Source organism: Dawidia soli, from assembly GCF_018598185.1.
Lineage (GTDB): Bacteria > Bacteroidota > Bacteroidia > Cytophagales > Cyclobacteriaceae > Ohtaekwangia > Ohtaekwangia soli.
Genome location: NZ_JAHESC010000026.1, coordinates 57672 through 113981 on the forward strand (window position 1 = coordinate 57672; position 56310 = coordinate 113981).

At 55.2% G+C, this 56310-nt stretch carries 43 protein-coding genes and 1 pseudogene (1 of these 44 cut by a window edge); 31 read left to right on the forward strand and 13 right to left on the reverse strand.

Going from position 1 to position 56310, the window contains the following annotated elements; translation table 11 throughout:
- From KK078_RS17865 to KK078_RS17875, 3 genes are all read left to right on the forward strand, one after another.
- Positions 1-1520 carry the 3' end of an FG-GAP-like repeat-containing protein gene (locus KK078_RS17865; protein ID WP_254091668.1) on the forward strand. It extends 1801 nt beyond the left edge of the window, so the window shows 1520 of its 3321 coding nt (coding positions 1802-3321); its start codon lies beyond the left edge, outside the window; the stop codon is at positions 1518-1520.
- Positions 1521-1794: 274 nt separating this feature from the next.
- The gene (locus tag KK078_RS17870) at positions 1795-8382 is read left to right on the forward strand and encodes a T9SS type B sorting domain-containing protein (RefSeq protein WP_254091669.1); all 6588 of its coding nucleotides are present in this window, start codon (positions 1795-1797) and stop codon (positions 8380-8382) included.
- 11 nt (positions 8383-8393) lie between these two features.
- Positions 8394-9335 (forward strand): PorP/SprF family type IX secretion system membrane protein, encoded by a 942-nt coding sequence (locus tag KK078_RS17875; RefSeq protein WP_254091670.1) that lies wholly within the window; start codon positions 8394-8396, stop codon positions 9333-9335.
- Positions 9336-9408: 73 nt separating this feature from the next.
- Here the strand turns inward: KK078_RS17875 and ppk1 are convergent, their stop codons facing one another.
- The 3 genes from ppk1 to KK078_RS17890 form a co-directional block, all read right to left on the reverse strand.
- The gene (gene ppk1, locus KK078_RS17880) at positions 9409-11541 is read right to left on the reverse strand and encodes a polyphosphate kinase 1 (RefSeq protein ID WP_254091671.1); all 2133 of its coding nucleotides are present in this window, start codon (positions 11539-11541) and stop codon (positions 9409-9411) included.
- Positions 11542-11625: 84 nt separating this feature from the next.
- Positions 11626-13581: a DNA topoisomerase (ATP-hydrolyzing) subunit B gene (gene gyrB, locus KK078_RS17885; protein WP_254091672.1), complete on the reverse strand. Its 1956-nt coding sequence runs from the start codon at positions 13579-13581 to the stop codon at positions 11626-11628.
- A gap of 173 nt (positions 13582-13754) precedes the next feature.
- A complete protein-coding gene (locus tag KK078_RS17890; protein ID WP_254091673.1) occupies positions 13755-14144 on the reverse strand; it encodes a CoA-binding protein in 390 nt (129 codons plus the stop codon).
- Between the two features lie 64 nt (positions 14145-14208).
- Here KK078_RS17890 and KK078_RS17895 point away from each other — a divergent pair, with 64 nt between their 5' ends.
- A complete protein-coding gene (locus KK078_RS17895; protein ID WP_254091674.1) occupies positions 14209-16125 on the forward strand; it encodes a M61 family metallopeptidase in 1917 nt (638 codons plus the stop codon).
- A 443-nt stretch (positions 16126-16568) separates the two neighbouring features.
- Here KK078_RS17895 and KK078_RS17900 read toward each other — a convergent pair whose 3' ends face one another.
- From KK078_RS17900 to KK078_RS17925, 6 genes are all read right to left on the reverse strand, one after another.
- On the reverse strand, positions 16569-18137 hold the full coding sequence (locus tag KK078_RS17900) for an NAD(P)/FAD-dependent oxidoreductase (RefSeq protein ID WP_254091675.1): 1569 nt from the start codon (positions 18135-18137) through the stop codon (positions 16569-16571).
- Between the two features lie 242 nt (positions 18138-18379).
- Positions 18380-20167, reverse strand: coding sequence for a toxin-antitoxin system YwqK family antitoxin (locus tag KK078_RS17905; protein ID WP_254091676.1), 1788 nt, complete (start codon positions 20165-20167; stop codon positions 18380-18382).
- Between the two features lie 457 nt (positions 20168-20624).
- On the reverse strand, positions 20625-21158 hold the full coding sequence (locus tag KK078_RS17910; protein ID WP_254091677.1) for an STM3941 family protein: 534 nt from the start codon (positions 21156-21158) through the stop codon (positions 20625-20627).
- Positions 21158-21655 (reverse strand): hypothetical protein, encoded by a 498-nt coding sequence (locus KK078_RS17915; RefSeq protein ID WP_254091678.1) that lies wholly within the window; start codon positions 21653-21655, stop codon positions 21158-21160. Before KK078_RS17915 ends, KK078_RS17910 begins: the two co-directional genes overlap by 1 nt.
- Before the next feature lie 12 nt (positions 21656-21667).
- The gene (locus tag KK078_RS17920; protein ID WP_254091679.1) at positions 21668-22093 is read right to left on the reverse strand and encodes a hypothetical protein; all 426 of its coding nucleotides are present in this window, start codon (positions 22091-22093) and stop codon (positions 21668-21670) included.
- A gap of 78 nt (positions 22094-22171) precedes the next feature.
- Positions 22172-23134 (reverse strand): tryptophan 2,3-dioxygenase family protein, encoded by a 963-nt coding sequence (locus KK078_RS17925; RefSeq protein WP_394370572.1) that lies wholly within the window; start codon positions 23132-23134, stop codon positions 22172-22174.
- A gap of 74 nt (positions 23135-23208) precedes the next feature.
- Here KK078_RS17925 and KK078_RS17930 point away from each other — a divergent pair, with 74 nt between their 5' ends.
- Genes KK078_RS17930 through KK078_RS17945 form a run of 4 tightly spaced genes read left to right on the forward strand, consistent with a single transcriptional unit; the run spans position 23209 to position 26310 of the window.
- A complete protein-coding gene (locus KK078_RS17930; RefSeq protein ID WP_254091680.1) occupies positions 23209-24429 on the forward strand; it encodes an acyl-CoA dehydrogenase family protein in 1221 nt (406 codons plus the stop codon).
- 53 nt (positions 24430-24482) lie between these two features.
- Positions 24483-25400, forward strand: coding sequence for a hypothetical protein (locus KK078_RS17935; protein WP_254091681.1), 918 nt, complete (start codon positions 24483-24485; stop codon positions 25398-25400).
- Positions 25401-25421: 21 nt separating this feature from the next.
- Positions 25422-25787, forward strand: coding sequence for a tellurite resistance TerB family protein (locus KK078_RS17940; RefSeq protein WP_254091682.1), 366 nt, complete (start codon positions 25422-25424; stop codon positions 25785-25787).
- Position 25788: 1 nt separating this feature from the next.
- Positions 25789-26310, forward strand: coding sequence for a hypothetical protein (locus KK078_RS17945; RefSeq protein ID WP_254091683.1), 522 nt, complete (start codon positions 25789-25791; stop codon positions 26308-26310).
- 6 nt (positions 26311-26316) lie between these two features.
- Here KK078_RS17945 and KK078_RS17950 read toward each other — a convergent pair whose 3' ends face one another.
- The gene (locus KK078_RS17950) at positions 26317-26754 is read right to left on the reverse strand and encodes a CBS domain-containing protein (protein ID WP_254091684.1); all 438 of its coding nucleotides are present in this window, start codon (positions 26752-26754) and stop codon (positions 26317-26319) included.
- A gap of 175 nt (positions 26755-26929) precedes the next feature.
- On the opposite strand from KK078_RS17950, the gene KK078_RS17955 reads away from it, so the two are divergent.
- The 17 genes from KK078_RS17955 to KK078_RS18035 all read left to right on the forward strand — a co-directional run bounded on the left by KK078_RS17955 (position 26930) and on the right by KK078_RS18035 (position 47308).
- Positions 26930-28294 carry a vWA domain-containing protein gene (locus KK078_RS17955; protein WP_254091685.1) on the forward strand — a complete coding sequence of 455 codons (1365 nt, stop codon included), beginning with the start codon at positions 26930-26932 and terminating at the stop codon, positions 28292-28294.
- Positions 28295-28406: 112 nt separating this feature from the next.
- Positions 28407-29363, forward strand: coding sequence for a transketolase family protein (locus KK078_RS17960; protein WP_254091686.1), 957 nt, complete (start codon positions 28407-28409; stop codon positions 29361-29363).
- 345 nt (positions 29364-29708) lie between these two features.
- On the forward strand, positions 29709-30068 hold the full coding sequence (locus KK078_RS17965) for an ArsR/SmtB family transcription factor (protein WP_254091687.1): 360 nt from the start codon (positions 29709-29711) through the stop codon (positions 30066-30068).
- Positions 30069-30085: 17 nt separating this feature from the next.
- Positions 30086-30523, forward strand: coding sequence for an arsenic resistance N-acetyltransferase ArsN2 (gene arsN2, locus KK078_RS17970; protein ID WP_254091688.1), 438 nt, complete (start codon positions 30086-30088; stop codon positions 30521-30523).
- A 99-nt stretch (positions 30524-30622) separates the two neighbouring features.
- Positions 30623-32515: a phosphoglycerate dehydrogenase gene (gene serA, locus KK078_RS17975; RefSeq protein ID WP_254091689.1), complete on the forward strand. Its 1893-nt coding sequence runs from the start codon at positions 30623-30625 to the stop codon at positions 32513-32515.
- Between the two features lie 43 nt (positions 32516-32558).
- On the forward strand, positions 32559-33401 hold the full coding sequence (locus KK078_RS17980) for an ion transporter (protein ID WP_254091690.1): 843 nt from the start codon (positions 32559-32561) through the stop codon (positions 33399-33401).
- Between the two features lie 571 nt (positions 33402-33972).
- Positions 33973-35049 carry an aminotransferase class V-fold PLP-dependent enzyme gene (locus KK078_RS17985; RefSeq protein ID WP_254091691.1) on the forward strand — a complete coding sequence of 359 codons (1077 nt, stop codon included), beginning with the start codon at positions 33973-33975 and terminating at the stop codon, positions 35047-35049.
- 125 nt (positions 35050-35174) lie between these two features.
- Positions 35175-37043: a M1 family metallopeptidase gene (locus KK078_RS17990; RefSeq protein ID WP_254091692.1), complete on the forward strand. Its 1869-nt coding sequence runs from the start codon at positions 35175-35177 to the stop codon at positions 37041-37043.
- 276 nt (positions 37044-37319) lie between these two features.
- Complete coding sequence (locus KK078_RS17995) at positions 37320-39704, forward strand: TonB-dependent receptor (RefSeq protein WP_254091693.1); 2385 nt, start codon at positions 37320-37322, stop codon at positions 39702-39704.
- 79 nt (positions 39705-39783) lie between these two features.
- Positions 39784-41805: an NAD-dependent DNA ligase LigA gene (gene ligA, locus KK078_RS18000; RefSeq protein WP_254091694.1), complete on the forward strand. Its 2022-nt coding sequence runs from the start codon at positions 39784-39786 to the stop codon at positions 41803-41805.
- An 8-nt stretch (positions 41806-41813) separates the two neighbouring features.
- Entirely contained in the window at positions 41814-42320 is a 507-nt protein-coding gene (locus tag KK078_RS18005) for a DUF6913 domain-containing protein (protein ID WP_254091695.1), read from the forward strand.
- 30 nt (positions 42321-42350) lie between these two features.
- Entirely contained in the window at positions 42351-43226 is an 876-nt protein-coding gene (dapA, locus tag KK078_RS18010) for a 4-hydroxy-tetrahydrodipicolinate synthase (protein WP_254091696.1), read from the forward strand.
- 9 nt (positions 43227-43235) lie between these two features.
- A complete protein-coding gene (locus tag KK078_RS18015) occupies positions 43236-43739 on the forward strand; it encodes a GNAT family N-acetyltransferase (RefSeq protein ID WP_254091697.1) in 504 nt (167 codons plus the stop codon).
- Positions 43740-43818: 79 nt separating this feature from the next.
- On the forward strand, positions 43819-44790 hold the full coding sequence (locus KK078_RS18020) for a vWA domain-containing protein (protein ID WP_254091698.1): 972 nt from the start codon (positions 43819-43821) through the stop codon (positions 44788-44790).
- A complete protein-coding gene (locus tag KK078_RS18025; RefSeq protein ID WP_254091699.1) occupies positions 44787-45443 on the forward strand; it encodes a tetratricopeptide repeat protein in 657 nt (218 codons plus the stop codon). Before KK078_RS18020 ends, KK078_RS18025 begins: the two co-directional genes overlap by 4 nt.
- Before the next feature lie 3 nt (positions 45444-45446).
- A complete protein-coding gene (locus KK078_RS18030; RefSeq protein WP_254091700.1) occupies positions 45447-46094 on the forward strand; it encodes a hypothetical protein in 648 nt (215 codons plus the stop codon).
- 38 nt (positions 46095-46132) lie between these two features.
- Positions 46133-47308, forward strand: coding sequence for an acetyl-CoA C-acyltransferase (locus KK078_RS18035; RefSeq protein ID WP_254091701.1), 1176 nt, complete (start codon positions 46133-46135; stop codon positions 47306-47308).
- A 199-nt stretch (positions 47309-47507) separates the two neighbouring features.
- On the opposite strand, the gene KK078_RS18040 is transcribed toward KK078_RS18035, so the two are convergent.
- Positions 47508-48023 carry a hypothetical protein gene (locus KK078_RS18040; protein ID WP_254091702.1) on the reverse strand — a complete coding sequence of 172 codons (516 nt, stop codon included), beginning with the start codon at positions 48021-48023 and terminating at the stop codon, positions 47508-47510.
- A gap of 299 nt (positions 48024-48322) precedes the next feature.
- Between KK078_RS18040 and KK078_RS18045 the strand changes: the two genes are divergently transcribed.
- From KK078_RS18045 to KK078_RS18065, 5 genes are all read left to right on the forward strand, one after another.
- Positions 48323-49033: a hypothetical protein gene (locus tag KK078_RS18045; protein WP_254091703.1), complete on the forward strand. Its 711-nt coding sequence runs from the start codon at positions 48323-48325 to the stop codon at positions 49031-49033.
- Positions 49034-49239: 206 nt separating this feature from the next.
- Positions 49240-49518: a co-chaperone GroES gene (locus tag KK078_RS18050; protein WP_254091704.1), complete on the forward strand. Its 279-nt coding sequence runs from the start codon at positions 49240-49242 to the stop codon at positions 49516-49518.
- A gap of 24 nt (positions 49519-49542) precedes the next feature.
- A complete protein-coding gene (groL, locus tag KK078_RS18055; RefSeq protein ID WP_254091705.1) occupies positions 49543-51183 on the forward strand; it encodes a chaperonin GroEL in 1641 nt (546 codons plus the stop codon).
- A 97-nt stretch (positions 51184-51280) separates the two neighbouring features.
- Positions 51281-53110 carry an LTA synthase family protein gene (locus tag KK078_RS18060; protein WP_254091706.1) on the forward strand — a complete coding sequence of 610 codons (1830 nt, stop codon included), beginning with the start codon at positions 51281-51283 and terminating at the stop codon, positions 53108-53110.
- Positions 53111-53114: 4 nt separating this feature from the next.
- Positions 53115-53846 (forward strand): hypothetical protein, encoded by a 732-nt coding sequence (locus KK078_RS18065; RefSeq protein WP_254091707.1) that lies wholly within the window; start codon positions 53115-53117, stop codon positions 53844-53846.
- Positions 53847-53849: 3 nt separating this feature from the next.
- On the opposite strand, the gene KK078_RS18070 is transcribed toward KK078_RS18065, so the two are convergent.
- Both KK078_RS18070 and pdeM read right to left on the reverse strand, forming a co-directional pair.
- A complete protein-coding gene (locus KK078_RS18070; RefSeq protein WP_254091708.1) occupies positions 53850-55016 on the reverse strand; it encodes a CapA family protein in 1167 nt (388 codons plus the stop codon).
- A gap of 14 nt (positions 55017-55030) precedes the next feature.
- Positions 55031-55666, reverse strand: coding sequence for a ligase-associated DNA damage response endonuclease PdeM (gene pdeM, locus KK078_RS18075; RefSeq protein WP_254091709.1), 636 nt, complete (start codon positions 55664-55666; stop codon positions 55031-55033).
- Between the two features lie 231 nt (positions 55667-55897).
- On the opposite strand from pdeM, the pseudogene KK078_RS18080 reads away from it, so the two are divergent.
- Positions 55898-56179: pseudogene (locus tag KK078_RS18080) on the forward strand (inorganic phosphate transporter); the annotation flags it as partial.
- Positions 56180-56310 lie beyond the last annotated feature (131 nt).

Consider the following 56310-nt stretch of genomic DNA (forward strand, 5'->3'; position numbering starts at 1 on the left):
CACTAAACCCATCCAACAACGGGCCGGTCTGTAAAAACACTGAAATTACGCTTTCCGCCGGCGGCTCCACCAGCGGCGTGTCTTATTCCTGGACAGGTCCTAACGGTTATGCTCAAACGACCACCAGCAACTCACCTCCGCCCTTTCTGGCTACCGGTGTGGCACAGGCAGGCGAGTATACGGTAGAAGCAACCAAAGGCGGTTGCGTAGCCGGCAAAGGGCGAACCCTTGTAGAAGTGATCGAAATACCCTCTACGAGCTTCAAGATCAGCGGGCCTGCTGCTGTCGTGGCTTGTATCGACGACCCGAACTTTACGCTGCAACTGGACGAAGCGCCCATGGCTTTTACATACAAGTGGTTTAAAGAGGGGAATGTCGTCAGTATCGGATCAGGCGCGGTATCGCCCCCGATCGTCACCGAGACCAGCACGAATGGCAACTACTACGTCGAGGCCAGCAGCACTGGGTGCGGCTCCTTTAAGACGCCTTCCGTTAAGGTAACTATCACGACAAAGCCCGTCGTAGAAATTATTATTCCCGCGAAGGCGTGTACCGACCAAGTTGTTGCATTTAAGGATAATTCCACCCTCGATCCCAATGCCACGCCGGTTTATGAGTGGTCATTTGATGTCGGAAACCCCTCGGCGGGCTCTACCAAAAAAGATCCGGAAACCAGCTATTCTTCGCCGGGCGTCAGGACGGTGCAGTTATCGATCCACTACGGTAACAATGCCTGTAAAGCGACATCCGCTCCGAAGACAATCGATGTCACGCTTTCTCCGGTTGCGTCGATTGTCACCCCCGACAATGTCTTCGAATTTTGCGAAGGCACAACGCTTCCGCTGGAAGTGTCCAGCACCGCTTCTATCAGCAGTTATACATGGTCCACCGGCGAGACAACGCCTTTGATCGAGGCTGCCGACGGGGGTACGTACACGGTAGACATTGCCTTTGCAGACGTACCCGGATGTGTGGCTACCAAGAGTCAGGCGGTTGCGCAACTCGAGGCGCCGGAAGTAATTGTCACCGGCACACCGGAGCGGATCAACGAGGGCGAAACCTCGCAGTTGACTGCATCCGGGCTCGACACATATCAGTGGACCCCGTTCGAGTCGCTTTCCGACGCAACGGTCCCCAACCCTGTTGCACAGCCCGTTACCACGACGGAGTATACCGTGACGGGTACCGGCGCCAACGGGTGCCCCGGCTCGGGCACCTTTATTTTACAGGTAGTAGGAGAAGCTATCGTCACCAAGCTGAATCCGCATAACTTCTTCTCCCCGAACAACGATGGCCCTAATGAACAGTGGCAGGTAGACGAAATCCTGAATTATGCACAGTGCGGGGTGGTTATTTACGACGACAAGGGCGTAAAGGTCTTCGAGGCCAAACCTTACCACAACGACTGGAACGGCACGTTTAACGGCAAGCAACTGCCCGACGGTGTGTACTTCTATATTATCCGCTGCGACGGCGAAGAAAGCACCCCGCGTGCCGGCAGCATTACATTGTTGCGTTAGGATATACCTGCCGTCTGCCGGTAGTTTTTTGCAGGCCGTCGATTACCGCCCTGGCAGAATGGTCAAATCGGGTCCAAATCTTACATCGCGTGGTTACAATCCCCTATAGGTTGCGATAAAAGTGTCGAGGTAATACTTGTGATGATTACATTATACCTACATAAAGTGTCATTCGGGTATTTTTCCTTACATGACCAGTTACCGAAATATGGATTTCAGAGCAGCCATAGTTAGGGGCATGTGTTTTAGATTTGTACATAATTTCTTTTCGCCTATGAAGAAGCTTTTCTTCCTGATCACCCTGTTCTGCCTTAGTGCTGGATATTCCCACGCACAGGAGATTTGCAACGACAACCAGGACAACAACGGCAACGGTCTTATTGACTGTCTTGACAAGACTGAATGTCCTACCAAGACCTGCGAAATCTGCGACAACGGCATCGATGATGACGGTGACCGTTTCATCGACTGTTATGACAAGGAGTGTTCCTTGAGCACGGTTTGTAAGGACTTTTTCATTGGCAAGCCTGTTACCTGTGAAGTTAAGCCGGAGACCTTCCCTCCGTTTGAGATGAAGCTTAAATACAAGTCTCAGCCCGGCACGGCAAACCACGTGAACCGGTTGATTGTCGGGGATGTCGATAGCGACGGAGTGCCGGAGCTAGTTACCACGTTCCGTAACGGCGACGGCAGTCCGACCGTGGGTGTAGTCAACGTGTTGCAAGCACCGGCCGCAGGTACTACGCTTACCATCGACAAACAGATCGACTTGTTAGCCGACGGATTCAAGCCTGCATTCGAGGACATCGCCATGGGCGACATCAACAAAGATGGTTGCACCGAGTTCTTTATTCTACACGCTAATTCCGATGGAAAAGGCTACAAGCTGATTGCCTACGACTGTACCGGTAAAAAGGTCTGGAATAACCCTATCGACTTCGGTGGCGATTACCCGGGCACGCTCGGCCTGACCGACTTTGACGGCGACGGCGCGGTGGAATTGTACGTCCGTACAAGAATTTATGATGCGCATACGGGGACGCTCATGGGGGCAGCTCCCGATATCATCTTCGCGGAAGCCAGCAATGGACCGATTGCCGCGAATATCCTGACAGCCTCCCCCAATCAGGAGCTCATAGCGGGCTGTCGCATTTACTCAGTCAATATCAATCGCCCGGCAGCACCCGGTGCGACCCTCCCCACCGGCGTTATCCCCCCGTCCACCAGCTCGGTAACACTGACGAAGAGCGTATCCGATTATTATGTACGCCTGGGACGCACCAAGGGCAGCGGCACAAGCATTGCCGACTTTAACCTGGATGGCTTCCTGGATGTAGTGACTACCGGGTCCACCGGCGGTAACGACAAAAATACCACCATCTTCTTTTGGGATGTCGAGCACGACGTGGTGAAGACCTATATCGATAAGACATATTATACAAACGGTTGGGGCAATGGAACCGGCCGTATCAATATCGCAGACATTGACGGCGACGGTAAAATGAACGCCGTATACGTATCGGGAGGGCAGCTATACGCGCTCAAAGAAGGCCCTACCAGTCTGGAGCAGCTTTGGGTTGAAAATGTTACAGAACAGACCTCCGGCTTTACGGGCTGTACGATGTTCGACTTTAACGCCGACGGCAAATCGGAAATTGTCTATCGCGACGAAGACTACCTCTACATTTATACGACCGACGCCTCCGGCAATGTAACGCGGAGTACGCCGATACGATGCGCATCGCGTACCTCCAATGAATACCCGATCGTAGCCGACATGAACGGCGACGGATCCACGGAAATTTGTGTTGTATGCTCTACCGACGAATCTCAATTCGGACGGAACCTGACCCTTTATAACGATGCCGAAGTGCGCGTCTACGAATCGGCCAACGTACCCTGGGTGCCCGCCCGTAAAGTATGGAACCAGCACGGCTATTTTGTGGTAAACGTCAATGACGACCTGACCATTCCCAAGCAGATCCAGCAACACCACCTGGTATATTCTACGAATGCGGTCTGTTCGGTCGATAAGCTGAGCCGTCCCTTGAACAACTTCCTCAACCAGGCTCCGTTCCTGAACTCCTATGGATGTCCGTCATACGCGGCGCCCAACCTTTCGGTCGTTCCGTTTGACCCGAGCGACCCGACCGGCGGGCAACTCAAAATCGAGGCGCCTACCTGTCCGGACAACAAAGTCGGTGTGACGTTTAAGTTCCGGAACAAGGGTGACATTGCCATCTCCGGGGGGCTGAAGGTGACCTTCTATAATGGCGATCCGCGCACGACGTCCGCGGTAAAAATTTCTACGACAACGATCACATTGGCCGATATGGCACCGGGCGATACGATCACACACAAGGTTACGATCGCCGGGCCGGGATCATCGTTCAATCTATACGTTTCGGTGAACGACAACGGCACCACGATCCCCCTGGATATTACCAAACAGCCGGGCAGGATTATGGAGTGTGATTATGGCGATAACTTGCTGAATGCTCCGGTCAATCCCGAATTGGCCTCGATCACTACGGCCGTTATACACAATTTAAAATGCCCTGCCCCTCCCGGTGGAGTGGTTATTCCGGATAAGGGTATAGCGAAGGCCTATGGCCCGGGTAAAGACTCCGTGAATTATGACTTCTACTGGTTTAACGGCCACGACGCAGGTTTGCCTTCCGCTGCCAACTATAAAGGGTTTGCTTATTCCAAGCTTCCGGCAGGAGAATATACCGTCTACGCTGTACATAAGACGGCCAAATGCGGTTCTGATACACTTCATGTTATTGTCGAAGACCGCGTCGCCCCTAAAGCAAATGTGACCATCGACCTCATCAGCGATTACACGAACTGTAATAACACGAACGGGCATCTGCGGGCTAAATTAGACGATCCTACCAAGTATGACATTATGTGGTTTCCGGTTTCCCTAAACGATACGCTGGGCTATGACCTGGATCTGACGGGGCTGGCCGAAGGCAGCTATACGGTAATGGCTCAGGATAAAAAAACGGGGTGCCCCAGCTTCTCAACCGGCGAGATCAAGAAAGATCAAAAACTGCCGGTGATCAGCACGGTCATTCAAACTATCAGCTGTTCCAGCGCCAACACCGGCAGGATCGACGCACAAGCCGACGGCCAGACCACCGGTTACACCTTCAACTGGTACGACGGTTCAACCGTGCGCCCGACGCCGAATAAAGCCAACTCACCGTTCTACGATAATCTGCGCCCCCAGAAATACACCGTGGTGGCCATCAACAACACTACCGAGTGTGAGGCAAAAACTACGGTGACGGTGACCCGAACCCTTCCTCCGACGATCACCGCCATGGCCAGCGACAACCAGCTGTCGTGTGACAAAGACGCGCCTACCGGCATGGTTAGTGTCACCGCTACCGGTACGACAGCCACTCCGCTGACCTATCAGTGGTATGAGGGCGGAAGCGCCATTCCCAGCGAGGCTATTTCCGGCGCTACAAGCGCCACACTGGAAGACATCAAAGCCGGGCTCTATACGGTACTAGTGACCGAGCCTTCCACGACCTGCTCGAAAACAGATACCGTGCGGGTGCTTGACCGTCGTATAAAGGTCGAGATAACGCCTACGGCTACCGCCAAGAGCAGCTGCGCGCCGGTCAACGGCAAGATCGAGATCACCTCGGTGAACGCCGGCACCAGCCTGAGCGACTATACGTTCGAATGGAAGAATCTCGACACGAACACGACCTTGCCGGATACTGACGGCACCCTGGAAGGGCTCGAGCCCGGCAACTATCAGGTTGTGGCGGTCCATACGGAGTATACCTGCCGGTCCCTGCCCGTGGCGGTGAAGGTTGCCGATATGGTCGACAATCTTGTTATAGCATGGCCGACACCCAAGGCTGCCTCCAACTGTCAGAACAGCGGTGACGGTATTTTGTATATCGAAGTAACATCACCCACCCCTGCCGGCGGATTTAATTTTGACTGGCAGACAAACGGTGTTGCCTCGAAACAAACGCTTGGTGGATTTACCGACTTCATCGTCGGCGATGCTTTACCGTACACGATAAAGATCACCAATCCGACCAACGGTTGCGACACTACCGTATACGGCACTATACCGTATCAGAACGGCCATACGCTCGACGTCGTAGCCGATAAGATCCAGAAATGCGACCTGCCCGGGGGCGCGCTTCATGTTACGCTTAACCGCTCCGTCGGCTACGTCGACCCGGACTACGATGTATTGGTATACAGAGGCTCGAAAGATCCGGATGCGGCGAATCCTTATACTACACATACGGCCCCGTTCTTTGTTAACTTCGTTGATAATACGGCAGACACGAAATTCGACACCGATTATCCGTTGGATCCGACGACCTATACCGTGGTAGCGGTTAACAAGAAGAATGATATACTGCTTAACTGTCGCTATGCGAAAACCATCACCCTGAGCCGCGACATCAAGCCGGTGACACTAGACGGCGATGTGAGCGCTGTAACGGCCGACATGAACTGTGACCGCACGCTGGGTGGAAGCGGAAGCATCTTTGTAGGCGTGAAGAAAGGAAACCCCGGGCTGCCCGGAATCGCTGACAATCCTGCCAACTATTCATTTACATGGATCGATAAAGACACCGGCAATCCCCTGCCGTTGTCGAAACTGACCGGCACCAATAATAAAGACGCCATTAACCTGGAGGAGAACGAGTTAGGCTACGAGGTAACCTTCGTCACGACGACAGCCATCAACGAAGGCTGCCGCGGCAGCGCTACGTTCCTCGTACCGACCATCGAGCAAGACCTTCGCCTGGTCAACGGCGACTTAGTGACAACGGCTATCACCGACTGTATCCCGGGCAGCCCGACTTCTGCGATCATGACCAACGGTACCGCCAGGTTTGTGCGGATCGTGAAAGATGAAGCGCCGGTATTGGATCCGTTCGGAGGCTTTACTTTCTCGTGGCTGGACCGTGATGGCACAGCCCTGGCTAATCCTGTCCCGGCTTTCCACCACACTGCCCTGGATTCCGGTAAGTATACGGCCATTGCGCGGTACACCTCCACCGGCTGTGAAGTGAAACAAGACTTCACCATCGAAGACCAGACCATCGGTACCGTGGATGTGGAGCTGACAAGCTTCCGCACCGAGATCATGTGCGTAGACCCTATCACCGGCTTCCTGGAAGTAAAAGGCCTGCCTGAAACGGGCAGCGACTACCAGTTCACGTGGTTTGGCTACGACAATAGCGGCGTGCGCAACCCGACGCCGGTACAAGGACCTACGCTCGGCACCACCAGCACTCTGGCCAACCAACTTTCGGTCAACGACTTTACCGTACGCGTACTGAACCCGGACAACAACTGCTGGATCGAAGACACCTATACCGTGCCGATGGATACCATCAAGTTCCAGGTAGCCGCGTCGGCGCTGCCGATCACCAACTGCGTGAACGTATTCCTGACGCCGAACATCGTCGAAAACGGCTCGACCTTTGCCCGTGTATCGTCGGCCGGCGTATTGCCGCCTTCCGATCCGCTGGCCGGTCAGCCCCGTCCGGTCATCCAGGACAACTACACGTTCGAGTGGTACGACGAAGACGAAAACCTGATCGGCATCGGCCGCTCGCTTGAAAATCTCACGTCGGAGTATGCCGGCCGCGAGCTCAAGGTAGTAGCCTTTGATAAGATCGATACCCGCGTCGGTGCGCGCAACGCTTGTAAGAGCGATACCGCCCGGGTGATCCTGGAAAGAGTATTACCAGCAGTGCCGATCACCACGCAGCTGATGGCCCCGGTATCGAATTGCGATCCGTTGATCCCGAACGGCATGGCGTCTGCCAGTGTGAACGGCGACGTCGTGAACTACCAGTTCAGCTGGTTTGAAGAACCGTCGGCACACCCGCTGAACCCGGTGGCGGCGTTCCGCACAGACTTCATGGCCGACAACCTGAAGCCGGGTGACTTTAAATATACCGTGCTGGCGATCGACCTGATCTCGGGCTGTATGGACAGCGCCATGGTGACGATCCCGTACCAGCCCCTGCCCGTGCCGGTGCCCTCGATCGAGATCCTGTCACAGGTTACCGAGTGTGATGAAAACAACGATGCCGGCAGTAACGGCTCGATGTCCGCCTCCGTGGGGGGTAACATACAGGACTACATCTTCCAGTGGTACGACAACACCACCAACAAGCCTGACACCGAAGTTGTTTCACCGGATGTGGTAGGCGACTTCCGCGACGGCCTCGCCGCCCAGGTTCCCTATGGCGTGATTGCGATCGATCGTACGACCTTCTGCGAGTCCGACCTGGTATTCAAGCAGCTGGAATTTATACCGACGTTCCCGGAGTTTGACCTGGAGGTTACACCGGCCTCCTGCGGCAACCCCGACGGTACCGTGGCGCTCCTCCTCACGAACGCTGTCGATATCGGCGAGATCATGTGGGTCATCAACGGCAACCAGGTGGTTTATGGCGACCCCAAGCAAAACGGGTTGATCTCCAGCAAGGGCACGGAGCAGTACACGGTGACCGTAACGACGCTGCTGGGATGCTCGGCGACCGAATCGTTCCAGGTGGGCACCGAGATCCATCCGTTCAACGGTATCTCGCGCAACGGTGATGACCGGAACAGCTACTTCCACATCGATTGTATCGAAGAGTTCGAGAGCAACATCGTGCGGATCTTCAACCGCGCCGGTACACTGGTGTACCAGGCGGAAGGGTACAACAACAATACAGTATTGTTTGATGGTATTTCGAACCGCGGCGTGAGCCCCATGGGTACGAACCTACCAGACGGTACTTACTTCTATGTGATCGATAAGCGCAACGGGTCGAAACCGCTTGCGGGTTATCTGGAGATCGTCAACTAAACTACCACGACATGATGCGACTTTTTTACCTCAGTTGTCTGCTGCTCTTCGTTACGGGAGTCTGCCGTGCCCAGCAGTACCCGGTGTTTACGCAGTACTTTTTTAACGAGCTGGCGATCAACCCCGCGTACGCCGGTGCACACGTGCAGTTCAGTGCCACGGCGTTGTACCGCAACCAATGGGTTAACTTTCCGGGAGCTCCGCGCACGTTCTCCTTCTCGGGACACACAGCCCTGATGAAAAACAAGATCGGCGTCGGTCTGATGGTGAACCGCGACGAGATCGGCAGCTATGGGAACAACCACGTGTACGGCAGCTATGCCTATAAGATCCACATGGGCCAGGCAACCCTGTCGATGGGCCTTCAGGCCGGGTTTACATTGCTGGGCGCTGACTACAGCAAGCTCAGCCTGCAAGACGACGACCCCGGTTCGTTCCTGTCCATGAACACGTTCAAGCCCAACTTTGGCGCGGGCCTGTTCTTTAACAAGAAGAATTTCTTCGTGGGCCTGTCCGTACCGTTCATTATCAACAGCAAGTCGAACAAGAACGGCGGCTTCGAAGGCGCCCTCACTGAGGTGATCGAAAGACGTTACTATATGCTGCGCTCGGGCGTCTACATCCCGCTGGACCGTGCCGGGAAGGTGAAATGGAACCCGTCCTTCCTGCTGCGTTCGCAGGAAGGCCAGCCCCTGAGCATCGATATCAACAACGCTATTACGATCTACGACATCTTCAGCATCGGTGCTGCCTGGCGTAGCAGCGACGCGTTTATCGGCTTCCTCGACCTGAAGCTTACAGAGAAGATCCACTTTGCCTATTCGTATGACTGGACATCGTCCGCGCTGAATAAGTTCTCGAACGGATCGCACGAGTTTGTCCTGAACTTCCGCTCGATCATCCGGGGTGTGCACAAAAACCCCGAATGTCCGTCGTATTACAGCTATCGCTAACCGCTGATATCATCATAAAAAAGGCTCGCCAAATTTTTGGCGAGCCTTTTTTTATTCCTTAGCTCTCTCCGGCTTAGAAGAGCCGGGCCTCCATGACGATCTCGCGCGTCACTTTGTAAAACTCCTTGTGAATGTTGAAGGATGGCTCACCATCCAGCTCTTTTATGAGGTAGCTGCCGTCTTCCTGCATGATGTAGGCATTAACGTTGTCCTTCAGGTTGTACCGCAGGTTATTGATAGCCTGCTTCTTCAGGAAATCGTCGTCGAGCAGGAAGAGCGATTCAATGCGGCGGTCGAAGCTGCGCACCATGGCATCGGCGCTGCCGATGTAAACCTTGGGGTTGTCGGCGTTGCGGAAGTAATAAATGCGTGAGTGCTCGAGGTATTCGCCGACAATGGAGATCACCTGGATGTTTTCGCTAAGCCCTTTGCGTCCCGGGCGCAGGCTGCACATGCCGCGAACGATCAGCTTGATGGTCACGCCGGCTTGCGAAGCAGCGTACAGCTCATCGATCAGTTCCTTATCCTGTAAAGAGTTGAGCTTGATCACGATGCCAGCGGGAACACCGTTACGCGCATTTTCCGCCTCGCGTTTTACGAGGTTACACAGTTGTATGCGCATGTCGCGGGGGGAGGTGATCAGGTTGCGGTAGGTAGACGGTTGCGAATGACCGGTGATGACGTTGAAGAATTCCGACACGTCGTTGCCATATACTTCCTTGGTGGTCAGCAACCCAATGTCTACATACAACCGCGATGTAGACTCGTTGTAGTTACCGCTGGACAGGTGCACGTACCGGTACACCTGGTCGTCGCCCTCCTTGCGGACAATGAGCAGCAATTTGGTGTGTGTCTTCAGGCTGCTGACACCGTAGATTACGTAGCATCCTGCCTTTTGCAGACGTTGTGCCTCGCGCAGGTTATTCTCTTCGTCAAACCGGGCCTTCACCTCAAACAACACCGACACGTGTTTGCCATTTTCGGCAGCACGCAGCAGCGCATTCGTGACACGTGATTCCTTTGCGACACGATAGATCGTGATCTTGATGGACAGCACATACGGGTCGTCGGCCGCCTTCTCCAGTAGTTCCAGCACAGGCTCCATGGAGTTATACGGATGGTGCAGCAGGATGTCGCGCTCTTTCAGTACTTCGAACAGATCGCGGCTCCCTTGCTCCGGGAAGTTCAGCGGTTTGACCGGCGCGGGCATCTGTGCACGCTTACTTTTGAATTCCTTATGACCGACGATCTGGTTCAAACCCGACAATTCGGGCAGGCCGCCTTGCGGAATATAGAATATATTGTATTCGTCCAGGTCCCACTGAATTTTGAGCACCCGCATCAGCCAGGGGTCGGGATTTTCCTCGATCTCCAGGCGCACCACCCGGCCGCTGCGGCGGGTCTTGAGCTTGCGCTTGAGGTCTTCGAGGAAGTTGGACTCGATGTCTTCGCTTTCTTCCAGGGTAAAGTCGCCGTTCCGGTTGATGCGGAACAGATTGACCGCCTCAATCTCCACATTGCGGAAGAGGTTATGAATTTTGTGCCGGATAATTTCTTCAATGGGCACAAACAGAATCATGTCATCGTCGTGGTCAATCTCGTAAAAGCGCGGCAGGTTTTGCGGCACCTGGATGAACGACACGCGCTGGTTGGTCGGGCCTTCGTTGTCGCTTTTAGTCACCACGCCAAACAACAGGCGGTTGTTCATCAACACCGGGAAAGTGTGGTAGTTGTCAAAGACCATCGGCGTCAGCATCGGGAAGATCGTCCGGTTGAAATAATCGGCCACGCGCTGGGTATCTTCCACCGACAGATCGTTGTACGACGCTATGGTAAACCCATTCTCCTCAAACTGTGGTTTGAGTTTATTATAATACTCGTTCTGGTCGTGGTAAAACTTCTTTGTCTCGCCGAGCAACAGCTTACGGAAGGGCTCTTCGCGCAGGCCGTTGTAGTCAAAACGCTCTTTGCCGTAGTCCAGGTAGTTATACAAGCTACCGAGGCGAATGGTACAGAACTCATCGAGGTTATTGGCGGTAATGGCCAGGAACTTGAGGCGATCGAACACACTGCGCTCGATGTGCCGGGCCTGGTCGAGGACGCGGTAGTTGAACTTCAGCCAGCTGAGGTCGCGGCTGATGTAGTTGCTTTCGTCAATCTTTTGTTGGGCTAACTTACTGTCCTGGGATACTTGCAGTTCATCCATGGCAACTAGGGGTAAAATGTCACGGTTCACAGCGCACGATAACAATCGTGTACTGTGAACCGCATGCTTGTTTAGAGTGCTCTATTAAATATCGATGCGCGCGTATTTCGCGTTCTTCTCGATAAAGTCCCGCCGGGGCGCCACCTCGTCTCCCATCAACATGGAGAACAGGTGATCGGCTTCGGCAGCAGATTCAATGCTCACTTGTTTGAGCGAGCGCTTCGAAGGATCCATGGTGGTGGTCCACAATTGCTCGGGGTTCATTTCACCCAGACCTTTGTAGCGCTGCACGTTCACAGAGTCTTCTTTGCCTCCGCCCAGCTCGGCTACCAGCGCAATGCGTTCTTCTTCTGTCCAGCAGTAGCGTTCTTCTTTTCCTTTTTTCACCAGGTAGAGCGGCGGCAAGGCAATGTATACATAGCCGTTCTCGATCAGGTCACGCATATAGCGGAAGAAGAAGGTGAGGATAAGTGTACGAATATGGCTACCGTCCACGTCGGCATCGGTCATGATGATGACCTTGTGGTAACGCAGCTTTGTCATGTTCAGCCCCTTCTCGTCTTCTGGCGTACCAAACGTTACGCCGAGGGCCGTGATCATATTCTTGATCTCTTCGTTTTCGTAGATCTTGTGTTCCTGGGCCTTCTCTACGTTCAGGATCTTACCGCGCAGCGGCAGGATGGCCTGGAAGTTACGGTCGCGGCCTTGTTTTGCCGATCCCCCTGCGGAGTCACCTTCGACGAGGTAGAGCTCGCAAACGGTAGCGTCAGAGCTGGAGCAGTCCGCCAGCTTACCCGGCAGGCCTGTGCCGCTCAATACGTTCTTGCGTTGCACCATCTCCCGGGCTTTACGGGCGGCATACCGCGCCTGTGCGGCCAGGATCACTTTGTTAACAATGAGCTTGGCTTCGCGCGGATGCTCCTCCAGGTAGGTTTGCAGCACCTCGCCGACGGCACCGTCTACAACGCCCATGGCGTCGGAGTTACCGAGCTTGGTTTTGGTCTGTCCTTCGAACTGAGGCTCAGCGACTTTAACGGAGATCACGGCCGTGAGGCCTTCGCGGAAGTCGTCGCCGTTGATGTCTATTTTTACCTTCTCCAGCATGCCCGACTTTTCGGCATAGCCTTTCAGCGTACGCGTCAGGGCACGGCGGAAGCCGGCCACGTGGGTTCCCCCTTCGTGGGTGTTGATGTTGTTTACATACGACACCAGGTTTTCGCTGAACGAGGTGTTGTAGCTCATGGCCACCTGGATGGGGATGGAGCCTTTGTCGTTTTCGATATAGATCGGCGCGGGAATCAGCTTCTCGCGCGTAGAATCGATGTATTCCACAAACTCGCGCAGGCCGCCGACAGACAGGAATACGTCGCTGCGTACTTCGCCCTTTTCGTCTTTCTCGCGCAGGTCCGACAGGTTGATGCGGATGCCCGGGTTCAGAAAGGCCAGCTCGCGCAAGCGGGTGGCGATGGTTTCATAGTTGTACTCCCAGTTGGCAAAGATCTCTTTGTCGGGCAGGAAGTGTACCTTGGTACCGTGCTGGTCGGATTCGCCAATCACGCGCACCGGGTATTGGGGATTTCCCCGTGAATACTCCTGTTCGAAGATCTTTCCATCCCGTTGTACGGTGACATGGAGCATTTGCGACAGAGCGTTCACACAGGATACACCTACGCCGTGCAGACCGCCGGAGACCTTGTAGGTGTCTTTATCGAATTTACCACCGGCATGGAGCACGGTGAGTACAACTTCCAGTGCCGAGCGTTTTTCTTTTTCGTGCATGTCGGTGGGAATCCCCCGGCCGTTGTCCAACACAGAAACGGAATTGTCTTCGTGCACGGTGACAAAGATTTCGTCGCAATAGCCTGCGAGCGCCTCGTCGATGGAGTTATCCACGACTTCCCACACCAGGTGGTGCAGGCCCTTGATGCCTACGTCACCAATGTACATGGCGGGACGTTTTCGCACCGCTTCCAACCCCTCTAAAACCTGTATGTTATTCGCTGAATACTGGGTAGGCACTTTTCCTTTGTCTTCGCTCATCTGTGATTTTTAGAACCGTCAAAAATAATCTTTTTGGCCTTACAAACGCAGGTCGGATCAACATTTTTAGCGTTAAAATTTCCTGTTTCTTGGGGCCGCAAAGTAGCTTTCCGCCGCTCGTTTTTCAAGCTTTTTTTTCACGATGTGAAGCCATAAAAGTGCGCCGCGGACGATCAGTATTGGCGGCTGCGCAGCAACACCAGGGTGCATGCATGCAGCGCCTCGACGCCCCGGTCTTCGGCCATTTTTTCGAACGTTTCGTTTTCGGTGCCAGGGTTAAAGATGATGCGCCTGGGCTTGAGGCCGAGGATGTAGTCGTACCACTCCGGCTGTCGCTGTGGACCGATGTATAAGGTAACGGTATCCACGCCTTCGATCACCGGCCGCTGCCGGATGTCGCGGATCTCGGCCCCCGACACGGTACCCGTTTTGATCCCCACGGGTACGATCTCATGCCCGTAGCTGGTCAACATTTGCGCCGCGAGATAGGCATAACGTGAGGGGTCGGTTGTCGCCCCGATGATCACGGTCTTTTTGGTGTTATTTGCTGTATTTGTTGCCACCGGTCCTGTATTGTCTAGTATCGAAACAAAATAAAATTATCTTCGTTCCAAATTCAATTTCAATATGTTTATAAAAAGATCATTCCTGGGTTTGTTGCTGCTGGCGTCTGCGCTGACCGCATACCCCCAGGGTAAAAAGGGAAAAGGCTACCACTATACGATAGACCTCACCAACGTCGTCAACGACAAGCTATATGTAGAACTTCTACCCCCTCCTACCAGCCAGAACGAGCTCACGTTCTATCTGCCCAAGATGGTGCCGGGTACATACTCCATCGAAGACTACGGCCGTTTCGTGTCCGACTTCACCGCCGCCGACAAGAAAGGCAACAAGCTCGTAACGGAGAAGCTGAACGACAACGCCTGGAAGATCAAAGACGCCAAGAAACTGGCCAAGATCAGCTACTGGGTGGAAGACAGCTATGATACCGAGCTGCCCGGCCCGGATATCTTTCAACCCGCCGGCACCAACATTGAAGACGGCAAAAACTTTGTGCTCAACACCAGCGGCTTCTTCGGCTACTTTGACGGCGTGAAAGAGGTGCCCTTCCAGTTCTCGGTCATTCGCCCCGAAGCCTTCTACGGTTCGTCCGGCCTGATCCCCCTGCAGACGGGAAAGCCCTTAAGCACCGTGCGCAAGGAAGCCGGCAGCGCCGACAAAGCCAAGCGCGTCGACACCTTTCAGGCAACCGACTATGACGAGCTGATCGACTCGCCGCTGATGTACGCGAAGCCCGATACGGCCGTGATCAAAGTCTCCAATACCGAAGTATTGATCGGCTCGTATTCGCCCAACAACCGCGTGACCGCCAAACAGATCGCCGCCAGCATCCGCGAAGTGCTCATGGCCCAGAAGGAGTTCCTCGGAGGCAAGCTGCCGGTGAACAAATACGCCTTTATTTTCTATTTCACCGACAAGCCGGTGACCAGCTACGGCGCGCTGGAGCACTCCTACTCGTCGTTCTACTACATGCCCGAGCAGACCATCGACGAGATGAACCAGCAGCTGCGCGACTTTGCCGCCCACGAGTTCTTCCACATCGTCACCCCGCTGACCATCCACTCGGAGGAGATCGGCCACTTTGATTTCAACGACCCCAAGATGTCGCAGCACCTGTGGCTGTACGAAGGCGTAACCGAATACTTCGCCGGCAGCGTGCAGGTACGCTATGGGTTGATCACACCGGAAGAATACCTGGACGTGCTGCGCGAGAAAATGATGACGGCCGACCAGTTCATCAACGACGTGCCCTTTACCGACATCAGCCGCTTTACATTGGATAAATACCACGATCAATACGGCAACGTCTATATGAAAGGCGCATTGATCGGCCTGTGCCTGGACCTGAAGCTCCGCAAGCTGTCGGCCGGCAAGTATGGATTGCCCAACCTGCTGATGGACCTGTCCAAAAAATATGGCAAGGAAAAATCCTTCCGCGACGACGCACTGTTTGACGAGATCACGGCCATGACCTATCCGCAGATCGGCGAGTTCTTTGCCAAACATGTAAAAGGCACCGAGCCGCTGCCGCTGGCAGAAGTGCTGGCCACCGCGGGCGTACTGTATAAAGAGGAAGTACAGGTAGAAGATTATTCCATGGGTCTGAGCCAGAACAACATCGGCATCACACAGGTGAACGGCAAGCCCATGCTCGAGATCTCCACGACGGCGAACATGAACGAGATGGGCGTCGCACTCGGTTTTAAAGACGGCGACGTACTGCAAAAGATCAACGGAGAGACTATGCCCGACCTGGGCCCCGAGCTGGGCGCTTTCCTGCAACGCCAGCGCGATGCGCTCCCTACTTTAAAAACAATAGCGTTTACGGTGCTGCGCAAAGATAGCACCGGCGCACAACAACCCGTGGAGCTTTCGGCCCCCATGCGGAAGGTGAAGCTGTCACAACGGCACCTGCTGGCGTTCGACCCCGAGGCTACGCCGGAGCAGATTGCTTTGCGTGATGCCTGGTTGAAGAAGTAAATGCGCCGGTAGGAATATAAATTTTCCTGCCAGCCCCGAAAGGGCGGAATACAGAGCCCCAGGTCTCCTGTGGTCTCTCGTGCTAGTGACGACGGAGCCCTGAAAGGGCGCAACAAATCAGCCCAGGCGGAAGGCCTGGGTCTATTATGTTAGTGAAGACGGAGCCCTGAAGGGGCGTAACAAAATGGACACGTGCGTGCCTCGAATTGTTGCGCCCTTTCAGGGCTTCCATATTATTGGGATTTCTGTTTACCCAGGCCTTCGCTACCGCTACAGCCTGGGCTATTGTATTACGCCCCTTCAGGGCTATAATGTCAGCCCCTGGCAAGTCTGAGCCCCGATGGGCGGAGACCCTGTATGCAGTCCCGATAGCTTCTATCGGAACTGCATACAGGTCGGGCAGAGATTTCACATTGACCCCACAGGGCCGCCGATAGCGGCCCTTATTTTTTTATCCGGCGCACAGCCGCCTCCGCGCAACGCTCACCGTCCATGGCCGCCGAGACAATCCCCCCCGCATACCCCGCACCTTCACCACAGGGAAACAGGTTCTGGATCTGCGGATGCTCCAGCGTCTCTTTATCGCGAGGGATCTTCACTGGCGACGACGTGCGGCTTTCCACCCCCACGATCTGCGCATCATTGGTGAGATATCCCTTCATCTTGCTTCCAAAGTTCTTAAACCCCTGCTGCAGCGCCTGCGCAATGCGCGACGGCAACACATCCTGCATCGCCACCGGGGCCAGGCCGGGCTGATACGAGGACTCCAGCAACGACGTCGACACACGTTTGTCGACAAAGTCCACCAATCGCTGCGCCGGCGCCACCTGCGTGTTCCCGGCGATGCGACATGCCTGCTGCTCGATGGCTGCCTGAAAGTACATGCCTGCCAACGCACCGTGCTGACGAAAATCTTTAAAGTCTTCGCTATCCACGGCCACGACAATACCCGAGTTGGCATATTGGGAATCCCGGCGCGACGGGCTCATGCCATTTACAACGACCTCGCCGGGCGCCGTAGCCGCAGGTACAATAAAGCCACCGGGGCACATGCAAAACGAAAACACACCGGTTTCTTTCCCACCGACGCGGGCCTGGTGCACCAGGGCATACGACGACGCGGGCAGATACGGTCCACGGTCTGTCGGACAATGATATTGGATCCGATCGATCAGCTCTTGCGCATGCTCCACGCGCACGCCCAGCGCAAAGGGCTTCTCTTCGATCAGAATTTGTTTTTCGTGCAGCAACCGGAAGATATCCCGGGCGGAATGCCCCGTGGCCAGAATGACGGCCTCCCCCTCGATCGCGTCGCCCCGCTGGGTCTTTACACCATAGATGCTGCTGTCTCTCAACAGCAGGTCGGTGACCGTCGTATTAAAATGCACCTCACCGCCAGCCTGCAGAATACTCTCGCGCAAGGCGGCCACCAGCCGCGGCAGCTTGTTCGTACCGATGTGCGGGTGCGCATCAAACAGGATATCTTCTTTGGCGCCGTGCGCCACCATGATCTCCAGGATGCGGTTCACATCGCCGCGCTTTTTGGAGCGCGTATAGAGCTTGCCGTCCGAGTATGTTCCCGCGCCGCCTTCGCCAAAACAATAGTTAGACTCGGGGTTGACAATATGGTCTTTGTTGATGGCGGCCAGGTCACGACGACGGGCCTGTACGTCAGCACCGCGCTCCAGCACAATCGGCTTCAAGCCCAGCTCGATCAGACGCAGCGCGGCGAACAGTCCCGCCGGGCCGCTGCCGACAATCACGACGCGCGGTGCATGGCTTACGTTGGGATATTCTGCGCGAGGTGCGTCGGGTATAGCTTCTGCGGGTGAGAGGATCTCACATTGAATGCGTACAACGACCTGCCGGGAACGGGCGTCGATCGAGCGCTTGACGGGACGGATATATACGCTGCCGTCGTTTTGGAGGCCCAGCTTTTGGTACAGGTGGGCGGTAAACTGCTCTTCCTCAAACGCCTCTTCAGGCGTCAGGACTACTTCTGCTGTCTTCATATCGTGGGAAGGTTTTTATCCTTCAATCCAGGGGCAAAGGTAAGGATTTCACCTGACATTCTGACCGCGGGCATTCTAAGCTCCAACCTCCAAAACACGCTGAAAACGCAGATCTGCTGTTTTGGGCCGATAGGGCTTTGGGTGGACTTCAGTAGGGCTTATGTAGGGCTTTAGTAGGGCGTATCCCGGGCGATCCATCGACGGCCTTCAACATTATGACCTTTTGGCAGAGATCGGGGACGTTAGCGGTACGAAAACACGTTGCCGAAGTTCAGACCGATGTGGAAGGTTCGGGAAAACTTGTCGTGGTCGAGCGCTTCAAAATACGAGGCAAAGACCGGATCGATGTCAAAGCCGCGGTAGCCGATGTTGACGGAGGCGAAGGTATCGATCGTAAAGCCGGCGGCATTGTTCCGGCGCATAATGCGGTAGCCCAGCATCGGCCCCCACTCGATGCGCTGCTCCACGGCGTTGACCGTGAATAGGAACGTGGGTTCGTTGATGAAATGGCCCAGGTTGGTGAACCTGATCTCGTGGCCGAAGTACCACATGCCCACCTTCAGACCATTGTAAAACTTCTGTTTGATGCTGATGCTGTAACCCCGCTCGAAGAGCTTGCCGGGGGTGATCTCGTCGTCGGCGGTAAAGAATGGGTCGCGGATGCCCAGGAACTCGAACTCATGGCCCAGCCGCTCCTGCACATAGAACTCCACGCCCAGCGGAATACGTCCGACCGCCGTCCAGACAGGATTCGTGCTCATGATCACACCGTGAAACTCGTTGCCCTTTTCCCGGAAGTAGCGAAAGCCCTGCGATCTGCTTCGCCCCTTGCGCGTACTGCTGGTGGTCGCCAGCGCCACGATCTCTTTGCCCAGCTTACGGTCGTCGTAAAAGGGTTTGTAATAGCCCGAGAGCTTGCCGTCTTTTTCGTAGATCTCCCACGTGCCTGTCTTGAGCTCGCCTTCCAGCGTGCCTTTGGTCTGCAGCTCGCCCGTGGGGTAATAGCCGTAGAACGTGCCCTTGTCGTAGTTGTATTCGCACACGCCTTCGCGCGTGCCGTCCGGCAAAAAGAACTCCCACTTGCCGTGGCGCTTGCCGTCGCGGATCGGGCCTTTTACTTTCAAGGATCCGTTGGGATGGTACTCGCGGTATTCGCCGGAGCCTTTGGTGAAGGCGACTTCGCTTTTGAGGGTGCCGTTGCTGTTGAGTGTCTTCCAGTATCCTTCCTTTTTGCCCGCTACATATTCGCCGGATGATTGCAATCCGCCGCTTTCGTAGAAGTACTCCCACGGCCCTACAGGCTCGTCGTTGGCGTAGCTGCCCTGGGCGGCCACGGTACCGTTGGAGAAATACCGTTTCCACGGGCCGTGCTTCTTGCCGTTGGCGTAGTCGCCTTCGCTCTCGAGGGAACCGTCTTCACGATAGAATTTCCAGTGGCCCGTATTGCGTGTCCCGACGCGCGGGCCTTCGCTTTGCGTCTTACCGGAGTGATAATATTCGGTGTAGTTGCCGGCGTCGTCTATGTAGAGGATCTCGCCCTTCAGCGTGCCGTCTTCGAAGTAGTTTTTCCAAAGCCCTACGCGGCGGTTCTCCTTGTAGGTGCCTACCTCCTTCACATGGCCGTTCTCGTAATAGGATTTCCATTCGCCCTCGCGGTTCTTGCCGTTGATGATGCCCTCCATGCTCTTCTGGCCGCTGCCTTCATAGAAGTACTCCCACATGCCGTAGTTGGAGCTTTTGAAAAGGATGCCGCGCATTTTGAGCTTGCCGGTTTCGTAGTAGAACTCCCAGACGCCGGTGGTTTCGTTGTTCTCGAACTGGCCCTTGGACTCTACCTGGCCGTTGACAAAGTAAGAAGTGTAACGGCCGTGGGCTACGTTGCGGAGCGTATCCTTGACCTGGTAGACTTCCTTGATCTTTTTCTTTTCCGGGTCGTGGTAGGTTTTACGGGTGAAGCCCTGGCCGCACGCGACGCTGCAGGCGCCTGTTAAAGCAATGAATATCAGCCAAAAAGGAGATTTTGCGGGCATTCCGGATTAAACCAGTTCCAAAGATACGGTTTATTGGGAAATGGCATAAATCGACTATCCCCGGCTGTTAGACGATTACATTCTCCTCTATCAAAGTCTCCTTCACGCAATCGTTCAAGAAAAGTTCCGAATGTCGCTTACAATGTGCTTCTATGGTTCCAGCCATGTCATTCCATTTCCAGTGTTTCGCGCGTCTATCACCATTCACGGTTTTCTATATATTTTATTCTATCAAGTACGCTTTGATGTAAAGGATGACTTAAAAAGCAGTCTTCATGAAATCCGGCGTCATGAAAAAAATACAATGGATCCTCAGGAGCTCCAAAATAGGCAGGTAATCCGACGATCTTATCTGTAGGTGTTAGCACTTTGTTACACATCGTGCATGTACTCTTATTCAGAATGATAATAGCCATAGCTTCTTAATATCAACGGTAGTATATCCGAAAAACTATACTCATCCCTTTGCCGGCAACAATCCCGCCCGCACACGTTCCCTTCGCGCCTCCGGCGCGAGCCGCGCCATTTCCAAAACAAATTGCCCGAGCTTCGTCGCGTCTACCGACACCGCGGCCAGATTGATGTTCAACTCCTGTGCACCGGTCAGTGATTTACTCATGCGCGTAAATCCCCGCATAAAGCGTCCCTTCTTCCGCGAGGGCTCGTATTGTTTGTCGACGATCAGGCAAATGAACCTGGTCTGATTGATGTTCAACAGGTATGCATCCCGGATCACGTCCCAGGGAATAACCTGTTTGAAGGCGGTGCGATCGAACACGCCGACCTCGTTGAGAATGATCTGCGGCCGACGGTCGAACATGTTAAACAAGGACAGCGGTACTCCCAGCCCGAAGAAACCGATACAACACCAGGCCCAGAAACGGTCCGCCTCGGGATCATTCAACATCCAGATACCAATGGCTACAAATAACAGGCAGACTACAAGCAACAGGAGTGCTTTCCACGGAGACTTGTAAAGTTTGATCTCCATCAGTAGAACGAAAAGCTTTTCATCAGGTTCGTTGCCACATTTTCATAGTTGGCATACTGCGTCGTTTCGGCGGTATAGGTAAACAAATAGGCGGTCTGCTCTTTGATGAACCAGTATTGTTTCAGCTTGAGGTTGCGTCCGTCGTAGGCCATCTTGAAAACAAACTCTTTGCAGGGCTGCCCGCCGATGGTCGCGTCTTTGAGTGATACGATCGCGTCGTTACCGGCAAATTGCACGACCTGCTGACGCGTAAGCTCGGTGTATTGGTCGATGTTCATCGGCTGCTGCGTCAGGTCTTGGAGCATCAGGTTTACGTTCTCCTGGAATGCGTCCTGCTCGTTCTCCTTCGGGCTCAGGAAAGCCACGGCGTTCATGCCGGCCTGGTTTTGCCAACGCTCCGGGTAACGCATGTTGAACTTGTTCATCGGGTTGGTGTAGGTCAGGAATTTTGTCTGGGGGGTCGCCAGGAGCAGGAAGCTTACAAATAGGTTTATCATACGTGCTAAATATTACAGGGTGTCTTGAAGGACTTCGACGTCATCGGCATGCTGGTACCTTCGAAGCATCGATGCGTATATATTACTATCGCCAGGTATCCAGATCTGTCTGTGAATTGTTTCATGGTATATCGATACAACCTGACAGATAACATCGCTGTTGCCATAAGGCATACTCGAAATCGTGACAACGTCTCCGTTTTGCAATTTGATATAATATTCACCGTATTCACCCCGGATTCCCTCCAGGATAAACTCGCGATCGTAGATCTCTGTTCCCAGAAAATGGGAAAAGCCAATGTCAAAGTTCCGATGATAACGAACGTCAAAGGGTTTTAGCCATACGGCATGGCGGCTACCTTCGTCGTAAAGCAACAGCTCTATCTCGACGCCGTCATCCACACAATAGATTTTGTTGTACTGTCTGAGATATTCCATGATGCTATACGGCAGCAATCAAAAATACCCCGTTGGTTCAGAAAGAAAAAACCAGTATGCAGTATAATCTTACATCGACTATTTCGCCGCAGCCTCCATAAACGCCTGCTTGCCCCACTCCTGCAATTCCTGCTCCGACCACAGGGCCGGAAAGAATGAGATCTTCTGAAAGCGCGGGGGCAAATACTTCTGCCAGTTGGTACCGCCCGTGGCTTTGATATCCTCGGGAGACTTATGCAGGTAATGCCCCGCCGAGCGCATGTGGGCCAGCGGCCAAAGCACGTTGGCCAGCGTATCAAATTCCCGCAAACGGGCTACGACCGCGTCACGCTGCGGCGATGTGGAGAAATGTCGCTGGTACAGCTGCCAGAGGTTGGTGTCTTTCAGACGCTCGCCGGCCTCCAGGAACTCGGCCGTGTACTTCTGCTCGAACTGCCGGAGTGTGAGCGTTTTTGTACCCGAGGCAAGCTCCGTCGCCCCGCTGCGCCAGTACAGCTTGTCGAGCAACACCGGGATGGGCTCTCCCTGCAGGTTGGGCCGGTCGTTCAGGTTCACCAGGTTGATCATGTCGGTGGAATACAGCTCGATCATGCGGTATTGGGCCGACTGAAACCCGCTGGCCGGCAGCAACGCCATGCGGAATTTGAGGAATTGCTCCTTTTCCATCCCCTGTACCATCACGTCGAAGGAATTTTCCAGGTGACAGAAGTATCGGATCACGCGGTCCAGGCGATCGGTAAAGAACGCTTCGCTGGGTTGCGGGTTTGCGGTGATCTGTTCCAGCTCGTGCAGGATCAACTTAAAATACAGCTCCGTGATCTGGTGGTAAAGGATAAAGATCTTTTCATCCGGGAACTGCGTTTTGGGGTTTTGCAGGCTCAGCAGCGTATCCAGGTGGATGTAGTCCCAGTACGTGAGATAGTCGGCGTACAACAGGCCGTCCAGGTACGACGACAGGTCTTGGCCCATGGCGTTGTACTTGGCTTGCAGCTTTTTAAGTTGCTCTAACAGCACAGGGTCTACAGGTGTATTATCCATCATAGGGGCTTATCGGAATGTAAATTAGTTGTGTAACTTGGTGCGCAAGTTATTATGTCCTAATCCCATTTCAAATTATGTCTGCACAAACCGCGACCCCTGGCCTTGGCAAGAAATCCCTGAAACAGGATACCTTCGAGCATCCGGACTTTTATCAGCTCGACGATCTTTTTACCGAAGAGCACAAGCTCATCCGCAGCGCCATCCGCGATTTCGTAAAACGCGAGATCTCTCCCTATATCGAAGACTGGGCGCAGCACGCGCACTTTCCCTATGAGATCGTCAAAAAGTTTGGCGACATCGGCGCCTTCGGTCCTACCGTACCGCAAGAATACGGTGGCGGCGGATTAGACTATATTTCCTATGGACTTATCATGCAGGAGATCGAGCGCGGCGACTCGGGCATGCGCTCCACGGCCTCCGTGCAAGGCTCGCTGGTGATGTATCCCATCTACAAATTCGGCAGCGAAGCACAGCGCAAAAAATACCTGCCCAAGCTGGCCTCCGGCGAGTGGCTCGGATGTTTCGGTCTGACAGAGCCCGACCACGGCTCCAATCCCTCCGGCATGGTCACCAACTTTAAGGACATGGGCGACCACTACCTGTTGAACGGCGCCAAGATGTGGATCTCCAATTCACCGCGCGCAGACGTAGCGGTAGTGTGGGCCAAGAACGAAGCGGGCCGCATCCACGGGCTGATCGTAGAACGCGGCATGGAAGGCTTTACAACCCCCGAGACACACGGCAAGTGGTCGTTGCGCGCCAGCGCCACGGGCGAGCTGGTGTTTGACAACGTAAAAGTACCGAAAGAAAACCTGCTGCCCGGCAAAAGCGGCCTGGGGGCGCCCATGATGTGCCTCGACTCCGCCCGGTATGGCATTGCCTGGGGTGCCATCGGCGCGGCCATGGATTGTTACGACTCCGCCCGCCGGTATGCGCTGGAACGCGAGCAGTTTGGCAAGCCTATTGCGTCGTTCCAGCTGGTACAGAAAAAGCTGTCGGAGATGCTGACCGAGATCACCAAAGCCCAGCTCCTCAACTGGCGCCTCGGCACCTTGATGAACGAAGGCAAAGCCACGACACCGCAGATCTCCCTGGCCAAGCGCAACAACGTGCAGGTAGCGCTCGAGATCGCCCGCGAGGCACGCCAGATCCACGGCGGCATGGGCATTACCGGCGAATATCCGCTGATGCGCCATATGATGAACCTGGAGTCGGTCGTTACCTATGAGGGTACGCACGACATCCACCTGCTGATCCTGGGCAACCAGATCACCGGCATCCCGGCGTTTGTGTAACCTGGCAACGATCGGTCCATTAAACTATACTATATTCTTTTTCGCTTTAGAACGTGAGACGTATTATCTGTGTTGGAATGCTGGCCCTGCTCGCCGGCTGTGGAAGTGATGACGGTGACAACGATGTACAGTATACTATCGAGCCGCAACTGGAGTTTGTATCGGTAAAGTTTGTAGCCGGCGCTACAGCAACACCGATCGATACCGTGGCGGTAACCTTCCGGTACCGGGACGGCGACGGCGACATCGGTCTGACGGAAACAGACCGGGACGCCCCCTATCAGTCCTACAATTTCTTTCTGGAGAATGGCACTACGTTAACACCTGTTCCGGGTGCACGCGTCGACGTACAATACAACCAGAGCGTCGGCACCTTTGTATTGGTAGATCCCGGCACGGCTACCGGCACGCTGGCTACACTCGAGACTCGCGAAAAGCCCGCATTCAGCGAGCTTCCTCCGCTGGTCTACCCGTACTCGTGCCTGAACTACCGCGCCGGAAGCATCCTGGTAGCAGCCAAAAACAAAGGCATCCTGAATGACTCGCACGTCATCAGCGACTCCCTGATGATGGAGGAAGAAAAATTCTATATACTCTCGTCTATCGACAACACGTTCTACTCCGAGCAGAATAAAAATGCACTGAACCTGTTCGTGGACTTTCTGGTAGCAGGAAACGACGGAACCTATACCGAATTCGACTTCACCCGCGACCTGCCCACAAAGGTCTGCGCACAAGGCTTTGACACGCGGCTGCCGCTGCTCTCCGCCCTGACACCGGGCCACCACACCTTTCTGGTTTTCGACTTTACGATCACGTCCGATAAACAGGGCGAAATTACCTACGCCATGACAAGCTCCGGCTTTCGCGACCTTTTCCACGGCAAGAACCTGAAGCTGCGCCTGTCCCTGAAAGACCGCGCATTACACGAAAGCAACAGCATCGAGACCTCGGTGATCCGCATCCAATAAATCCATTTTACCACCCGAAGCATGACAAAACTCTCTACCTTTCCCGACTTCATCGTTTTTCTCTACGTACACCTGTCGCAAGCCGACAATCAATACGACCCGGCGGAAATGGCCGCCATCAAAAACAAGATGGCCTCGCTCTACCCCGCCGGCACAGACCTGGAGAAGAAGCTCTATACCACCATCCGCGAATACAACGCCCTGGATAAAGCACAGCTGCCCGCGTTGCTGGAGACCTCGGCCCGCCAGCTCGGCGCCGGCCATGACGCCGACCACGAGGCGATCCTCGCCACCATGCAGGAGATCATCCGCGCCGATGGCCAGGTAGCCCCGGCCGAGACAAAAGCATTGGAAGCACTGACACAGCTCATCGCCCTGTCCAGATAACATGAAACGCGGACTCCTTGCCGTCATCCCCCTGCTGGTGCTCTTCCTGTCGGCCGCGTGTGACAAGCGCCAGCAGATACCGGACGCACCGGTTTCCATAAACGAAGCCGTAGGTCCGATCGTGCTGCACGCTTCGCTGCAAGACACACTGTCGCCGGCATTCCTGCAGGCGCTGCGGTTGGGAAAGGTCGAGGGGTTGAACGTGAAATACCTCTCCGGACGGGAAGCGCATTATTTTGCCTATATCGCCGACCCCGACGCAGTATTGCGCGCAGTAGCACGCACCGCCTTTTCAAAGCATGTGGTTGTCGCCGACACCGTCTGCCGGCGCATCGACGCGCGTGCGTTGGACGTACTGGCGCAACCGCTCCATGCCACGGAACTTGCCGCGGGAGCTTTCTTCTGGCAGGCCGACGCTGCCGGGTTGGAGGCATACGAGTGTGTGCGCGGGCCGGTACGGCATACGTTGCTCATCCGCCGCGCCACGCATACGGTACTGCACCGCGTGGAATTCAGTGCCTGATCGTGGTTAACGGTGTCCCGTGATGTACACTTCGAGCTCTTCGATAATGCCGCGCTGCTCGTCGATGATGAAGCGCACCACGTCGCCGATGGAGATCATGCCGCACAGACAGCCGTTGTCGAGCACCGGCAGGTGGCGGACAAAACGGCTGGTCATGAGCGTCATGCAATCTTCAATGCTGTTGTCTGGCGATACCGTTACCGGGTCTGTCGTCATGATATCGCCAATGTCGGTATCTTTCGAAGAGCGTCCCTGCAAGATCACACGCCGGGCGTAATCGCGTTCGGTAAAGATCCCCAGCATCTTTCCATCAGCGTCGGTAATGAGCAACCCGCCGATGTTCTTCTCTGACATAAGCTCGATGGCCTTGTAGACCGTCGTTGTAGGTTCGACCGAGAAAACCTGGTTCCCTTTCGCCTGCAGAATGTTTCTGACTTTTCCCATACCAGTTTGCATTGTCTTGCAGAGAAGTTAATCAATTTCACGCCTGAAAACAATGTGGTTTCGACCATCGCGGGAATGATTCGGCCAACTTTTATTTGTGCGTAATCCAGGCGACATTGTGACGTTATTAGAAGCGGGAATAATTATGATGGTACGGGGTTTACAAGGTAAATATGTGTTCCTACTGGTATTTCTGACAGCGGCGGCAACCTCTATAGCCCAAACCAAGCTGCAGCAGAAACTGCCGGAGAAAACGCGCATTCTGTTCCTGTTCGACGGCTCGGGCAGCATGCTGGAGCCCTGGGGGCGCAATCAGACGAAGATGAGCATCGCCCGCAACATTCTCACCAAGGTGGTCGACTCCCTGAAACAGAATACCAGCCTCGAGCTGGCGCTGCGTGTGTACGGACACCAGTTCATGAAAGAGGTCAACAACTGCAAAGACACGAAGCTGGAAGTGCCTTTCAAGGCCCGGAACCACGCGCAGATCATGGCAAAGATCGACGAGATCAAACCCAAGGGGGTTACGCCCATCACCTACTCGCTGGAACAAGCCGCCAAAGATTTTCCCGCCAACAGCGTTGGTTATCGCAACATCGTCATCCTCATAACGGACGGCATCGAGTCGTGCGGCGGCGACGTCTGTGCCACCTCGCGCGCGCTGCAGAAGTCGGGTATATTTTTAAAACCCTATATCATCGGGCTGGGCCTGCGGGCCGAGAAAACGCTGGACTGCGCCGGCAAGTATATCAGCGCGGAGACACCCCAGGAGTTTTACCGCGAACTGAACAAAGCCATCGAGTCGACCTTCGCCCACACCACGGTGAGCGTAGAGCTGCTGGACGCGCGCAAACAGCCCACCGAAACGAACGTGAACGTAAGCTTTGTCAACACGCTCACGGGCCTGGGCCTCTATGACTTCGTGCACTACCGCGATGCCCAGGGCCGCCCCGACTCCGTGCAGGTAGACCCCGTCGTAGACTACGACCTGGTAGTCTATACCTTGCCGCCTACCGTAAAGCGCAATGTCATCCTCGAGAACGGTAAACACAACGTGGTCCGCATCGACGTGCCGCAGGGCAACCTGGTCATTCGACAGGAAGGGCGCACCGACAGCAACCTGGAGGCGATCGTACGGCAAAAAGGGAAACCGGAGGTGCTGAACATCCAACGCAGCACCGAGACGATCCGCTACCTGGCAGGCGCCTACGACGTGGAAACCCTTACCCTGCCCCGCCGCAAGTTCAGCGTCGACATACAAGGTGGCAAGACCCAGAACGTCTACCTGCCGGCACCGGGCGTGCTGAACGTCAACACCCTTGCCACCGGCTTTGGCAGCCTGTACGAGGTCCTGGCCGACGGCACCCAGGAGTGGGTCTGCGACCTCGACAACCGGCGCGCGCGTTTCCCGCTGACGTTGCTGCCCGGCCGGTACAAGGTCGTTTTTCGCGTAAAGAACGCCTCCGGCAGCAAATTCACAGGCTCGAAGGCCATTACCCTCAAAGCCGGTGAAACGGCCACGGTAAACGTCTTTAATTGACGGAAACCGCGGCAAATAGTGCGGCCGGGGTGCTGGTAGAAACGAAATTTATTTACGACTTTCGCAGCGCCTTGCCGGTACCGGCAGGACCTGAAACAACGCTACTATCTCCATGACCAAATTTACCTTCACTGAAAAGAAAGACACACGCTCGGGCTTTGGCGTCGGGCTGCATGAACTGGGCAAACAGAACCCGAACGTCGTAGCGCTTTGCGCCGACCTGACCGGATCGTTAAAAATGGATGCCTTCAAGAAGGAATTTCCCGAACGCTTTTTCCAGATCGGTATTGCCGAGGCAAACATGATCGGCATCGCGGCGGGCATGGCCATTGGCGACAAGATCCCCTTCACCGGCACGTTTGCAAACTTCTCGACCGGCCGCGTGTATGACCAGATCCGCCAGTCGGTTGCCTATTCAGATAAGAACGTAAAGATTTGCGCGTCGCACGCCGGCCTCACCCTGGGGGAAGACGGTGCCACGCACCAGATCCTGGAAGATATCGGCATGATGAAGATGCTGCCGGGCATGACCGTGATCGTGCCGTGCGACTTTGCCCAAACCAAAGCCGCTACGATCGCCCTGGGCGCGCACCATGGCCCCGCCTACCTGCGTTTTGGCCGCCCGAACTGGCCCATCTTTACGGCAGACCGCCCCTTTACCATCGGCAAAGCCGACAAGATGCTGGACGGTAAGGACGTGACGATCTTTGCCTGTGGCCACATGGTATGGCAGGCCATCGAAGCCGAAGCCATCCTGGCCGAGAAGGGCATCAGCGTCGAGCTGATCAACATCCACACTATCAAGCCGCTGGACGTAGAGGCCATCCTGACCTCTGCCAGCAAGACCGGCTGCGTGGTGACCGCCGAAGAGCACCAGATCAACGGTGGCCTGGGCGACAGCGTAGCCCAGGTATTGGCGCGCCATAACCCGCTGCCCATCGAGATGGTCGCTGTAAACGACTCGTTCGGTGAAAGCGGTACCCCCACCCAGCTGCTGGAGAAATACGGCCTGAGCCCGAAAAACATCGTGGCGGCCGCAGAAAAGGCCATCCAACGTAAAAAGAAATAAGCGCCGTCAAAGACGGAACAGATTTCACTAAAAGGTCGCCCACAGGCGACCTTTTGTCTTAATAAGGGATCGTTTCAGGCACTTTCAGGCGCATATATCATAGATATGTCATAGATATGAAATAGCATTGAAATAGCATTGAAATAGCATTGATATAGTCCTTAAGGGCTATTTCGATGCTATTTAGATTCCCGGTAGGTTCACGTTTAAGCTCGCCGTGTCCGGCGTTTCTCGCGCCCGGAACTCCCGGCAATGCCGGCGATAGCCCGCTGTCCCCCGAACCTCAAAAAAGGGGGTTGACAGCGGTCCTGATAAATCGTATTATTACGATCTAACCAATAACCTATGGGGGCAAGTAAAATCGACGGCTTTACACCGGCGCAGCTACACTTAGCCGAATACGCGCACGCCCTGGGGCATCCGGCGCGCATTGCCATATTACAATTCCTGGCGCAACGCCGGCGCTGCTTGTGCGGCGACATCGTCAATGGCCTGCCCCTGTCGCAAGCGACGATATCGCAGCATCTCAAGGCGCTGCGGCAAGCGGGACTGATCAAGGGGCACAGCGATGGTCCGAGCGTACATTACTCGATCGACGAGAAGATCTGGAACCGTGCACGCCATGCGCTGGGCAACCTCTTCCTGCATTGTACGCCGGCCGAAACGCAGGAAACTTCTGCGGTTGTGGTGCAATCACAAGATTGATCGCTTACATTAGCCGCATGGAACTGACCTATAGACTCATCGACACCCCGGAACGTTTTGAATCTTTTCGTGCACTGCTGCGCGCCTCCGGCCTGCCGGCAGACGATCTCGACTATACACGCGACCTGCTGGTGGGGTACTATGAAGGCGACCAGCTTGTCGGTACCGGCGCACTCGAAGTATACGGCGCGTACGCGTTGCTTCGCTCCCTGTCGGTCAAGCTGGGCATACGTGGCCAGGCCGTTGGCAGCAACATTACCGAATATTTGTTAGCCGAAGCACGCAACCGCAGGCTGGCAGGTATATATTTACTCACCGAGCGCGCACGGGGTTTCTTCCTCAAGAAAGGATTTACCGATGTGACGCGCGAAGCAGTGCCCGACGCCGTCAAGGCGTCGTCGGAATTCTCGTACGTGTGTGGTGCCACCGCGGTGGTCATGCACCTGCCGCTCTGAACACAGGTACCAACGGACAACCGTTAGGACAATAAAAATAGCGTCCATCACATCGTACATCGTACAGGATAAATTACATTTGCGCTTCATTTCCTACCCATGAAGCTGAACAAGTATTTTGTCATCGACTTTGATAGCACCTTTACGAAAGTAGAAGCATTTGACGTGTTGGCCGACATCTCCTTACAGGATCACCCTGAACGCGAAGAGCGCAAGAACAAGATTGTCGCCATCACCAACCAGGGTATGGATGGCTCGATATCGTTTCGCGAGTCATTGGAACAGCGGCTGCACTTGCTGGCGCCCAGCCAGCACCACCTGCCGGCCCTGATCACTCGCCTGAAAGGCAGCGTGTCTGAATCGTTCAAGCGCAACAAAGAGTTCTTTCAGACCTACGCCGACAATATTTACATCATCTCCAACGGCTTCCGCGAATTCATCGAGCCGATCGTGACCGAATATGGCATCAAGCCCGAGAACATCCTGGCCAACGAGTTTCGCTTTGACAGCGATGGTAAAGTGACGGGCTTCGACACCGAGAATCCACTGTCGGCAAACGGTGGCAAAGTGACCCAGCTGCGAAAACTGAACCTCGAGGGTGATATTTACGTTATCGGTGATGGTTATACGGACTACGAGATCAAACACGCAGGACTTGCCAACAAGTTCTTTGCGTTCACCGAAAACGTGGCCCGCGAAAACGTAAAAAGCAAGGCAGACCATATTACGCCGAGCCTGGACGAATTTCTTTATCTGAACAAATTGAACACTGCGATATCCTACCCGAAGAACCGCATCAACATCTTGTTGCTGGAGAACGTGCACCCGGTAGCTGTGGAGCTGCTGCGGTCCGAAGGCTTTAACGTGGAGACCTACCACGCCGCCATGACAGAAGAAGAGCTGATCGAAAAGATCAAAGATGTATCGGTACTCGGGATCCGTTCAAAGACCATGGTCACTGCCAAGGTACTCGAGCACGCCAACCGCCTGATGGTGATCGGCGCCTTCTGTATCGGCACCAACCAGATCGATCTGAAAGAAGCTACACGCCGCGGCATCGCCGTCTTCAACGCACCGTTCAGCAACACCCGCTCGGTGGTCGAGTTGGCCGTGGCCGAAATGATCATGCTGATGCGTGGCATCGTAGACAAGTCGACCAAGATGCACCAGGGCGTGTGGGACAAGTCTGCCAAAGGCAGCTTTGAAGTACGCGGCAAGAAGCTCGGCATGATCGGCTATGGCAACATCGGTACGCAGCTCTCCGTCATTGCCGAATCGCTCGGCATGAAAGTACTGTACTACGACACCGAAGAGCGCTTGTCGCTGGGCAATGCCGTGAAGTGCAAGTCGATGGAAGAAGTGCTGGAGCAAGCCGATGTGATCTCCCTGCACGTAGACGGTCGCAAGTCGAACGCCAACCTGATCGGCGCGAAAGAATTCGCCCTGATGAAGAAGGGCGTGATCTTCATCAACCTCAGCCGCGGGCACGTGGTGGACATTCAGGCACTGCGTGATAACGTCGTGAGTGGAAAAGTAGCCGGCACCGCCATCGACGTGTTCCCCTACGAGCCGGTCAGCAACGACGAGGAATTTATCAACGATCTGCGGGGCCTGCCCAATACCATTCTCACCCCGCACATCGGTGGCAGCACCGCCGAGGCGCAGGAGAACATCGGCCGCTTTGTGCCCGGCAAGATCATGGACTATATCAACACGGGCAGCACGTCCAACAGCGTGAATTTCCCGAACCTGACCTTGCCGATCCTGAAGGATGCGCACCGCCTGATCCACGTACACAACAACGTGCCGGGTATCCTGGCCAAGATCAACCAGACCCTGGCCGACCACGGCATCAACATCGCCGGCCAGTACCTGAAGACCAACGAGCTGGTAGGCTACGTGATCACCGACATCAACAAAGAATACAACAAAGACGTGATCACCAAGCTGCGCGCCATCGAGCATACGATCAAGTTCCGCGTGCTGTATTGATAAGCGGGTAGCAAGTCCGGGATAATTTTAGGATATTCGTCCGGTGAGCCATCACTCCGTAAAACCCCAGGAAACGCTACGCGGCCGGCGGCTGCGTTTGTACGAGATCATCTTTGAAGCCGATACCGTGGCGGGTCGATTGTTCGACCTGATCTTGTTAGCCTGTATCGTTGGCAGCGTCGTGACGATCATAATCGAAAGTGTGCAGTCGGTCCGGGCGCTCTACGGCCCCTGGTTTCGCGCGCTGGAGATCTTCTTCACAGCGATTTTTACGGCGGAATACCTCGCCCGCGTGTGGGTCGTGCCACAACGGCGGCGCTACATCTTCAGTTTCCTGGGCATTGTCGACCTGCTTTCCATTCTCCCCAGCTACCTGGCGTTATTCATTCCCGGCGCGCAATCGCTCATGGTCATCCGGAGCGTGCGGTTGCTGCGGATCTTCCGCATTCTCAAACTCTCGCGCCATATCGGCGAAAGCCAAAACCTGGTCCGCGCACTAAAGGCCAGTCAACACAAGATCACCGTATTCCTGGTAACGGTATTGACAACCGTGGTCATCACCGGCACCTGCATGTACATGATCGAAGGTGCCGAGCACGGCTTCACCAGCATACCCCGCAGCATCTACTGGGCCATTGTAACGATGACCACCGTAGGCTACGGCGACATTGCCCCCCAGACGACGCTGGGCCAGGCGATGGCCTCGTTCATCATGATCCTCGGCTACGGCATCCTGGCGGTCCCGACCGGCATCGTCTCCGCCGAGATGGTCCAGCTCAAACAACAAGAAAAGATCACAACCCAGGTATGCCCACGCTGCCTCAAAGAAGGCCACGACACAGACGCCCTATTCTGCAAGTTCTGCGGAAGCACCCTGAACGCATGATCACAGCCGCGCAATATTCCGAGGTCCGCCAGCCCCAAAGGGGCGTAACAGATCAGCCCAGTTGCAGGCCTGGGCCTATAGTCTGAGCAATTGTGTTATGACAGCGGCGTAATGTAGAAGAACCGTACTCTTGGGGGAAGGATGAGGCATTAAATGCTATCGTCCGGGGGAATGGAAAAGTATAGACAAAAAAATACCCAATGGATTTGGTGGGTGTTTCTGAACCCCATAAAGACAAGTTTTGAGCTGCCGTCGTTCGCAACCTTCTTCTGTTAACCTGCTTTTTGGGCGAGGGCCCGACGAATCGGGATGAGGCCTGATTTTGACCGAAAGCTTGACTCGGTATTGTTTATAATTGTTAGGTTCAGCAAACGTGTCCCAAATCCAAGGGTGATGCAAACTTAGGCAAAACCATCAGACCTGTCAACTATTTTTCAGGAACCTATCGGCAACGAAATCGGTTACCGCGGCAGAAGGCTGCCGGTCCGGCCGATGTGTGGATTTGTTCGTACAACTTTTTGTCGCCGGTGCCGGATGATTAGGTGTAGAACGTTTACTTTTACGTTCTATTATGCGTCCCAAGATCAATTTCACTCCCGGCCCTTCCCAGCTTTATTTCACTGTTGAAGACCACGTACGCACCGCCTTCCGCGAAGGCATTCCCTCTTTATCGCACCGCAGCAAACAATTTGAAGCCATTTACCGCAAATCCGTAGACGGCCTGCGCACGCTGCTCGACATTCCCGACAACTACACACTTGTCTTCACGGGGTCTGCCAACGAGATCTGGGAACGCATCATCCAGAACCTGGTGGAAGAAAGATCCTTTCACCTCGTGAACGGCTCTTTCTCCAAACGCTTTTACGAGATCGCACAGCAGCTCAATAAAAAACCGGCGAAAGCAGAAGTCGCCATGGGCCAGGGCTTTGATGCATCCGTGGCCATACCCGCCGGCACGGAGCTGATCGCCGTAACGCACAACGAAACCTCCTCGGGCGTATCGCTGCCGCTGGAAGTGATCGCCGGACTGCGCGCGAAAAATCCCGGTGCGCTCCTGACGGTCGATGCCGTATCGTCTCTGCCCTACCCCACGTTTGACTATACGCAATTCGACTCCATCTTCTTCTCCGTGCAAAAGGGCTTTGGTCTGCCGGCCGGTCTCGGTGTATGGTTGATCAACGACGCCTGCGTGGCCAAAGCCGAACAGCTGCTGGCAAAAGGTATCTCGATCGGTTCGTATCACTCCATCCCATCGCTGCATAGCCACGCCCGTAAATATCAAAACCCCGAGACACCCAACGTATTGGGTATCTACTTGCTGGGACAGGTCGTAGAAGACATGGTACGGCGAGGCATTCAGACGATCCGCAAAGAGACGGAATATAAGGCGGTAACACTGTATAAAGCGTTACAAGACAACGGGCTCATGAATCCGTTCGTACAGGAGAAAGCCTATCAATCCAATACGGTGATCGTCGCCGAGTGCGGCGAGCATACCGAGAAGATCGCAAAGCTCTTGCTGGAGAATGGCATGCATCCCGGCGACGGCTACGGAGCGTTTAAAAAGACGCAACTGCGGTTCGCGAATTTCCCGACACACTCCAAGGAGCAGTATGAGCTGCTGGTCGATACTTTGGCTAAGCTTTAGCGGACGCGCTGGAACCGCGGCCGCCCGGGACCGGTATGTCCCCCATGTTACCGCAGCTTTACCAATGGCTTTGTAAAATTCGCGGGTTTGGATATTTTGCCGGAATATTCATTAACCCACGAGCCATGTTTCGCAACAAATCCTTCTTTTTCACACTTCTGCTAGCCCTGGGCGGGTACTGGCTGCCGGCACAGGACTACCGGTGGCAGCAGCGCGTCGAGTACGTCATGGACGTTACGCTGGATGTGAAAACACACAAGATCACCGGCACACAAAAGCTAACCTATTACAACAACTCCAAAGACACCCTCCGCAAGGTATATTATCATTTATACTTTAATGCCTTCCAGCCGGGCAGCATGATGGATGTACGCTCGCGCAACATCGCCGATCCCGACGGCCGCGTGAAAGACCGCATCTCGAAGCTCAAAGACGACGAGATCGGATATCAGCATATCCAGAGCCTTAAACAGGATGGCAAAGATACCCGGTACAAAGTGAACGGCACGATCCTGGAAGTGACGCTCCCCAAGGCCCTAATGCCGGGCGCCAAAACGGTGTTCGATATGAAGTTCGAGTCGCAGGTGCCGCAGCAGATCCGCCGTTCGGGTCGCAACAACCGCGAGGGCGTGGCCTACTCCATGACACAGTGGTATCCGAAAATGGCCGAGTATGACTTTCAGGGATGGCATGCGTATCAATATGTAGCACGCGAGTTCCACGGCGTATGGGGTGACTTCGATGTAAAGATCACGCTCGATCCCACCTTTGTGGTTTGCGGCACCGGCAAGCTCAAGAATGCCGACAAGATCGGCTATGGCTATGAGCAACCGGGCGCCACCGTAAAACGCCCCGAAGGCAACCTGACCTGGAACTTCGTGGCCAAAGATGTGATCGATTTTGCCTGGGCGGCAGACCCCGACTACCTGCACGACCGCGCGCAGGTACCCAACGGACCCGAGCTGCACTTCTTCTACCAGAAGAACGATAAGATCCTCGACAACTGGAAAAAAATGGAAGGCTTTGCCGTGCGCCACTTCGAGTTCATGAACAAAACCTTTGGCAAATATCCCTACGACACCTACTCGATCATCCAGGGCGGTGACGGCGGCATGGAGTACCCCATGTGTACGCTCATCCTGGGCGACGGCAGCCTGGGCGGCCTGGTGGGCGTGATGCTGCACGAAGCGGCGCACAGCTGGTACCAGGGTGTACTGGCCTCGAACGAGTCGCTGTACCCGTGGATCGACGAAGGCTTTACGGATTTCGCCAGCCAGGAATCCGAAGCGGTGCTGCTCAACACATCCCTCGCCGAGGCGCACACCGGTAGCTACAATGCATACTTCTCGCTGATCAAGAAGGGCCTGCAGGAACCGATCAGTCAGCACTCCGACCATTACAACACCAATACCGCCTATAGCACCGCCGCGTACGCGATGGGTACCGTGTTCCTGCATCAGCTGAAGTATATCATCGGCGAAGAGAACTTCTATAAAGGCATGCGCCTGTACTTCAACACCTGGAAGTTCCGCCACCCCGAGCCCAACGACTTCATCCGCGTGATGGAGAAAGTTTCCGGCCTGCAGCTGAAATGGTATATGAGCTACTGGGTGAACACCACCAAGAAGATCGACTACAGCATCCGGAGCATCCTGGAAAATGAAGACGGCCTTTTTGTAACGCTGGAACGTCTGGGTGAGTTTCCCATGCCGGTAGACCTGTTCGTTACTTACAAGGACGGCAGCAAGCAGCTATACTATATACCCCTGAACGAAACGATGGGCGGCAAGCCCGACGAGAAGACCCTGCCGCGCAAAGACCTGGAAGCGTGGCCCTGGGTCAACCCGACGTATACACTGAAGATCGATCGCCCCGCCGCCGAGATCGCCACCATCGAAATCGATCCGTCACAGCGCCTGGCCGATGTAGACCGCAAGAACAACACCGCCGATCTGTCCAACGGCCTCCACGCCTACAGCAACCCCACGCGTTAGAACATCTATCGCGCCCCGATCATACTACGTGTCGCCGTGAGCAACCTCCGGCGGCACGTTTTTTTTGTTTCACCATCGGGCCTGTGCGTGCCTCGAATTGTTCCGCCCTTACAGGGCTCAAATATCATTGGAATTGCCGGTGACCCAGGCCTTCGCTATCGCTCCAGCCTGGGCTATTGTGTTGCGCCCTTACAGGGCTTCATCACGTCATCAGGAGTAATGACCATTGCTCCCAGAATGCTTGTAGAGTATGATGAAGACGATCAATTTTGCTGTATGAAGTACGTACTTGCCATTCTCTTGCCCATTCTTTACCAGATCGCTGTCCTGGCACAAGACCGTCCTGCCGGCGCGGTGACGGGCTCGATCGCCGATGAGCATGGAGAACCTGTACCGTTTGCCACCGTGGCCGTATATAATGCGGCCGACTCGGCACTGGCCGCGGGCGGCACGTCCGATGTAGCGGGTGCTTTTTCGCTGGCGGTAAAGCCCGGGCGGTACTATCTCAAGGTTACGTTCGTGTCCTATCGCGATAAGATCGTGCCCGGCCTGCGTGTGGCCAACACGCCCCTGGCCGTGGGGACGATCGTACTCCAAACCAGCGCCGATGTATTAACGGAAGTCGTGATCGAAGGCGAGCGCCCGCCCATGGAGCTGCAGCTCGACAAACGCGTGTTTAACGTCAGCCAGGACCTGAGCAACGTCGGCGCCAACGCATCGGACATCCTGGGCAACCTGCCCTCGGTAACGGTGGATGTAGACGGCGCCGTGAGCCTGCGTGGCAGCGGCAACGTACGCATCCTGATCGACGGGCGCCCCTCCGGCCTGACCAGCCGCGACCCCGACGCGCTGCGCAAGCTGCAAGGCAACCTGATCGAGCGGATCGAAGTCATCACCAACCCCTCGTCTCGCTACGACGCCGCGGGCGAGGTCGGCATCATCAACATCATCCTCAAGAAAGACAAACGCGCCGGCATCAACGGCACCTTCGTCGCCACCGCCGGAACCCCCTACCAGCTCGGCGCGTCCTACAGCATCAACTACCGCAAGAACAACATCAACCTCTTTTCCAGCTACGGCATCGACGACCGCAACGCCCCCGGCTATGGCTCGTCATATCAGCGATACACCAGCGCAGACACCAGCTTTGTATACTCCCAATACAACGACCGCGAGCGCGGCGGCCTGGCCCACAACGTCATGCTGGGACTGGACTACTTCCTGACCGAAAAGACCACGCTGACAGGATCCTTTCTATATAATCCCTCCTTTGGCGTGAACCACTCCACCAACACCTATCACGACTACGACGAAAACGGTACACTTACCCGCAACGTTGTGCGTACCGAGCGTGAAGAGGAAGACGAATCGACGATCGAGGGCACGCTGAGCTTCAAGAAAGACTTTGAACGCAAAGACCAAAGCCTGACGGCCGACGTCAAGTGGATCCGCGGCGTAGACGACGAAGCCACCCGCTATACCGAAGGCACCCCCGGCGGCGCCCTGTTGCAGCAACGCGGGCTGAACAACGCCGACGAAACCAACTGGCAGGTGCAACTGGACTACGTACATCCGTTGGGACAAGAAGGCAAGCTGGAGGCTGGCATGAAAACCGCCACGCGCATGATCCGAAACCTATACTCCCTGGAAACCCGGGAAGAAGACGACACGTGGACACCGCTGCCCGCCTTCAGCAACAACCTGGAGTACAACGAACACATACACGCCGCCTACGTCATGGCCGGCAACGCCTTTGGCAAGTTCTCCGCCCAGGGCGGCCTGCGCGGCGAGTACTCCGACATTACCACCGAGCTGACCGAGACGAACGAAACGAATCCACGCACATACTTTAATCTTTTTCCCAGCGCGGCGCTGTCGTACAAGCTAAAAGACAACAACACCCTGCAGTTCAGCTATAGCTATCGCATCAACCGTCCGGACTTTCGCGACCTCCTGCCCTTCTCCGACTTCCGCGATTCGCGGCAGTTCTTTATGGGCAACCCGAACCTGAAGCCGGAGTATACAAACGCCTTTGAGCTGGGGTACCTCATCGAATGGGGCGAGGGGTCGATCCTCTCCAGCGTGTACCACCGCCACCGTACGGATGTGGTCCAGCGCATTATGACCGACGTCGACGAGCAGGGCCGCACGCAGATCATCCCGATCAACCTGGCCGAAGAAAATGCCTACGGCGCAGAGCTGAACCTGTCGCATGCCCTCTTCACCTGGTGGAAGGTCAATACCAGCGCCAACTTTTACCGGGCCATTACCGAAGGCACGTACGAGGACCAGGTCCTGTCGGCCGACACCTATACCTGGACCAGCCGTACCACTTCGAAGTGGACGTTCTTCCGCAAGCTCGACCTGCAAGGCTCCTTCAACTACCGCGCGCCACGCGTCACCACACAGGGCCGCAACCGGTCTGTCTATTCGGTCGACCTCGGCACGTCGTACGATATCTTCCAGGGCAAGGCTACCGTCAATGCCTCAGTGCGCGACCTGTTCAACTCGCGCGTACGCCGGTCGATCATCGACAACGAGGGGTATTACTCCAGCTCCAAATTCCAGTGGCAGTCGCGCCAGCTGCTGCTGACCTTCACCTATCGGCTCAACCGCCAGAAAGAGAAGGAGAAGGAATCCGAGCGCACGGAGGAGATGTAGAACGATCGCCGCAAAAGCGCTGTGGGCGCTACGCCGACCGTTTGTACGATCCACATTTTGCGGTTAGCTTTATGCCCGTATGACAGCGGATCAGGCCCAAAAAGAAATCGCGAAACTAACCGACGAGATCAACCACCACAACGATCTCTATTACCAGCAAAGCGCACCGGTGCTCAGCGACTTTGAGTTCGACAAGCTCCTGGAAAAACTGGTGGCGCTGGAAGCCCAATTCCCTGAACACCGCCAGCCCGACTCCCCTACGCAGCGGGTCGGCGGCACGATCACCAAAAACTTCGAGAACGTCGCGCACAAGTATCCCATGCTGTCGCTGGGCAACACCTACAGCGCCGACGACCTGCGGGAGTTCGACAAGCGGGTGGCCAAAGGCCTGGACGGCAACCCCTACGAGTATTTTTGTGAGCTGAAGTTCGACGGCGTGTCCATCAGCCTGACCTACGAGAACGGCATCTTCGTGCGGGGTGTGACCCGTGGCGACGGTGTCCGCGGCGACGATATCACGCACAACGCCCGCACCATCCGGTGCATTCCCCTCCGCATCAAAGGCAAGAATATACCCGAGTCGTTCGAAGTACGCGGCGAGGTGTTTATGCCGAAACAGGTCTTTCAGCAGCTCAACAAAGAGCGCGAGGACATCGGCGAAGAGAAATATGCCAACGCCCGGAACACCACCTCGGGCACGCTCAAGCTGCAGGACAGCAGCGAGGTGGCAAAACGCAAACTGGACTGCTACGTATACTACCTGCTCGGCGAGAAGAGCAAGACACACGCAGCAGGCATTCAGCACCTGGTAGACTGGGGCTTTAACGTATCGCCCACCTATAAAAAGTGTACTTCGATTGACGAGGTGCTGGCCTATATTGACGAATGGGAAACAAAGCGTGCCGACCTGCCGCTGGAAACAGACGGCGTGGTGATCAAAGTGAACGACATCGACCAGCAGCGCCAGCTCGGCTTCACAGCCAAAAGCCCGCGCTGGGCGATTGCCTATAAGTATAAGGCAGAGAGCATGAGCACCCGCCTCAACGGCGTCACCTACCAGGTGGGCCGTACCGGCGCCGTGACCCCGGTGGCCGAGCTGGAACCCGTGTTCCTGGCCGGCACCACGGTCAAGCGAGCCTCCTTGCACAACGCCAACGAGATCGCACGCCTCGACCTGCGCATCGGCGACTATGTGTTTGTCGAGAAGGGCGGCGAGATCATCCCCAAAGTAACCGGTGTCGACGTGGCCCGGCGCCAACCGGAGCTTGTGCCGCTGCAATACACACAAACCTGCCCGGTGTGCGGTACCCGGCTGATCCGTGAAGAAGGCGAAGCTGCCTTTTATTGCCCGAACGTAAACGGCTGCGCACCGCAGATCCGCGGGCGCATCGAACACTTCATCCAGCGAAAGGCGATGGACATCAACTCGCTGGGCGAGCAGACCATTCGTCAGCTCTACGAGCTGGAGCTGGTAAAAAGCCCGGCAGACCTCTATGACCTGAAGCTGGAGGATTTGCTGCGCCTGGACGGCTTTAAGGATAAGTCCGCTAAGAATTTGCTGGGAGGCATCGAACAATCGAAGGCCGTCCCGTTTGAAAGTGTGCTCTTTGCCATCGGCATTCGCTACGTAGGTAAGACCGTGGCAGAAAAGCTGGCGCGGTACTTCAAGACCATCGATGCCCTGGCCGCGGCCAGCCAGGATTTGTCAACGTTACTGGCGGCGCCCGAAGTAGGCGAAAAGATTGCCGAAAGCGTGCAGCGCTTTTTCCAGGACCCCGAGAATCGCCGGGAAGTCGACCGCCTGCGGGCCGCCGGCCTGCAATTGGAGAGCACGGCCCGCGAGCCTGAAAAGGAGAGCGAAGTGCTCGCCAACAAGTCCTTCCTGGTGTCGGGCGTATTTCAGCGCTACGAACGCGAACAGTTACACGACATCGTCGTTAAAAACGGCGGCCGCCTGGTGTCGTCAGTGTCCAAAAAATTGGATTATTTGCTGGCAGGTGATAATATGGGGCCCTCTAAGCGCGAGAAGGCCGAAAGTCTGGGCGTACGGATCATTTCCGAAACCGACTTTGAAGCCCTGCTGCGCGGAGAATCCATCTAACTTTTACGATGAAGCTCAACTTCCTTAAACTCAAGACTAACTCCGTGCTTCGCAAAAGCAAGGCGTCCCGCAGCAACCTGCCCTATAAGCAGGCGCGAACGGTGGGCGTACTTTTTTCGGTCGAAGACAAACAAAAACACTTTGTCATCAAAGAGTTTATCAAAAAGCTGGAGCAGGACGAGAAGGTGGTGCAGGTGCTGGAATACCTTCCGGCCAAGCACGACAATTACGAGTTTAAGTTCGACTTCTTTACCGAAAAAGAACTGTCGTTCTGGGGCAACATTACGTCGTCGAGCGCCAACCAATTTGCCGACGCGCCGTTTGATTTTTTATTCTACATCGACCTGGAACCGAACGTACTCGTGCTGAACCTGCTGGCCCGAAGCAAAGCCAAGTGCCGCGTGGGTAAATATTTCGACGGCGGCGAACCGTACCTGGAGCTCATGATCGAGTCGGTCGCCAGCATTCAGGCGCTGATCGACGGCATGTATAAGTATGCCACGCAACTGAAGTAATCATAACCTTTATCCCATATCCTAGTAAACATGAAAAAGCTCTACGGAACAGGCGTTGCCCTGATCACACCGTTCACCGAATCACTCGAGGTTGACTACAAGGCCCTGAAAAAGCTTTTGCAGCATACAGCCAAGGGTGCTGATTATTACGTTGTGCTGGGCACGACGGGAGAATCTCCCACGCTCACGTCCGAAGAGAAAAATGCGATCCTGACCTTTATCAAAGCCAACAACCCGGCCAGGTTGCCGATCGTCTATGGCATCGGCGGGAACAATACACACGAGGTACTGGAAGCAATTGCCGCGACCGACTTCAAGGGTATAGACGCCATTCTGTCGGTAAGCCCGTATTACAACAAGCCCTCACAGGAAGGTATCTATCAGCACTACATCAAAATCGCCGACGCCTGCCCGGTGCCGGTGATCTTATATAACATTCCGGGCCGCACCGGCTCGAACATAACGGCCGAGACCACCCTGCACCTGGCCAACCACAAGAACATCATCGGCATGAAGGAATCGTCGGGTAACCTGGAGCAGTGCCTGAAGATCGCCAAGCATATGCCCAAGGACTTCCTGCTGGTATCGGGTGACGACATGCTGGCGCTGCCCCTGTATGCGATCGGCGGCAAAGGCCTGATCTCCGTATTGGCAAACCCCTACCCCGTCATCTTCAAGAAGATGAAGGAGTATTTCCTCGCCGGCAACGCCACCCGGGCAGCCCAGGAGCTGTATAAGCTCTCAGACCTCAACGGAGCAATGTACGAGGAAGGCAACCCCATCGGGGTGAAGTATGTACTCTCCAAACTGGGCATCTGCGGTGACCATGTCCGGCTGCCACACGCACCCGCGTCGGCAGGTTTGCGCAAGCGCATCGACGCGCTGCTGGCGGAGGGGAAAAAATAAGCTCTTACCATGATGAGTGTATCCATCCGCAACGCCGGTACTACCGACATTCCCGTGATCCGTCTGCTGGCAGAAGAAACGTGGTGGCCAACGTACAAGCCGATCCTCGAAGACGAGCAGATCCGCTATATGCTGGAGCTGATCTACAGCGTCGACGCGCTCACTACGGTCATGACGCAACAGACGCAACACTTCATCCTCTTGTCTGACGATGAGGGCGCGCAAGGTTTTGCGGCCTATGGCCCCCGCGCAGACGAGCCGGTGTACAAGCTGCATAAACTGTACGTGCGCCCCGGCAACCAGGGCAAGGGCTACGGCCGCCGGCTGCTCGACGAAGTTGTGCAACGCGCTAAAGACCAAGGCATTACTACGTTGGATCTGAATGTGAACCGGTACAACCCGGCCCGGTCTTTCTACGAAAAGGTGGGATTCTCGGTCTTGCGCGAAGAAGACATCGCCATCGGCCCGTACTGGATGAACGATTATGTCATGCGGCGTATTGTGACCCCGTAGGCATTCGCCGAGATCATTGGCCCACGGCTTGCATAAACAGCGTACACATTGTTAATTGCTACCTGTTAACTGCTACAACGTGCTTTGGTATCGTGACTTTGGAATAACAGAAATCGTCTTTATCACCTTGTTTGTGGTATTGTACGCGCTGTACGTGGTGCGAATGGTTCGCACCGGCCGGCGCATGAACAGTCCATTCTCCACCATATTCGCCAAGCTCTTTGTCCGCACGCTATACTTCGCCCTGTTTATCATCGTCATTCTCGGCCCGTCGTTCGGCGGGTCGAAAAAAGAGGTGAAGTCGGTTGGCAAAGACATCATGATTTGCGTCGACCTGTCGAAGTCCATGGACGCCTTTGACATCGCCCCCACCCGTCTGGAAAAAGTGAAGTTTGAGATGAAGAAAGTGGTGGACGCCTTCAGCTCCGACCGCATCGGGGTCATCATCTTCTCATCGGAGGCATTTATGCAATGCCCGCTGACCTACGACCTGAACGCCCTCAATCTTTTTATCGAAACCATGAGCTCAAACCTGGTGCCGGCGTCGGGCACGGATTTTGGACCTCCGTTGCGGTTGGCCTTAAAGAAACTGGAGGAAGAGACCGACGGCCCGACAACACAGTCGAAGTCGAAGGTGATCATCCTGATCAGCGACGGCGAGGACTTTGGTGAAGATTCGCGCGAAGTAGTGTCGGAAATTGAAAGTAAAGATATCAAGCTTTTCACCCTGGGCGTAGGCACCGAAGCCGGCGGGAACATTTATGCCGGCCGTTCGCTGAAGACCGACCGCCAGGGCAATACCGTCACGACCCGTCTGAACTCGTCGGCGCTGCGCTCGCTGGCCGACAAGACCGACGGGCAATATTTTGAGATCAACGCCACGCGCAACGATGTGTCGCGGCTGATCAATACCATCGGCAACATCGAAGGCGAGCTGCGCGACGCGCGTTTTGTAGACGTTACCGCCAACAAGTACTTCTACTTCCTGGTGGCGGCCGTGGTGTTGCTGATCCTGGATGTACTCATAAACGTACCCGCGTTGAGATTATGAACTGGCTCCTGGTATCCATCTTCCTGTTTGCCCCCGCGATCGATCCGGTTAAGACCGCACGGATCAACCGTACCAAAACAGAAGCCCGCAAAGCATACACTTCCGGCGATTATAAAACGGCGGTGGCCAAATACCGGTACCTCGCAGACACGCTGGACGTGGTGGAAGACGAGGCGATGCTCAATCTGGCCAACGCATATTACCTCCTCAAAGACACCGCCCACGCCTTTACCGAATACCAGGCGCTGGCCGGGAGCGACAAGACCGAAGTGCGGTCAAAAGCCCAGCAGCAGCTCGGCGTGATGCACCATCAGAAAGGCCAGTACGAAGAGGCCATGGCCAATTTCAAGGCAGCGCTGAAGGCCGACCCGGCCAATGCCGACGCGCGCTACAACTACGAGATGATCAAACGGAAGCTGGACGAGAAGAAGAAAGAGGAAGAGAAGAAAAAGAACCAGGATCAGAACAAGCCGCAGGAACCTTCTGCCTACGCCAAACGGTTAAAAGCACAGGCGGATGCACTGGCGGCGCGGTTCCAGTTCAGGGACGCGCAGACCCTGATGAACGAAGGCGCCAAAAAAGACCCTTCGGTGATGTATTACAAGGATTTCATCGATCGTTTAGGAGAAGTTGTTACCATCGATAAAAAGTAAGCTATGAAGAACTTCATTTTGCTCATCGTTTTCCTGATCGTTGGCAGTGCGGCCTACGCCCAAGGCGCACAAGCGTACTTCAACCAATCCGCCAACTATTACGTCGGCGGTAAAAATGCCGAGGCCCTGCGCCGTGTAGGCGAAGGCCTGCAGAAATACCCGGGCGACCCGAAGTTGAGCGCCCTGCAAAAGAAGCTGCAGCAAGAACAGAAACAGCAGCAGCAAAAGGACCAGCAGAAACAGGATCAGCAGAAGAAAGACGAGCAAAAGAAAGAGCAGGAGAAAAAAGATCAACAGCAGAAGCAGGAGCAACAGAAGCAGGACCAGCAGAAACAAGATCAGCAACAAAAGGATAGCCAGGACAAGAAGGATCAGCAGGAGAAGAAGGAAAACGACCAGCAGAAAGGCCAGGAAGAGAAAGAGAAGCAGCAGAAGGACCAGCAGAACCAGCAACAGAGCGACGAAGAGAAACGCGAGCAGGAAAAGAAAGAGCGCGAGCAGCAGCTTTCCGATAAGCTTCAGCAAATGAAGATCAGCAAAGAGAAAGCGGAGATGATCTTGCAGGCCATGAAGAACCAGGAGGTTCAATACCTGCAGCAGAACAAACGCAAGGCCAGCAAGCCCAAGGATCGCAGCAAACCCGATTGGTAGCCGGCCGCCGCAACCACGAGTAAAACCAACCAACCCAAATGAAAGAAGTATATATTGTTTCTGCCGTACGGACACCCATCGGCAGCTTTGGCGGTAGCCTGTCTTCGCTGACGGCCGTACAGCTGGGGGCCATTGCCGTAAAAGGTGCGCTGCAAAAAGCGGGCATCGACGCGGCACAGGTCCAGGAAGTTTTTATGGGAAATGTGATTGCCGCGGGACTCGGCCAGGCGCCTGCCACCCAGATCGCCGCCGCGGCCGGACTGGGCTTTACCATCCCGTGTACCCTCGTCAATAAAGTCTGCGCTTCGGGCATGAAGGCCGTCATGCTCGGCGCGCAATCCATCATGCTGGGCCACAACGACGTTGTCGTGGCGGGCGGTACGGAAAGCATGAGCAACATTCCCTACTACCTGCCCAAGGCGCGTACAGGGTATAAATTCGGCAACGGCGAATTGCTCGACGGCCTGACCTACGACGGCCTGACAGACATCTACAATCAATGCGCCATGGGCGTTTGCGCCGACAACACGGCACGCGAGATGAAGATCTCACGCCAGGAGCAGGACGCTTACGCCATCGACTCCTATAAACGCTCGGCCGCGGCCTGGGCCGCCGGCAAATTCCAGGACGAGATCGTACCGGTAGACGTTACCGACCGCAAAGGCAACGTCACCCGCTTTGCCGAAGACGAAGAGTATAAAAGCGTAAACTTCGATAAGATCCCCGGCCTGAAACCGGCCTTTTCCAAAGACGGCACCGTGACGGCGGCCAATGCCTCTACCCTGAACGACGGCGCCGCGGCACTGGTGCTGATGAGCCGCGAAAAGGCCGAGACGCTGGGCATCAAGCCGCTGGCGACCATCCGCGGTTTTGCCGACGCTGCCCAGGACCCGATGTGGTTCACCACCACTCCTTCGCTGGCCATTCCCAAAGCGCTGAAGGTGGCCGGGGTAGCCCCCGAGGCCGTGGACTTCTACGAGATCAACGAAGCGTTTTCGGCCGTGGCCCTGGCCAACAATGCGTTGCTGAAACTGGACGCCGGCAAGGTGAACGTCCACGGCGGCGCCGTAGCCCTGGGCCATCCGCTGGGTGCCTCGGGTGCCCGCATCATCACCACCCTCATCAACGTGCTCCGTCAAAACAAAGGCCAGCACGGCGTAGCCGGGATCTGCAACGGCGGCGGTGGCGCCTCGGCCATCGTAATCTCCGCATAAGAGCAAGCGTAACAAATCGGCGACGTACGTGCCCCGATTTGTTACGCCCTTACAGGGCTTGGTATATCTGTGTTGACGGTTTACCCCGCGTAAACAACGACATAGCCCTGAAGGGGCGTAACAAATTAGCCCAGGCCCTATAAACAAAAAGGCTGCCCCTTGCAAGGCAGCCTTTTCAGGTCAACTATCCATCAATCTACTATAAAAGCGCTACGGTAAAATTTCCGTTTATATAGGTGCCGGACTCCGACCGGGCATCGATACGGCCGGTTACTTCCGTATCGGTGATCGTCAGGATCTCGATGGCGCCCTTGGTGGCAATATGACTAACGCCGGTGGCTTCGTTATACAACGTGATCGTCTGACTCTCGTCGTTGCCGCTGGCCAGGTTGGCATCCCAGTTTATGCTGAGCTCGTAAACTCCCACGGCATCCGGCACGTCGAAGAACACATAGTTGCCTTCAGGCACCTGCATATCCTCTACCTCCTCGCCGGATATATTCTGTACCAGGTCGATTCCGATCACCTTTTCGCCGTTCACGATCTCCGTCGTGGCGAATCCGCTGCGGTGCGTCCAGACCATCCCCCCGATCATCCCCTGCAGTTCCTGGTCTCTGAAGCTATAGCCGGTCTCTTTCTTTACGGCGGTATCATCGTCCTTACACGATATGGCCAGGGCGATGAGCAGGCCTAGCAGGATGGTACTTCTTTTCATGAGGGGGTTGTTGTTATACTACAAAGTAGCTTCTCCTTTTACTATTTATTCTGCCAAAAAGAAGACCGATCTGGGGCATGTATGATTCGCGTGTACAATGCATAAATACCCTCCAGCCGCTTCAAAATCGTCGCCCAAACACCTATAGCGATGTCAAATGCCGCGGAGCGCCGCCGTACCGGGCGGGTGTCGAACGGCGGCCGCCGCGTATATGACACCGGGCCGGCCGGCCGCCACCCGCCAGGCTTGACCTTACGCAAAAGATTGGCTAGATTATCACAACCAAATGGAGTCGGGACATGGAGAAATTGTCGAAGGATTGGCTGACGCAGGGACTGATCGATTTTGAGTACAAGAAGTATATGTTGCTGGCCTACCTGCAGGCCGTAAAGAGTTCATTTGACCGCGTGGAGCTTTACCCCTTTATGGCGGACCTGGTCTTTCACTACCGCAACCTGATGGCGGTCAAGGAAAACAAGACATTGATCCGCGAATCGTTCCCCAAGGAGATCTCCCTGGAGGAGTTTAAAAAACTGGAGCTCAGCTACCGCGAAATGATCGAGGACGATGCGGTGATGCAGGAGCTGGAATCGATCATCGACTTTGCGTTGCCACAGATCCGCAGCTCGTTGCAGGAAGGGTCGGTCATCTATGAGTACGTCGAGTCGCAATGTGAGATCTCCCCCATCGGCGTCACCCCCCTGTATGCACGGGAAGGGTATCTGTTTGTCACGCTGCCCCCGGAAAAGGAGACCGCTATATACCGGTACCAGGTCAGCATCTTTGAGGACAGCCAGGAGCAGCTGCGGGGCCTGAACACCGAATTTATCGAGCGCGTCGAGAAAAAGCCGTTACACACCTACGAGCGTATGAAACTGGACCTGATCCGGCAGTATTCGGACATGCCCAATCCCGCCACCTACCTGATCCTGTCCAAGTCGCGCTTTCCGTTCTACGAGACATTTATGCCGGTCGCTAAGCGCCTGTTCGTCAAACATATATCAAAATAACAAACGGTATCCTGCCGCGTGGCACGAGGGTCTGTCAGTATGCGCTGACAGACTCTGCCACTTTGCCAGCCACGGTCGCGAGAATCGCCTCTAAAAGCTGTCGCGAATAGAAAAATTGTCCGTAATTCGCATCTTCTTACGCGGTGGCACAATAGGTGCTGAGCGGAGGATGTTGAATTGTTAAACCTTAAAAAATCGATTCGTATATGTCAAAAATCAACTTCAAACCAAACGAGGACCGGGTGTTAGTTGAACCCGCTGAAGCTGAGACCAAAACAGCATCAGGTATTATCATTCCTGATACAGCAAAGGAAAAACCCCAGAAGGGTAAAGTTGTGGCCATTGGCGAAGGTCTGAAAGACAAGCCTGTTACGGTAAAAGTTGGCGACAATATTCTGTATGGCAAATATGCCGGCACAGAAATCAACATTGATGGCAAGGAATACCTCATCATGCGCAACTCTGACATTTTCGGAACCATTTAATTTATCTCAAATCGTACAACAACTATGGCTAAAGAAATAACATTTGATACCTCTGCCCGCGACCGCATTAAGAAAGGCGTAGACAAGCTGGCTGACGCAGTAAAGGTGACCCTCGGCCCCAAAGGCCGCAACGTGATCCTCGATAAGAAATTCGGTGCTCCTACCGTAACCAAAGACGGTGTATCCGTAGCGAAAGAGATCGAGCTGAAAGACCCCATCGAAAACATGGGCGCACAGCTGGTGAAAGAAGTAGCTTCTAAAACCGCTGACGCAGCCGGTGACGGTACTACTACGGCTACCGTACTGGCACAAGCCATCTACGCACACGGTATCAAGAACGTGGCGGCCGGCGCCAACCCGATGGACCTGAAACGCGGTATCGACAAAGCGGTTGATGCTGTTGTTAACAACCTGAAGAGCCAGTCCAAGAAGATCAAAGATTCGAACGAGATCGCACAAGTAGCGACCATCTCTGCCAACAGCGACGTGACCATCGGTAAGATGATCGCCGATGCGATGGACAAAGTAGGAAAAGACGGTGTGATCACCGTAGAAGAAGCAAAAGGCACCGAGACCGAAGTGAAGACCGTAGAAGGTATGCAATTCGACCGCGGCTACCTGTCAGCGTACTTCGTAACCAACACCGAGAAGATGGAAGCCGAGCTGGAAAGCCCCTTCATCCTGATCTACGACAAGAAGATCAGCAGCATGAAAGAGCTTCTCCCCATCCTGGAGCAATCTGCCCAGACCGGCAAACCGCTCGTGATCATTGCTGAGGAAGTAGAAGGCGAAGCCCTCGCTACCCTGGTGGTGAACAAGATCCGCGGCGCCCTGCGCATCGCTGCCGTAAAAGCTCCCGGCTTTGGCGACAGAAGAAAAGCGATCCTCGAAGACATCGCGATCCTGACCGGTGGCAAAGTGATCTCCGAAGAGCAAGGCTTCAAACTGGAGAACGCTACACTCGACATGCTGGGCCGTGCAGAGAAGGTTCATATCGACAAAGACAACACCACGATCGTGAACGGCATTGGCAAGAAAGAAGACATCGTGGGCCGTGTGAACCAGATCAAGGCTCAGATCGAATCTACTACGTCCGACTACGACAAGGAAAAACTGCAAGAGCGTCTGGCCAAGCTGTCAGGCGGCGTGGCGATCCTGTACGTAGGTGCTGCTACTGAAGTAGAAATGAAAGAGAAGAAAGACCGCGTAGACGATGCCCTGCACGCTACACGTGCTGCCGTTCAGGAAGGTATCGTTCCCGGTGGTGGCGTGGCCTTCATCCGTGCGATCGAAGCACTGGCGGATCCCAAGGCTATCGGTGTTGACAACGACGACCAGGCTACTGGCGTGAACATCGTTCGCCTGGCCCTGGAATCACCCCTGCGCACCATCGCGGAGAACGCAGGTCAGGAAGGTTCTGTGATCGTGAACAAAGTTCGCGACGGTAAGAAAGACTACGGCTACAACGCCCGTGAGAACAAATACGAGAACTTCTTCGACGCGGGTATCATCGACCCGACGAAAGTATCTCGCCTGGCGCTGGAAAACGCTGCCTCTATCGCCGGCCTGCTGCTGACGACAGAAGCGGTAGTATCCGACATCCCGGAAGACAAGGAAGCTCCTGCCATGCCTCACCACGGCGGCGGCATGGGCGGCATGATGTAATCCAACCATCATTATACACCGTTGAAAAAGGCTTCTCCCCCGGGGGAAGCCTTTTTCTTTTACCCTTACCCACTATCTTTGCGGGCAATTATCGGCTATGCGCGAACGTCTTCGAATCTTCCTGCTGCTCATGCTCTTCTGGCTGAGCTATATGATCTTTATCCGCGGCCTTTTCCTGGTGTACAACCACGACCTTTCGGCGCAGCTCACCGCGGTGGACATGGTACAGACCATGACCCACGGCATCCGCATGGACGCCAGCATGGTGGGCTACGTTCTGGCCCTGGCCGGGCTGCTGCTCATGGTTTCTTCCTTTGCCGCCGGGCGCTGGCTGCACCGTACCCTGCGGGTGATCACCTTTTCCTTGCTGACGCTGTTCGGGCTGGTCGTCATGGTCGACCTGGAGCTATACCGCCACTGGGGCTTCCGCCTCAATACCACACCGTTCTTTTACATCGGCTCGGGCGCCCTGGGCAGCGTATCGCCCGGCGTAGTCGTCGGGCTGATCACGATCTTTTTCACCGTGACCGTATTGTATGCCTGGCTGTATAACCGCCTGGTGTCGCCCTATACTTCTACCCTGCTGACCAAAAGCACCTGGGGCACGGCGTGTGTGATGCTGGCGGTGGCAGGCCTCATGTTCTTCCCCATACGCGGCAGCGTGTCGGTGGCCCCGATGAACACGGGCTTTGTGTTCTTTCACAAGTCGAAGGCATACGCCAATCACACCGCCATCAACGTGATCTGGAATTTTCTGAACAGCGTGCGCAAGGGCGCCAATGTTCGGTACCCCGAAAACTTCGTCAACGCAGCCGATGCCGAAGCGCAGTTCGCCGCCCTCTACCCCGCCAACGACTCCACCCGGCACCTGTTCAGGACGGCCCGCCCCAACATCATTTTCATCATCATCGAGAGCTTTACCGCCGATGTGATCGAGCCCCTGGGCGGCCTTCCCGACATCGCGCCCAACCTCAACAAGCTGTGCAAAGAAGGGATCCTGTTCGACAACTTCTACGCCAGCGGCGACCGGACAGACAAAGGGTTGGTCAGCATTCTGAGCGCCTACCCCGCCCAGCCCCAGACCTCGATCATCAAGTTCCCCGCCAAGACGCAACGCCTGCCCCACCTGAACCAGGCGCTCCGGAAGCTGGGCTATAAAAGCTCGTTCGTCTATGGCGGCGACGTAGACTTTGCCAACTTCCGCTCATACCTGACCACCAGCGGTTTTGAGCACATCACCAGCGTGAAAGACTTTCCGGTAGAGCTGGACGCCTCCAAGTGGGGCGTGCACGATCACTTCATGTTTGCCCAGGCCCTGCACGAACTGGACACTACCCGCAGCCCGTTCTTTAAGGTCATCCTCACGCTCAGCAGCCACGAGCCCTTTGATGTACCCATGGAACCTTTTATTACCGGGCAGGACGAAGAGTCGCTCTTCCTGAACTCGTGTCACTATACCGACAAAAGCATCGGTAATTTTATCGAGCTTTGTAAGAAGCAACCCTGGTGGGATAATACCATCGTGGTCATGACCGCCGACCACGGTCACCGAAGCCCGGGCAACAAAGAGCTCAAAGACAAACGGCGGTTCAAAACACCGCTGCTGATCATGGGCGGCGCCGTACGCCAGGATACCGTCATTCATACCCTGGCGGGGCAAACCGATATTGCCAACACCTTGCTGGCACAGCTGGATAAACCGTTGCCGGAGTTCCGCTTCAGCAAAGACATCCTGGGCAACAATACCGTGCCGTTTGCAGCGTATTTCTTTAACGATGGCTTTGGCTTTCTCCTGCCCAACGACAAACACATGGTGTACGACAATACCGGCAAGCAATTCCTGGAAAAAGTAAACAGCACCGAAGAAGACGTAGCATTGGGCAAAGCCTACCAGCAGGTACTCTATAGCGACTATAATAAACGTTAAGCCTATGAAAAGATATATTACGCTGGCGCTGATGACACTGGCCGCCGTGACCACCCAGGCACAGGAGTTTGGCCTTTCGTTTTCGTACTTCATACCCAAGAACGGCTACTTCTCCACGCCGATCAGCCCGTTTTCGATCCGCGGGCTAGGCTTTGACTTTAACCGGTACCTGGCGTTGGAAGCCGGCGCTTCGCTTTATCGCATGTCGGGCTTGAACATGAAAGACCTGCCGTTTGAAAGCAAGGACCCGCTCGTGGGACCGAACTTTACGATCTTCGTTCCGGTCGAGCTGGTGATCCAGTTTCACGGCCAGAAGGCCGATTTCGATATCAAAGGCGGTGCCTTTGGTTTTCACGGCTTCAGCCAGCGCATCAACTACGGTAACTTCGACCGCGCGCTGCGCAAGGCCGAAGGCTGGGAAGTGGTCAACAGCGACTTTACGTTCAAGAACAAACCCGGCTGGGGTTATCACGGGGGCGCCGAGCTGACGCTTTATGTTACCAACGACGTCGGCGTTTCGCTGGAGGCCAACTACCTGGTGGGCGAATCCAGGTTCCCCTTGAAAGGAAGCTATACCGGCGGAAATACCACGCTGGAAACCCGCACGGTAGAATATGCCGACGCCAAGATCGACTTTACCGGCTGGGAGTTCTCCGTCGGGTTGATCTTCAGCTCCGGCAACAGCGGCCCCTCGGCTCCGAAGAAAGCCATGAAGCGCAAACGCCGCCGTCGCTGATCGCTACGGCTCTTTCTTATCCTGCGTATCGTCCAGCATCGGCACATCGTCGGGTCGGCGGGCCGGCGTCTGGGGGCGTTGTAAGATCTCGGGTACTCCTTTATTGTGCTTCTTATACAGTGCGCGCGAGTCGTCTACAAACGTCTTGAACGCAGCACGCGCCGTCGCATCTTTGGGCAGGTCGATCGAGTCGAGCTCCACTTCGGGAGCGGGCAAAATATAATAATCCCTGGAAGGAGCACGGTGCACCCACTCCAGGTAATAGGCAGCGCTGTCGATCATCGTGATCGCGCTGTCGGGTTTGTAGGCGATCTTCTCCAGCTCGATGTATGCCATGGCGCCACCGTCTGTGTAACGCTTGCGTTGTCCCGAAACAAAGTTTCCAAGCGAGTAGGCAACAAAGCGGTTCTCGGCTTTGCGCCATTCCATGGGTTGAATCACATGAGGATGTGCGCCGATGACCAGTTGTGCGCCATGTTTAAAACAGAATTCCGTCAGCCGTTTTTGCAACGCCGAGGGCAGGCTCTGATATTCTTCGCCCCAGTGCGTAAAGACGATGATGGCGTCGGGCTTCAGCGAACGTGCATGGATCAGATCTTTGCGCATAATGGCCGTGTCGAGACGGTTCACGATGTTGGGTTTATATACCGGCAGTCCGTTGGTGCCATAGGTATAGTTCAATACCGCCAGCTTAAATCCTTTTCTTTCCAGGATCATCGGGTGCTCGTTCATACGGCTGACCGTATCGACAAACGTGCCGGTGTGGGGCATCTGCAGGCTGTCGAGCATCATGACCGTGCGCTCCAGGCCTTTCCGGCCGCGGTCAACGCAGTGGTTATTGGCCGTCACGAGGGCATCGAAGCCGACGTCTTGCAGCGTCCGGGCCAGCGCGTCGGGCGAACTGAACTGCGGGTAGCCTTTGTAGGGCGGGCCGGCAAGCGTAACCTCCAGGTTGCCGATCGCCAGGTCGGCCGACTCGATATAGGGCTTGATGAACTGAAAACAGGCTGTATAGTCGTACTTCTTCGTGGCCGGATCATACGCCGCGGCGATCTGGGAGTCGTGTCCCATCACGTCGCCGACAAACAATAGCGACAGGCGGGTGGTATCCTGGGCGAAGGCCTGCAGCGTACACGCCATGAAGCAACCTAGCAGTAATTTTTTTATCATAGTCGTTTAAGGGGTCAGAGCTCGAGCACTTTATCTTCAAGTATAGCAAAAACTTTCGCTTCTTTCCGGGGCGTGATGCGCGCCAACCCGGTAAACATACCGAATGCGGGGAGTAAGCCCTGGTTTTTTCCGAAGTAAAAACACGGCAGCATCAGCGACTGCCGGCCTTTTCCGCGCAGGCACACACCGGGGTGGATGTGGCCGGCCAGGTTATAGTGGCCTTCTTCGATCTCCTCCTGCGGGTGATGCGTCAGTACCAGGGGGCCGATCTGCAACCGGTCGTGTACCTGTATGCCCTTGCGTTCGTATTGGCGCTCGCTCAGAATGTCGTGGTTGCCCAATACCAGCTCGAACGAAATGGCCCGGAAGTGGCTCACCAGTTCGCCAAACACTTCCCACTCGGTATTATAATGGCTGTGAAAAAGGTCGCCCAAACAGATCACCCGGCGCGGACGGGTGGCATGCAGCAGGTCGACGATGATCTCCAGGTTGTGATCGTTCGCTTTGCTGGGCACGGCAATGCCATACCGGCGAAAGTGGTTGACCTTGCCCAGGTGCAGATCGGCCAGCAGCAGCGTTTCCAGGCGCGGCCAAACCATTGCCTTCTGTGGCAAAAGACGAAATTCCTCACCTGCAATGACAACCTCCATGCGCCGCCAAGATAGCACTTTGCCGACCGTATGGAAAACCCAGGATTTTAGCCGTCCGGAGGCGTTGAAAAGAGTGTCTTTAACACTCAATTTTCCCTTTTCTTAACGACTCATAACTATTTGCTTGTCAGTGCCTTTAGAATAAAATAGGAGATTATTGATTAAAAAAGTTAACATAGTCGTAACATTGGGTGATTGAAATCGCCTTAGATTGCGCCCGAATTCATCTGTATGTTCGAATTAGACCTGTCTTATTCTATCCTCCTGGTCCTTTGCCTTGTTGCTGCCTGTGGTTTTGAGTTTGTAAATGGATTCCATGATACAGCCAATGCGGTTGCGACAGTGATTTACACGAACTCGCTAAAGCCCTGGGTAGCCGTGATCTGGTCGGGTTGCTGGAATTTCCTTGGAGTGTTATTTGGCGGTGTCGGCGTGGCCATGGGCATCGTCAACCTCCTTCCGGTAGAATCGCTCATCGATCAAAATATTGCACATAGTATTTCCATGGTCATGGGGGGGGGCCCCGGGCCCGCCGTGGGGGGGCCGGGTAGCCGGTGCAAGGGCGGGGCCCGCGCCACCCCGGGCCCCCCCGCGCGGGGGCGGTCTGGGGGGGGGGGTGGGGGGTGGGGTTTTGAGGGGTGTCG

What these genes read in the sequence shown, in the direction of transcription:
- KK078_RS17960 (WP_254091686.1), top strand. Translation starts at nt 28,407, where the DNA reads ATGACCAAATTTACCTTCACTGAAAAGAAAGACACACGCTCGGGCTTT.
- KK078_RS18005 (WP_254091695.1), top strand. Translation starts at nt 41,814, where the DNA reads ATGAAGCTCAACTTCCTTAAACTCAAGACTAACTCCGTGCTTCGCAAA.
- KK078_RS17995 (WP_254091693.1), top strand. Translation starts at nt 37,320, where the DNA reads ATGAAGTACGTACTTGCCATTCTCTTGCCCATTCTTTACCAGATCGCT.
- KK078_RS18035 (WP_254091701.1), top strand. Translation starts at nt 46,133, where the DNA reads ATGAAAGAAGTATATATTGTTTCTGCCGTACGGACACCCATCGGCAGC.
- KK078_RS17905 (WP_254091676.1), bottom strand. Translation starts at nt 20,167, where the DNA reads ATGCCCGCAAAATCTCCTTTTTGGCTGATATTCATTGCTTTAACAGGC.
- gyrB (WP_254091672.1), bottom strand. Translation starts at nt 13,581, where the DNA reads ATGAGCGAAGACAAAGGAAAAGTGCCTACCCAGTATTCAGCGAATAAC.
- KK078_RS18040 (WP_254091702.1), bottom strand. Translation starts at nt 48,023, where the DNA reads ATGAAAAGAAGTACCATCCTGCTAGGCCTGCTCATCGCCCTGGCCATA.
- KK078_RS17950 (WP_254091684.1), bottom strand. Translation starts at nt 26,754, where the DNA reads ATGGGAAAAGTCAGAAACATTCTGCAGGCGAAAGGGAACCAGGTTTTC.
- KK078_RS17925 (WP_394370572.1), bottom strand. Translation starts at nt 23,134, where the DNA reads ATGATGGATAATACACCTGTAGACCCTGTGCTGTTAGAGCAACTTAAA.
- KK078_RS17900 (WP_254091675.1), bottom strand. Translation starts at nt 18,137, where the DNA reads ATGAAGACAGCAGAAGTAGTCCTGACGCCTGAAGAGGCGTTTGAGGAA.
- KK078_RS18070 (WP_254091708.1), bottom strand. Translation starts at nt 55,016, where the DNA reads ATGATAAAAAAATTACTGCTAGGTTGCTTCATGGCGTGTACGCTGCAG.
- KK078_RS18030 (WP_254091700.1), top strand. Translation starts at nt 45,447, where the DNA reads ATGAAGAACTTCATTTTGCTCATCGTTTTCCTGATCGTTGGCAGTGCG.
- serA (WP_254091689.1), top strand. Translation starts at nt 30,623, where the DNA reads ATGAAGCTGAACAAGTATTTTGTCATCGACTTTGATAGCACCTTTACG.
- KK078_RS18025 (WP_254091699.1), top strand. Translation starts at nt 44,787, where the DNA reads ATGAACTGGCTCCTGGTATCCATCTTCCTGTTTGCCCCCGCGATCGAT.
- KK078_RS18015 (WP_254091697.1), top strand. Translation starts at nt 43,236, where the DNA reads ATGATGAGTGTATCCATCCGCAACGCCGGTACTACCGACATTCCCGTG.
- KK078_RS17910 (WP_254091677.1), bottom strand. Translation starts at nt 21,158, where the DNA reads ATGGAGATCAAACTTTACAAGTCTCCGTGGAAAGCACTCCTGTTGCTT.
- groL (WP_254091705.1), top strand. Translation starts at nt 49,543, where the DNA reads ATGGCTAAAGAAATAACATTTGATACCTCTGCCCGCGACCGCATTAAG.
- KK078_RS17870 (WP_254091669.1), top strand. Translation starts at nt 1,795, where the DNA reads ATGAAGAAGCTTTTCTTCCTGATCACCCTGTTCTGCCTTAGTGCTGGA.
- KK078_RS17930 (WP_254091680.1), top strand. Translation starts at nt 23,209, where the DNA reads ATGTCTGCACAAACCGCGACCCCTGGCCTTGGCAAGAAATCCCTGAAA.
- KK078_RS17895 (WP_254091674.1), top strand. Translation starts at nt 14,209, where the DNA reads ATGTTTATAAAAAGATCATTCCTGGGTTTGTTGCTGCTGGCGTCTGCG.
- ligA (WP_254091694.1), top strand. Translation starts at nt 39,784, where the DNA reads ATGACAGCGGATCAGGCCCAAAAAGAAATCGCGAAACTAACCGACGAG.
- KK078_RS17920 (WP_254091679.1), bottom strand. Translation starts at nt 22,093, where the DNA reads ATGGAATATCTCAGACAGTACAACAAAATCTATTGTGTGGATGACGGC.
- ppk1 (WP_254091671.1), bottom strand. Translation starts at nt 11,541, where the DNA reads ATGGATGAACTGCAAGTATCCCAGGACAGTAAGTTAGCCCAACAAAAG.
- dapA (WP_254091696.1), top strand. Translation starts at nt 42,351, where the DNA reads ATGAAAAAGCTCTACGGAACAGGCGTTGCCCTGATCACACCGTTCACC.
- KK078_RS17990 (WP_254091692.1), top strand. Translation starts at nt 35,175, where the DNA reads ATGTTTCGCAACAAATCCTTCTTTTTCACACTTCTGCTAGCCCTGGGC.
- KK078_RS18050 (WP_254091704.1), top strand. Translation starts at nt 49,240, where the DNA reads ATGTCAAAAATCAACTTCAAACCAAACGAGGACCGGGTGTTAGTTGAA.
- KK078_RS17945 (WP_254091683.1), top strand. Translation starts at nt 25,789, where the DNA reads ATGAAACGCGGACTCCTTGCCGTCATCCCCCTGCTGGTGCTCTTCCTG.
- KK078_RS18060 (WP_254091706.1), top strand. Translation starts at nt 51,281, where the DNA reads ATGCGCGAACGTCTTCGAATCTTCCTGCTGCTCATGCTCTTCTGGCTG.
- KK078_RS18045 (WP_254091703.1), top strand. Translation starts at nt 48,323, where the DNA reads ATGGAGAAATTGTCGAAGGATTGGCTGACGCAGGGACTGATCGATTTT.
- KK078_RS17875 (WP_254091670.1), top strand. Translation starts at nt 8,394, where the DNA reads ATGATGCGACTTTTTTACCTCAGTTGTCTGCTGCTCTTCGTTACGGGA.
- KK078_RS17940 (WP_254091682.1), top strand. Translation starts at nt 25,422, where the DNA reads ATGACAAAACTCTCTACCTTTCCCGACTTCATCGTTTTTCTCTACGTA.
- KK078_RS18065 (WP_254091707.1), top strand. Translation starts at nt 53,115, where the DNA reads ATGAAAAGATATATTACGCTGGCGCTGATGACACTGGCCGCCGTGACC.
- KK078_RS17915 (WP_254091678.1), bottom strand. Translation starts at nt 21,655, where the DNA reads ATGATAAACCTATTTGTAAGCTTCCTGCTCCTGGCGACCCCCCAGACA.
- pdeM (WP_254091709.1), bottom strand. Translation starts at nt 55,666, where the DNA reads ATGGAGGTTGTCATTGCAGGTGAGGAATTTCGTCTTTTGCCACAGAAG.
- arsN2 (WP_254091688.1), top strand. Translation starts at nt 30,086, where the DNA reads ATGGAACTGACCTATAGACTCATCGACACCCCGGAACGTTTTGAATCT.
- KK078_RS17985 (WP_254091691.1), top strand. Translation starts at nt 33,973, where the DNA reads ATGCGTCCCAAGATCAATTTCACTCCCGGCCCTTCCCAGCTTTATTTC.
- KK078_RS17965 (WP_254091687.1), top strand. Translation starts at nt 29,709, where the DNA reads ATGGGGGCAAGTAAAATCGACGGCTTTACACCGGCGCAGCTACACTTA.